The sequence below is a fragment of the Kaistia algarum genome (assembly GCF_026343945.1).
GTDB classification, from domain to species: Bacteria; Pseudomonadota; Alphaproteobacteria; order Rhizobiales; family Kaistiaceae; genus Kaistia; species Kaistia algarum.
Genome location: NZ_JAPKNJ010000004.1, coordinates 282,402 through 337,150, shown reverse-complemented (window position 1 = coordinate 337,150; position 54,749 = coordinate 282,402). Strand labels below are relative to the sequence as shown.

59 protein-coding genes, 2 tRNA genes and 1 pseudogene (2 of these 62 cut by a window edge) are annotated in these 54,749 nt (G+C 64.5%); 24 read left to right on the top strand and 38 right to left on the bottom strand.

Going from position 1 to position 54,749, the window contains the following annotated elements:
* From OSH05_RS23910 to OSH05_RS23890, 5 genes are all read right to left on the bottom strand, one after another.
* A protein-coding gene (locus OSH05_RS23910) for an SDR family oxidoreductase (RefSeq protein WP_104221347.1) crosses the window boundary here: on the bottom strand, window positions 1-216 show its 5' end (the start). It extends 540 nt beyond the left edge of the window; 216 of the gene's 756 nt are visible here — the first part of the coding sequence; it begins with the start codon at window positions 214-216; the stop codon falls past the left edge of the window.
* Between the two features lie 40 nt (window positions 217-256).
* Window positions 257-949: a GNAT family N-acetyltransferase gene (locus OSH05_RS23905; protein ID WP_104221346.1), complete on the bottom strand. Its 693-nt coding sequence runs from the start codon at window positions 947-949 to the stop codon at window positions 257-259.
* Between the two features lie 133 nt (window positions 950-1,082).
* A complete protein-coding gene (locus OSH05_RS23900; protein WP_165801730.1) occupies window positions 1,083-1,253 on the bottom strand; it encodes a hypothetical protein in 171 nt (56 codons plus the stop codon).
* Window positions 1,254-1,260: 7 nt separating this feature from the next.
* Complete coding sequence (locus tag OSH05_RS23895; RefSeq protein ID WP_104221345.1) at window positions 1,261-1,554, bottom strand: hypothetical protein; 294 nt, start codon at window positions 1,552-1,554, stop codon at window positions 1,261-1,263.
* A gap of 18 nt (window positions 1,555-1,572) precedes the next feature.
* Window positions 1,573-3,366 (bottom strand): IlvD/Edd family dehydratase, encoded by a 1,794-nt coding sequence (locus OSH05_RS23890; RefSeq protein WP_104221344.1) that lies wholly within the window; start codon window positions 3,364-3,366, stop codon window positions 1,573-1,575.
* A gap of 154 nt (window positions 3,367-3,520) precedes the next feature.
* On the opposite strand from OSH05_RS23890, the gene OSH05_RS23885 reads away from it, so the two are divergent.
* Window positions 3,521-4,705, top strand: a complete 1,185-nt coding sequence (locus OSH05_RS23885; protein WP_104221343.1) for a pyridoxal phosphate-dependent aminotransferase — start codon at window positions 3,521-3,523, stop codon at window positions 4,703-4,705.
* A 65-nt stretch (window positions 4,706-4,770) separates the two neighbouring features.
* On the opposite strand, the gene OSH05_RS23880 is transcribed toward OSH05_RS23885, so the two are convergent.
* Entirely contained in the window at window positions 4,771-5,688 is a 918-nt protein-coding gene (locus OSH05_RS23880) for a tellurite resistance TerB family protein (protein ID WP_104221342.1), read from the bottom strand.
* 104 nt (window positions 5,689-5,792) lie between these two features.
* Window positions 5,793-6,434: a 2-dehydro-3-deoxy-phosphogluconate aldolase gene (locus tag OSH05_RS23875; protein ID WP_104221341.1), complete on the bottom strand. Its 642-nt coding sequence runs from the start codon at window positions 6,432-6,434 to the stop codon at window positions 5,793-5,795.
* A gap of 135 nt (window positions 6,435-6,569) precedes the next feature.
* Between OSH05_RS23875 and OSH05_RS23870 the strand changes: the two genes are divergently transcribed.
* Window positions 6,570-7,184 (top strand): biotin transporter BioY, encoded by a 615-nt coding sequence (locus OSH05_RS23870; protein ID WP_104221340.1) that lies wholly within the window; start codon window positions 6,570-6,572, stop codon window positions 7,182-7,184.
* A gap of 168 nt (window positions 7,185-7,352) precedes the next feature.
* Here the strand turns inward: OSH05_RS23870 and OSH05_RS23865 are convergent, their stop codons facing one another.
* Entirely contained in the window at window positions 7,353-7,817 is a 465-nt protein-coding gene (locus OSH05_RS23865) for an Hsp20 family protein (protein WP_104221339.1), read from the bottom strand.
* Between the two features lie 253 nt (window positions 7,818-8,070).
* Between OSH05_RS23865 and OSH05_RS23860 the strand changes: the two genes are divergently transcribed.
* Both OSH05_RS23860 and OSH05_RS23855 read left to right on the top strand, forming a co-directional pair.
* The gene (locus tag OSH05_RS23860; protein ID WP_104221338.1) at window positions 8,071-8,514 is read left to right on the top strand and encodes a hypothetical protein; all 444 of its coding nucleotides are present in this window, start codon (window positions 8,071-8,073) and stop codon (window positions 8,512-8,514) included.
* Between the two features lie 162 nt (window positions 8,515-8,676).
* Window positions 8,677-9,621 (top strand): alpha/beta fold hydrolase, encoded by a 945-nt coding sequence (locus OSH05_RS23855; protein WP_104221337.1) that lies wholly within the window; start codon window positions 8,677-8,679, stop codon window positions 9,619-9,621.
* A 5-nt stretch (window positions 9,622-9,626) separates the two neighbouring features.
* Here the strand turns inward: OSH05_RS23855 and hisN are convergent, their stop codons facing one another.
* Both hisN and OSH05_RS23845 read right to left on the bottom strand, forming a co-directional pair.
* On the bottom strand, window positions 9,627-10,406 hold the full coding sequence (gene hisN / locus OSH05_RS23850) for a histidinol-phosphatase (protein ID WP_104221336.1): 780 nt from the start codon (window positions 10,404-10,406) through the stop codon (window positions 9,627-9,629).
* Window positions 10,407-10,731: 325 nt separating this feature from the next.
* A complete protein-coding gene (locus OSH05_RS23845) occupies window positions 10,732-11,628 on the bottom strand; it encodes an N-formylglutamate amidohydrolase (protein WP_104221335.1) in 897 nt (298 codons plus the stop codon).
* A gap of 189 nt (window positions 11,629-11,817) precedes the next feature.
* Here OSH05_RS23845 and cpdR point away from each other — a divergent pair, with 189 nt between their 5' ends.
* The 4 genes from cpdR to OSH05_RS23825 all read left to right on the top strand — a co-directional run bounded on the left by cpdR (window position 11,818) and on the right by OSH05_RS23825 (window position 17,324).
* Window positions 11,818-12,177, top strand: a complete 360-nt coding sequence (cpdR, locus tag OSH05_RS23840) for a cell cycle two-component system response regulator CpdR (RefSeq protein WP_104221334.1) — start codon at window positions 11,818-11,820, stop codon at window positions 12,175-12,177.
* 107 nt (window positions 12,178-12,284) lie between these two features.
* Window positions 12,285-12,359, top strand: a tRNA-Val gene (locus OSH05_RS23835).
* Window positions 12,360-13,156: 797 nt separating this feature from the next.
* Window positions 13,157-14,122: a helix-turn-helix transcriptional regulator gene (locus OSH05_RS23830; RefSeq protein WP_104221333.1), complete on the top strand. Its 966-nt coding sequence runs from the start codon at window positions 13,157-13,159 to the stop codon at window positions 14,120-14,122.
* Between the two features lie 265 nt (window positions 14,123-14,387).
* On the top strand, window positions 14,388-17,324 hold the full coding sequence (locus OSH05_RS23825; protein ID WP_266353023.1) for an autotransporter outer membrane beta-barrel domain-containing protein: 2,937 nt from the start codon (window positions 14,388-14,390) through the stop codon (window positions 17,322-17,324).
* 192 nt (window positions 17,325-17,516) lie between these two features.
* Here the strand turns inward: OSH05_RS23825 and OSH05_RS23820 are convergent, their stop codons facing one another.
* From OSH05_RS23820 to OSH05_RS23785, 8 genes are all read right to left on the bottom strand, one after another.
* A complete protein-coding gene (locus tag OSH05_RS23820) occupies window positions 17,517-17,702 on the bottom strand; it encodes a hypothetical protein (RefSeq protein WP_104221331.1) in 186 nt (61 codons plus the stop codon).
* Between the two features lie 122 nt (window positions 17,703-17,824).
* A complete protein-coding gene (locus tag OSH05_RS23815) occupies window positions 17,825-19,141 on the bottom strand; it encodes an ArgE/DapE family deacylase (RefSeq protein ID WP_104221330.1) in 1,317 nt (438 codons plus the stop codon).
* 3 nt (window positions 19,142-19,144) lie between these two features.
* Window positions 19,145-20,101 (bottom strand): ABC transporter permease, encoded by a 957-nt coding sequence (locus tag OSH05_RS23810; protein ID WP_104221352.1) that lies wholly within the window; start codon window positions 20,099-20,101, stop codon window positions 19,145-19,147.
* Window positions 20,098-21,081, bottom strand: a complete 984-nt coding sequence (locus tag OSH05_RS23805) for an ABC transporter permease (RefSeq protein ID WP_104221351.1) — start codon at window positions 21,079-21,081, stop codon at window positions 20,098-20,100. Before OSH05_RS23805 ends, OSH05_RS23810 begins: the two co-directional genes overlap by 4 nt.
* Before the next feature lie 17 nt (window positions 21,082-21,098).
* Entirely contained in the window at window positions 21,099-22,085 is a 987-nt protein-coding gene (locus OSH05_RS23800; protein WP_104221329.1) for an autoinducer 2 ABC transporter substrate-binding protein, read from the bottom strand.
* 37 nt (window positions 22,086-22,122) lie between these two features.
* Window positions 22,123-22,893 carry an ATP-binding cassette domain-containing protein gene (locus OSH05_RS23795; protein ID WP_104221328.1) on the bottom strand — a complete coding sequence of 257 codons (771 nt, stop codon included), beginning with the start codon at window positions 22,891-22,893 and terminating at the stop codon, window positions 22,123-22,125.
* 15 nt (window positions 22,894-22,908) lie between these two features.
* On the bottom strand, window positions 22,909-24,090 hold the full coding sequence (locus OSH05_RS23790) for a carbohydrate kinase family protein (RefSeq protein WP_104221327.1): 1,182 nt from the start codon (window positions 24,088-24,090) through the stop codon (window positions 22,909-22,911).
* A 168-nt stretch (window positions 24,091-24,258) separates the two neighbouring features.
* Entirely contained in the window at window positions 24,259-26,286 is a 2,028-nt protein-coding gene (locus OSH05_RS23785; RefSeq protein ID WP_104221326.1) for an amidase, read from the bottom strand.
* Window positions 26,287-26,636: 350 nt separating this feature from the next.
* On the opposite strand from OSH05_RS23785, the gene OSH05_RS23780 reads away from it, so the two are divergent.
* From OSH05_RS23780 to OSH05_RS23770, 3 genes are all read left to right on the top strand, one after another.
* The gene (locus OSH05_RS23780) at window positions 26,637-26,960 is read left to right on the top strand and encodes a hypothetical protein (RefSeq protein WP_133163168.1); all 324 of its coding nucleotides are present in this window, start codon (window positions 26,637-26,639) and stop codon (window positions 26,958-26,960) included.
* 111 nt (window positions 26,961-27,071) lie between these two features.
* Window positions 27,072-27,473, top strand: a complete 402-nt coding sequence (locus tag OSH05_RS23775; protein WP_104221324.1) for a hypothetical protein — start codon at window positions 27,072-27,074, stop codon at window positions 27,471-27,473.
* Window positions 27,474-27,618: 145 nt separating this feature from the next.
* Entirely contained in the window at window positions 27,619-28,029 is a 411-nt protein-coding gene (locus tag OSH05_RS23770) for a hypothetical protein (RefSeq protein ID WP_266353021.1), read from the top strand.
* Between the two features lie 8 nt (window positions 28,030-28,037).
* On the opposite strand, the gene OSH05_RS23765 is transcribed toward OSH05_RS23770, so the two are convergent.
* From OSH05_RS23765 to add, 6 genes are all read right to left on the bottom strand, one after another.
* Window positions 28,038-28,922 carry an aromatic ring-hydroxylating oxygenase subunit alpha gene (locus OSH05_RS23765; protein WP_266353020.1) on the bottom strand — a complete coding sequence of 295 codons (885 nt, stop codon included), beginning with the start codon at window positions 28,920-28,922 and terminating at the stop codon, window positions 28,038-28,040.
* A 105-nt stretch (window positions 28,923-29,027) separates the two neighbouring features.
* Window positions 29,028-29,963, bottom strand: coding sequence for an ABC transporter permease (locus tag OSH05_RS23760; protein ID WP_104220410.1), 936 nt, complete (start codon window positions 29,961-29,963; stop codon window positions 29,028-29,030).
* Window positions 29,964-29,974: 11 nt separating this feature from the next.
* Entirely contained in the window at window positions 29,975-31,027 is a 1,053-nt protein-coding gene (locus OSH05_RS23755; protein WP_104220411.1) for an ABC transporter permease, read from the bottom strand.
* 1 nt (window position 31,028) lies between these two features.
* Window positions 31,029-32,594 carry an ABC transporter ATP-binding protein gene (locus tag OSH05_RS23750; RefSeq protein ID WP_104220412.1) on the bottom strand — a complete coding sequence of 522 codons (1,566 nt, stop codon included), beginning with the start codon at window positions 32,592-32,594 and terminating at the stop codon, window positions 31,029-31,031.
* Window positions 32,595-32,768: 174 nt separating this feature from the next.
* Window positions 32,769-33,890 carry a BMP family ABC transporter substrate-binding protein gene (locus OSH05_RS23745; protein ID WP_104220413.1) on the bottom strand — a complete coding sequence of 374 codons (1,122 nt, stop codon included), beginning with the start codon at window positions 33,888-33,890 and terminating at the stop codon, window positions 32,769-32,771.
* A gap of 30 nt (window positions 33,891-33,920) precedes the next feature.
* Window positions 33,921-34,973, bottom strand: a complete 1,053-nt coding sequence (add, locus tag OSH05_RS23740) for an adenosine deaminase (RefSeq protein WP_165801664.1) — start codon at window positions 34,971-34,973, stop codon at window positions 33,921-33,923.
* 257 nt (window positions 34,974-35,230) lie between these two features.
* Between add and OSH05_RS23735 the strand changes: the two genes are divergently transcribed.
* The 7 genes from OSH05_RS23735 (at window position 35,231) to msrB (ending at window position 40,692) form a co-directional block, all read left to right on the top strand.
* Window positions 35,231-36,196 carry a helix-turn-helix domain-containing protein gene (locus OSH05_RS23735; protein WP_165801665.1) on the top strand — a complete coding sequence of 322 codons (966 nt, stop codon included), beginning with the start codon at window positions 35,231-35,233 and terminating at the stop codon, window positions 36,194-36,196.
* Entirely contained in the window at window positions 36,193-36,435 is a 243-nt protein-coding gene (locus OSH05_RS23730; protein WP_104220416.1) for a carbohydrate kinase family protein, read from the top strand. Before OSH05_RS23735 ends, OSH05_RS23730 begins: the two co-directional genes overlap by 4 nt.
* A 43-nt stretch (window positions 36,436-36,478) precedes the next feature.
* Complete coding sequence (locus OSH05_RS23725) at window positions 36,479-37,174, top strand: Rieske (2Fe-2S) protein (RefSeq protein WP_104220417.1); 696 nt, start codon at window positions 36,479-36,481, stop codon at window positions 37,172-37,174.
* Entirely contained in the window at window positions 37,171-37,800 is a 630-nt protein-coding gene (locus OSH05_RS23720) for a glutathione S-transferase family protein (RefSeq protein ID WP_104220418.1), read from the top strand. Before OSH05_RS23725 ends, OSH05_RS23720 begins: the two co-directional genes overlap by 4 nt.
* Before the next feature lie 83 nt (window positions 37,801-37,883).
* Window positions 37,884-39,686 (top strand): adenine deaminase, encoded by a 1,803-nt coding sequence (locus tag OSH05_RS23715; RefSeq protein ID WP_104220419.1) that lies wholly within the window; start codon window positions 37,884-37,886, stop codon window positions 39,684-39,686.
* Window positions 39,687-39,775: 89 nt separating this feature from the next.
* On the top strand, window positions 39,776-40,102 hold the full coding sequence (locus OSH05_RS23710; RefSeq protein WP_104220420.1) for an NIPSNAP family protein: 327 nt from the start codon (window positions 39,776-39,778) through the stop codon (window positions 40,100-40,102).
* 101 nt (window positions 40,103-40,203) lie between these two features.
* Entirely contained in the window at window positions 40,204-40,692 is a 489-nt protein-coding gene (gene msrB, locus OSH05_RS23705) for a peptide-methionine (R)-S-oxide reductase MsrB (RefSeq protein ID WP_104220421.1), read from the top strand.
* Window positions 40,693-40,752: 60 nt separating this feature from the next.
* Here msrB and msrA read toward each other — a convergent pair whose 3' ends face one another.
* From msrA to OSH05_RS23675, 6 genes and pseudogenes are all read right to left on the bottom strand, one after another.
* Window positions 40,753-41,463: a peptide-methionine (S)-S-oxide reductase MsrA gene (msrA, locus tag OSH05_RS23700; protein ID WP_407660472.1), complete on the bottom strand. Its 711-nt coding sequence runs from the start codon at window positions 41,461-41,463 to the stop codon at window positions 40,753-40,755.
* Between the two features lie 43 nt (window positions 41,464-41,506).
* Window positions 41,507-42,283, bottom strand: a complete 777-nt coding sequence (locus tag OSH05_RS23695) for a molybdopterin-binding protein (RefSeq protein ID WP_104220422.1) — start codon at window positions 42,281-42,283, stop codon at window positions 41,507-41,509.
* Window positions 42,280-43,140: a cytochrome b/b6 domain-containing protein gene (locus OSH05_RS23690; RefSeq protein WP_104220423.1), complete on the bottom strand. Its 861-nt coding sequence runs from the start codon at window positions 43,138-43,140 to the stop codon at window positions 42,280-42,282. The genes OSH05_RS23695 and OSH05_RS23690 overlap by 4 nt, the downstream gene beginning before the upstream one ends.
* A gap of 149 nt (window positions 43,141-43,289) precedes the next feature.
* Window positions 43,290-43,505, bottom strand: a pseudogene (locus OSH05_RS23685) (pentapeptide MXKDX repeat protein); the annotation flags it as partial.
* Window positions 43,506-43,879: 374 nt separating this feature from the next.
* Window positions 43,880-44,326 (bottom strand): hypothetical protein, encoded by a 447-nt coding sequence (locus OSH05_RS23680; RefSeq protein WP_104220425.1) that lies wholly within the window; start codon window positions 44,324-44,326, stop codon window positions 43,880-43,882.
* Between the two features lie 241 nt (window positions 44,327-44,567).
* Window positions 44,568-44,643 (bottom strand) — tRNA-Ala (locus OSH05_RS23675).
* Between the two features lie 146 nt (window positions 44,644-44,789).
* Here OSH05_RS23675 and OSH05_RS23670 point away from each other — a divergent pair.
* Both OSH05_RS23670 and OSH05_RS23665 read left to right on the top strand, forming a co-directional pair.
* Complete coding sequence (locus tag OSH05_RS23670; RefSeq protein WP_104220426.1) at window positions 44,790-45,080, top strand: YggT family protein; 291 nt, start codon at window positions 44,790-44,792, stop codon at window positions 45,078-45,080.
* A 44-nt stretch (window positions 45,081-45,124) separates the two neighbouring features.
* Window positions 45,125-45,397, top strand: a complete 273-nt coding sequence (locus tag OSH05_RS23665; protein WP_323181496.1) for a DUF167 family protein — start codon at window positions 45,125-45,127, stop codon at window positions 45,395-45,397.
* 8 nt (window positions 45,398-45,405) lie between these two features.
* Here OSH05_RS23665 and OSH05_RS23660 read toward each other — a convergent pair whose 3' ends face one another.
* From OSH05_RS23660 to typA, 4 genes are all read right to left on the bottom strand, one after another.
* Window positions 45,406-45,870, bottom strand: coding sequence for a DUF3828 domain-containing protein (locus OSH05_RS23660; protein ID WP_104220428.1), 465 nt, complete (start codon window positions 45,868-45,870; stop codon window positions 45,406-45,408).
* A 7-nt stretch (window positions 45,871-45,877) separates the two neighbouring features.
* A complete protein-coding gene (ppa, locus tag OSH05_RS23655; RefSeq protein ID WP_104220429.1) occupies window positions 45,878-46,408 on the bottom strand; it encodes an inorganic diphosphatase in 531 nt (176 codons plus the stop codon).
* A gap of 123 nt (window positions 46,409-46,531) precedes the next feature.
* Entirely contained in the window at window positions 46,532-47,044 is a 513-nt protein-coding gene (locus OSH05_RS23650; RefSeq protein WP_104220519.1) for a GNAT family N-acetyltransferase, read from the bottom strand.
* 121 nt (window positions 47,045-47,165) lie between these two features.
* Window positions 47,166-48,989, bottom strand: coding sequence for a translational GTPase TypA (gene typA, locus OSH05_RS23645; protein WP_104220430.1), 1,824 nt, complete (start codon window positions 48,987-48,989; stop codon window positions 47,166-47,168).
* Between the two features lie 251 nt (window positions 48,990-49,240).
* On the opposite strand from typA, the gene OSH05_RS23640 reads away from it, so the two are divergent.
* A complete protein-coding gene (locus OSH05_RS23640) occupies window positions 49,241-49,693 on the top strand; it encodes a MarR family winged helix-turn-helix transcriptional regulator (protein ID WP_104220431.1) in 453 nt (150 codons plus the stop codon).
* Between the two features lie 8 nt (window positions 49,694-49,701).
* On the opposite strand, the gene OSH05_RS23635 is transcribed toward OSH05_RS23640, so the two are convergent.
* Window positions 49,702-50,604: a phosphate/phosphite/phosphonate ABC transporter substrate-binding protein gene (locus OSH05_RS23635; RefSeq protein WP_104220432.1), complete on the bottom strand. Its 903-nt coding sequence runs from the start codon at window positions 50,602-50,604 to the stop codon at window positions 49,702-49,704.
* A gap of 9 nt (window positions 50,605-50,613) precedes the next feature.
* Complete coding sequence (locus OSH05_RS23630; RefSeq protein WP_104220433.1) at window positions 50,614-51,591, bottom strand: adenosine deaminase; 978 nt, start codon at window positions 51,589-51,591, stop codon at window positions 50,614-50,616.
* Window positions 51,592-51,747: 156 nt separating this feature from the next.
* Here OSH05_RS23630 and upp point away from each other — a divergent pair, with 156 nt between their 5' ends.
* On the top strand, window positions 51,748-52,377 hold the full coding sequence (upp, locus tag OSH05_RS23625) for a uracil phosphoribosyltransferase (protein WP_104220434.1): 630 nt from the start codon (window positions 51,748-51,750) through the stop codon (window positions 52,375-52,377).
* A 24-nt stretch (window positions 52,378-52,401) separates the two neighbouring features.
* Here the strand turns inward: upp and OSH05_RS23620 are convergent, their stop codons facing one another.
* Window positions 52,402-52,680 (bottom strand): hypothetical protein, encoded by a 279-nt coding sequence (locus OSH05_RS23620; RefSeq protein ID WP_266353017.1) that lies wholly within the window; start codon window positions 52,678-52,680, stop codon window positions 52,402-52,404.
* 95 nt (window positions 52,681-52,775) lie between these two features.
* Here OSH05_RS23620 and moeB point away from each other — a divergent pair, with 95 nt between their 5' ends.
* Window positions 52,776-53,552: a molybdopterin-synthase adenylyltransferase MoeB gene (gene moeB / locus OSH05_RS23615; protein ID WP_104220436.1), complete on the top strand. Its 777-nt coding sequence runs from the start codon at window positions 52,776-52,778 to the stop codon at window positions 53,550-53,552.
* Here the strand turns inward: moeB and OSH05_RS23610 are convergent.
* A complete protein-coding gene (locus tag OSH05_RS23610; protein WP_104220437.1) occupies window positions 53,504-53,716 on the bottom strand; it encodes a hypothetical protein in 213 nt (70 codons plus the stop codon). The genes moeB and OSH05_RS23610 overlap by 49 nt on opposite strands.
* 150 nt (window positions 53,717-53,866) lie before the next feature.
* Between OSH05_RS23610 and OSH05_RS23605 the strand changes: the two genes are divergently transcribed.
* Window positions 53,867-54,749: the 5' portion of a LacI family DNA-binding transcriptional regulator gene (locus tag OSH05_RS23605; RefSeq protein WP_266353016.1), read on the top strand. 179 nt of this gene lie beyond the right edge of the window; only the first 883 of its 1,062 coding nucleotides appear in the window; the start codon lies at window positions 53,867-53,869; the stop codon falls past the right edge of the window.

Sequence of the window (54,749 nt, the reverse complement as noted above, 5' to 3'; positions counted from 1 at the left end):
CCTGCTCGCCAGCGCGTCGATCGCCTCGGTCGAGCGGACGTCGAGTGCATGGGTCTCGGCGATGCCGTGATCCTTGAGGTCGGCAAGCAACGCCGCCTTCAGGTCAGTCGCGACGACATGGGCGCCTTCGGCCGCGAAGGCTATGGCGGTAGCGCGGCCGATGCCGGCCCCCGCTGCGGTCAGGAAGGCGCGCTTGCCTTTCAGGCGATCGGTCATGGTCGTTTCCTCGGATTATGTCGTTGATTGATTGTCGCGGTCAGGCCCGCAACGATTCCAGCGGGCGAATCTGGCGGCCGTCGGGGCCGAAATTGAGCGGGTCGAGCCAGGCTTCGAAGGCCGCCTTGGCGTGCGGCCATTCATGGTCGAGCATGGAAAACCAGGCTGTGTCGCGGTTATGGGCCTTGATGATCATATGCTGGCGGAAAATGCCCTCGAAGGTGAAGCCGAGGCGCAGCGCGGCGCGGCGCGAGGGAGCGTTGAGCGCGTTGCATTTCCATTCGTAGCGACGGTAGCCGAGGTCCTCGAAGGCGTGGCGGGCCATCAGATACATCGCCTCCGTCGCGCCGATCGTGCGCTGCAGGGCCGGCGTATAGAGGATGTTGCCGACTTCGACGACGCGGTCGGCCGGCGTGATGCGCATGAAAGTCGCATGGCCAACGGCACGGCCGCTTCCGGTTTCGACGATCGCGAAGAGCAGTGGGTCGTCCTTTGTCGCGGCGGCGGCGTAATACTGCTCGAAGGCGGCCATATCCGCGAAGGGACCCTGAGCGAGATAGGCGAAGAGCCCTTCATTCTCGCTGCCGGCCGATAGATCGAACAGATCGCGCGCATGGTCGGCGACGCCGAACGGGACCAGCGCAACGTGCTGGCCTTCGAGACGCGTGCGCGACGGACGTGCGGCCGGGCGCGTATCGACTTCATCGCCGATGGGTAGCGGAGGGTTGGTCATGTCAGCGATGCAACCTGCACCCCTGGGGGCCTAGGCCGCCCGTCATCTTCCGCGATACCGCTATCATGCCGCGAACCTCCCGATTCCTCGAGGTGATCCTAGCGGCGAATGAGGTTGGCGCGAAAGGGGAGCGTCACGACTTTCTCGGCGGCGGCTGGAGGCCGCGGCGTTCGAGTTCGGCGAGCACGCTGGCCGGAATTGCGCGGCAGCCGCATTCGCGGGCGTGCTCGACATGCCAGGCGACGCGCTCTTCCAGAGTCGCCTTGTTCGGCATCGGGTGGGTGTCGTGCCAGATCCGGTTCATCGGCGCGTCAGAGCGAGAGCTCAACCTCCCATTGCGCGCCGAGTTCGACACGGATCGCGGTGGCGATCGCCTCGCCCTCGCTTCGCCAACGCTGCTCGGCTCCGGGGTTCGGAAAGGCCGAGCGCGCCGGATCCTTGGCGTCATAGGTCGCGTCGAGCGCGTCGACCCAGGTCTCGATGCGGTCGGCGAGATCGTCGGATAGGTCGAGGTCATCGATGTCGACGACCTCGTCCTCCTTGCGGTCGGAGACGATCCACAGCGGTTCGCTCAACCATCGCGGCGCGATGCGAAGCTTCGGCATGGATCGCTCCTGACTGGATCAGTGGTTGTCGCGCGGAATGCCCATTTCCTGCGCCACATGCTGATACTTCACGGCCGGCTTCAGCACCATGCCCTCGTCGAACTGGTCGACCAGCATGCGCTGGATTTCCTGCCAGGGCGTCTGATTGCCCGGGAAGTGGAAGCCGCCATTCTTCGAAAGCTCGGCGCGGCGTTCGGCCAACTCGTCCTCGGAGACGAGCATGTTGACCGTGCCCTTCTTGAGGTCGACGCGAACGCGGTCGCCGGACTTCAGGATCGCGAGACCGCCATTCACCGCCGCCTCTGGCGAGGCGTTGAGGATGGAGGGCGAGCCCGACGTGCCGGACTGGCGGCCGTCGCCGATGCAGGGAAGCGAATGGACGCCGCGCTTGATGAGCGATGCGGGCGGCTGCATGTTCACGACCTCGGCACCGCCCGGATAGCCGATCGGGCCGGCGCCGCGCATGACGAGCAGCGTATATTCGTCGATGCCCAGCGCGGGATCCTCGATCCGGTGGTGATAGTCCTCGGTGCCCTCGAATACGACCACGGGGCCCTCGAAGGCATCCGGATCGTCGGGATTGGACAGATAGCGGTCGCGGAATTCCGCAGTGATCACGCTTGTCTTCATGATCGCGCTGTCGAAGAGGTTGCCACGGAGCACGAGGAACCCAGCTTCCTTCACCAGGGGCTTCTCATAGGGAAGGATCACGTCCCAATCCTGGCTTTCCTTGCCGCGGCAATTGTCCGCCAGGCTCTTGCCATTGACCGTCATCGCGTCGCGGATCTTGCCTTGCTTCACGAGCTCGTTGACGACCGCGGGGACGCCGCCGGCGCGGTGATATTCCTCGCCGAGATATTTGCCGGCCGGCTGCAGATTGACGAGCAGCGGGATCGAATAGCCAATCGTCTGCCAGTCATCCATTTCGATCGGGACGCCGGCGTGCTTGGCGATGGCGTTGATATGGATCTGTGCGTTGGTCGAGCCGCCGATCGCCGAATTGACGACGATGGCGTTCTCGATCGCCTCGCGGGTCAGGATGTCGGAAGGCTTCAGATCCTCCCAGACCATTTCGACGGCGCGCTTGCCCGTCTCATAGGCGATCTGGCCGCGCTCACGGAGCGGCGCTGGAATGGCGGCGCAGCCGGGCAGCGACATGCCAAGCGCCTCGGCCAGCGAATTCATCGTCGAAGCCGTGCCCATCGTGTTGCAATGGCCGACCGAGGGCGCCGCCGACGCGGCGATCTGCATGAATTCCTCATAGTCGATCTCGCCGGCGGCGAGCCATTCGCGCGCCTTCCAGACGATCGTGCCCGAACCGGAACGCTCACCCTTCCACCAGCCATTCAGCATCGGGCCGCCGGAAAGCACGATAGCCGGGATGTTGACCGTTGCCGCGGCCATGATGCAGGCGGGCGTGGTCTTGTCGCAGCCGGTCGTCAGGACGACGCCGTCAAGCGGATAGCCGTAGAGCACCTCGACGAGGCCGAGATAGGCAAGATTGCGATCGAGCGCGGCGGTCGGGCGCTTGCCGGTCTCCTGGATCGGATGGACCGGAAATTCCATGGCGAGGCCGCCGGCGGCCGTGATGCCGTCCCGCACGCGCTTGGCGAGGTCGAGATGGTGGCGGTTGCACGGTGACAGGTCCGAACCGGTCTGGGCAATGCCGATGATCGGCTTGCCCGACTGCAGCTCCTCGCGCGTCAGGCCATAGTTCAGGTAGCGCTCCATGTAGAGCGCCGTCATGCTCGGATTGTGGGGATTGTCGAACCAGGCCTTCGAGCGGAGCTGGCGCGGGGTGGTGGCGGACATGGTGACGTATCTCCCAATACTAATCGGTTTGATTTTGCCGGGAGGATGCGCTGAAACATCATACGAAATCAATGGGAGAGTGTCGGGGCTGGCGAAGATGTGAAAATCCCGCCAGAACAGACGCAACGAACCAAAGCCCCGGGAGGGTACTGAAATGCTGAGAAGCGTCGCCAATTTCGATCGAATCGGCGAGGAAAACGCCTTTGCCGTGCTGGCGCGTGCGACCGATCTCGCCCGGTCGGGGCGCGACATCATCAATCTGGGCATCGGCCAGCCGGACTTCCGCACGCCTGAACACATTGTCGAGGCGGCCGTGAAGGCGTTGCGCGACGGCCAGCATGGTTATACGCCGGCGACGGGCATCCTGCCGCTGCGCGAGGCGGTGGCCGCCGATGTGACAAAGCGGACAGGCGCGCCGGTCTCGCCGGAGAATGTCGTGGTCGTGCCCGGTGGCAAGGTGACGATGTTCGCGGCGATATTGATGTTCGGCGAGCCGGGCGCCGACATCCTCTATCCGGATCCGGGCTTCCCGATCTACCGCTCGATGATCGAGTTCACAGGCGCGCGGCCTGTGCCGGTGCCGATCCGCGAGGCCAACGGCTTCGCCTTCTCCGCCGAGGAGACGCTGGCGCTGATCACGCCGCAGACCCGGCTGCTCATCCTGAACTCGCCTGCGAACCCGACTGGCGGTGTCACGCCGAAGGCGGAGATCGACAAGCTGGTTGCCGGTCTCGCCAAATGGCCGGACGTCGCCATTCTCTCCGATGAGATCTACGGCCAGATGATCTATGACGGCCTCGCCCACACTTCGCTGCTCTCCTATCCGGAGATCGCTGACCGGGTGATCCTGCTCGACGGCTGGTCGAAGACTTATGCGATGACCGGCTGGCGGATGGGCTATTCGGTCTGGCCGGCGAGCCTCGTCGACAAGATCCGCAAGCTGGCCGTCAATTGCTGGTCCTGCGTCAACGCGCCGGCGCAATGGGCCGGCCTCGCGGCGCTCACCGGGCCGCAGGACGCAGCGCACGCCATGGTCGCCGAATTCGACCGGCGCCGAAAGGTCGTGGTGGAGGAGGTGAACCGCCTGCCGGGGGTTTCCTGCGCCACGCCGAGGGGCGCGTTCTACGCCTTCCCGAATATCGCCGCGACCGGCTGGAAGGCGAAGCCGCTGGCCTCCGCGCTGCTCGAGGAAGCGGGCGTTGCCACCATCGGCGGCCCGGATTTCGGCGTCTTTGGCGAAGGCTATATCCGCCTCTCCTATGCCAATTCGACCGAAAACATCATCAAGGCGGTCGAGCGGATCGGCGCCTTCCTGGAGTCGAACGCCAAGGCGGCGTGAGGATAAGGAAGACCTCCCCCCGGCCCCTCCCGCTCGCGGGAGAGGGCCGAAGGCGGAGGTTTGCCTTACGCCGCCGCGCTGGCGACCGTCTGCTCGATCGTCGTCTTCAATTGACCATCGATCCCGAGGCGGGCGGCCAGCATGTCGAGATAGCCGCGCTCGGCCGGCGTGTCGGCGGTGATGGCGAGCAGCGAGGCGGCGTAGAGCTGGATGGCGTGCTCGGGACCCGTCGCCGAATCGACGACCTTGTTGAAGTCGAGCGGCGCTGCGAATTCGGCGGCGAGGAAGGCCTGCTCCTCTGATGTCAGGCCGCCCTCGGAGATCTTGCCGAGGATCTTCTGCTTTTCCTGATCATCGATTTTGCCGTCCGCCTTCGCCGCCGCGATCATCGCGACGAGGATCGAGCGGGCGCGGGCGTCGTCGCCGGCGGCCGGCGCGGCGGAGGTCGGGGCCGCGGGCGGGATCGGCGCCGGCGCGGATGGGTTGTTGACCTTGTATTGCTGGTACGCCTTGTAGGCGAGCGTGCCGATGGCGGCGAGGCCGCCCAGCGTGAGGGCATCCGCCTTCAGCTTCGGCCCCTTGCCGCCGAGCAGCACCGAGGCGAGGCCGCCGGCAATGACGGTCGAGAGTCCGGGATTGTTCTTGGCATAATCCGTGACCTGACCGACCACGCCGCCAAGGCCGCCGCTCCCGGATTGGCCGCCGGACTGGCTGCCAGTGAGGCCGCCGAGAGCGTTGTTCAAGATGTCGCCGAGGCCGCCCGCGCCGCCGCCGGTGCCACCAGCGCCGCCGAGCGCTTTGCCCAGCACGTCGCCGAGGCCGCCGGCCGATCCTCCCGCGCCTCCACCGCCACCGAGCGCGCTATTGAGGATATCGCCGATCCCGCCAAGACCGGCGGCAGCTCCGCCTCCATCGGATGTGCCGCCGGTCGAGCTCGCACCGGCACCGAGGAACTGGTCCAGCAGCCTCTTGCTGTCGATCATGGTCGTCTCCTCTCGTTCGGTTCACCCGCATGGGCCCGATCGGAGGTAGTGAGCCCTTTCGGCGACGACAAGACAAGCCGTCGCCGATCGAAGGGTGAACGCGGTCACACGGCCCCGAGCGCCGCGGCCTCCTTAGCAAGCGCGGTGATCGCCGCCCAGTCGCCCGCGGCGACGGCGGCGGCGGGCGCTACCCAGGATCCGCCGACGCAGACGACATTCGGCAGCGACAGATAGGAATGGGCATTCTTGAGACCGACGCCGCCGGTCGGGCAGAAGACCAGGCCCGGCAGCGGCGAGGCGAGGGCCTTGATGTAGCTGGCGCCGCCGGCCTGCTCGGCCGGGAAGAACTTGGCGGCGCCATAGCCTTCCTCCAGCAGCGTCATCGCCTCGCCGGCGGTGGCAATGCCGGGCAGGAGGGGCACGGGCGAGCCGCTCGCATGGGCGAGCAGCTTCGGGCTGGCGCCGGGGCTGACCAGGAAGGTCGAGCCGGCGGCGACCGCCGCGTCGAACTGCTTTGGGTTCAGGATGGTGCCGGCGCCGACATTGGCTCCCTCGACCTCGCCCTTGATGGCGCGGATGCAGTCGAGGGCCGAGGCCGTGCGCAGCGTTACCTCCAGCGCCGTCAGCCCGCCGGCGACGAGCGCGCGTGCCAGCGGGATGGCGGTATGGAAGTCCTCGATGATGAGGACGGGGACCACGGGCGCGGCCTTGAGGACGGGCAGGAGACGTTCGAGATTCTGGGTCATGGATTTTCTTCTGGCCGGAGGTTCAGCGGGGAAAGAGGCGCTTTCTCTCCCTCTACCACACGCCCTTGTGGCACCGCAAAATTGCGTTTATCCCTTGCTTCATCACCCCTATGCGGATCGGAAGGACGCGCTGGCATGAGCCTTCAATCATCTCCGGACAAGACGTTGGCTTTGGCCGCCTGGCCGACAGCTTCATCGCGCGTGCTGCGCTTCGGCGTGCTCGCCCTGGTCGGCTCGGCGCTGCTCGCCCTCGCGGCCAAGACGCAGGTGCCGTTCTGGCCTGTGCCGCTGACCATGACGACCTTCGCGGTCTTCATGATCGGCGCCGCCTATGGTTCGCGCCTCGCGCTGGCGACCGTGCTGCTCTATCTCGCGGAAGGCTTTGCCGGCATTCCGGTCTTTGCCGGCCCGGTCGCCGGCCCAGCCTATATGATGGGGCCGACCGCCGGCTTCCTCTGGGGCTATGCCGTTGCGGCCTTCCTGATCGGCCTTGCGGCGGACTATGGCTGGTCGCGCTCGACACCGAAGATGGCGCTCGCCTTCTTCGCCGGTGACGCCGTGCTGTTCGCCATGGGCTTCGTCTGGCTCGCCTTCTTCGCAACGCTCTCCAGCGGCGCGGTCGGCCTCGGCGCTTCGGCGGCCTTTGCCAAGGGCGTGCTGCCATTCCTGCTGGGCGACGCGCTGAAGATCGCTCTCGCCGCGTTCCTCGTGCCTGCCGGCTGGACGCTGCTCGGCAAGCTGCGCGGCTGATTTCGCTTCGCTGTGCCGCGATAGAAGGCCTCGCCGCTTGCGGCGGGGCCTTTTCTTTGAGCGGCTTCCAACAACAAAAGACCCCCGACAAGGCGTCGGGGGTCGGAGATTGCTATCGCGGATAGGATAAGTGGCAGCCCGCCATAGCGGGCCGTCTTTTCCGCTGCCTCAGGCTGCTTTCGCCTCGATCTGCTTCGAGCCGACATTGCCATTGGCGATCGCGATCTTCCGCGGCTTCATGGCTTCCGGAATCTCGCGTACGAGATCGACGTGGAGAAGGCCGTTCTCCAGGCTTGCGCCCTTCACTTCGACATGGTCGGCGAGCTGGAATCGGCGCTCGAAGGAACGGCCGGCGATGCCGCGATAGAGCACCTCGCCATTCTTGCCTTCCTCGGCGACCTTCTCGCCCTTGACGGTCAGCGCATTCTCACGCGACTCGATCGATAGCTCGCTCTCGCCGAAGCCGGCCACCGCCATGGTGATGCGATAGGCGTTCTCGCCGGTGCGCTCGATATTGTAGGGTGGATAGCCCGGAACGCCTGCCTCGACGCCCGTTGCCTGATCGAGCAGCGAGAAAAGACGGTCGAAGCCGACGGTGGAGCGATAGAGGGGGGTCAGGTCAAAACTACGCATGTTGTCCTCCTTAGAGAGCGACGGTTTGCTGATGTCTCACCCGGAATTTCGCCATTGGCCGAACCCGGGCAGCTGGTGCGGACCCGTATTGGCGCCCGCAACGCTGATGTGGGTAGGGCATTTCCCGCCGTCAAGAGCCGCCTGAACGGTACATGAACGGTGTCTTCCGGTTGGGTTCAGCCGCGCGGGCCTATTCCTCTCGCCATACCGACGGCGAAGGGATCGCCGCCCGGCCGAACCACGGAGTTCCATCATGTTCAAGGCCATCGCCCTCGCAGCCATCCTTGCCGGTGCCGTCGTCGCTCCCGCTGCCGCCCAGAGTTTCGACCCGAATTATGCCGGTGGACCGCAAGCCGGCAATTGGGACGGTAATGGCCGTGGCGGTCCTGGTTGGGATGGCAATGGCCGCGGTGGCCCCGGTGGGCCGCAGGGCGATTTCCGCCGCCCCGACCGCTACGATTCGCTGCCGCCCCGGCAGATCGCCCGCATCCTTCGCTACCAGGGCTATTTCGGCGCCGACATCCTGAACCGCCGTGGCGACGTCTTCATCGTCCGGGCCGCCTCGCGGGGCCGTGATTTCATCCTGGTCGTCGATTCGCGTTCGGGCGATGTGCTGCGCGCCCGGCCGGCCGGTCCGTCCTGGAACGGCGGCAATGGTTGGCATGGTGGCTGGGGACAGGACTGGCGCCGCTGGTAGGCGCTGACGGAGTCGGCCGATCGATCCGCCGCCCGCACCAAGATCGGCCGTCCGGCCGGCGACGCCCATCGCGGCGTCGCCGGCCTCGCTTTTTCCGGAACGTCCGTGTCATGGGCGCGCGAACATGCTCTAAGAGAGCGATCCTCGTTTGCAGCCGACGCCATGGAATTCGCCGCACTTCCCGAAAATCCCATTCCCGACGGAATGGTCGCCCAACCTGTCGTCACGCCCGACGGGGTGCGGCTCCGCTCTGCCTACTGGCGGCCGCTGGGCCCGACCAAGGGCACGGTCTGCCTGTTTCCGGGCAGGGCCGAATCGATCGATCGCTATTTCGAGGTCGTGCGCGAGCTGCTCGCCCGCCGTTTCGCCGTCGCGGCGATGGATTGGCGCGGACAGGGCGGTTCGGAGCGCCGGTTGCGCAATCCCGACAAGGGACATGTCGACGATTTTGACGAGTATGAGAGCGACCTCGAGGCGTTCCATCAGCAGGTCGTGCTGCCCGATTGTCCGCCGCCCTATTTCGCGCTGGCCCATTCGACCGGTGCGCTCGTCTGTCTTCGGGCGGCGCGCCGCTCGCGCCTGACCTTCGCGCGTATGGTCCTGACGTCGCCATTGATCGATTTCGGCTCGCTCGCCCCGTCGCGCCGCCTCGTCCGTCTTGCGGCAGGGTCTTTGTCGCTCCTCGGTCTCGGCGACGCCTGGCCACCCGGAGCGGCGCTGGCCCGCGTTGAAGCCAAGGGCTTCGACGGCAATCCCCTGACCGGCGACCGGATACGCTTCGATCGCAACCGCGCCATTGCTCGCGCCATGCCGCGCCTCACCATCGGACCGCCGACGATCGGCTGGATCCATGCCGCATGCCGGGCGATGGACGAGGCGGCGACGCCGGAATTTCCCGCCTCCGTCCGCATTCCGACGTTGATCGTCGTCGGCGGTGAGGACGGTATCGTCTCGCCGCTCGCCATCGAGCGTTTCGTGCGCGAGATGCGGCTCGGCTCGCAGATCGTCATTCCCGGCGCGCGCCACGAGATCCTGATGGAGCGCGATCCGCTCCGGGGGCTGTTCTGGGCGGCCTTCGACGCCTTCGTGCCCGGAAGCGATGTCTGACGGCGCTATCGATTGAGCATTTCGAGGATCGTGTCATGCAGCCGCGGATCGCCGCTCGCCACGACGCGGCCGCCTGAGGCGGCCGATCCGCCTTCCCAATTGGTGACCCGCCCGCCGGCGCCCTCGATCACCGGGATTAGCGCGACGATGTCGTAAGCATGCAGCCCGGTCTCGATGACGGCATCGACATGGCCGGCGGCGACCATGCAATAGGCGTAGCAATCGCAGCCATAGCGCACGAGACGGACGGAGCGTTCGACCCGGTCATAGGCCTCGCGGTCGGCGCCCTTGATGATCGCCGGCGTCGTCGTGAAAAGCGTTGCCTGGGCGAGGGAAGCGCAGCGGCGCGTGGCGAGATCGCGTGCGCCGCCGGGGCCTGAATAGCGCGCGCTCCGGCCGTCGCCTGCATAGCGCTCGCCCGTGAAGGGCTGCGCCATCATGCCGATCGATGGTATCCCGCCGGAGGTCAGGCCGATCAGCGTGCCCCATACGGGCAGGCCGGAGATGAAGGCGCGCGTGCCATCGATAGGATCGAGAACCCAGATCTTCTCGGCGTCGAGACGCTCCGAGCCGAATTCCTCGCCCATGATGCCGTGCTCTGGATAATGCTTGCCGATCAAGGCGCGGATCGCGAGTTCCGCGGCACGGTCGGCGATCGTCACCGGGTCGAAGCCGGATGCGTCCTTGTTATCGACCGAATCGAGCGATCGAAAATGAGGCATGATCGCTTTTGTGGCAGCGTCGGCGAGCTGATCGAGGAACGGAAGCAGCGCGGAATCGGTCATCGGGCAGGGTCTTTCGTCAGGCGGAGCGCACTGGAGCTATGGCCGCCTTGTGGGCGGCCACTAGCTAGGGGATTGATTGATAACGACTAATTTCATTTGCCGTGTTGGGCCACGACCAGCCCCTTCCGCCGATGTTGCCAAATTGCACAGCTATCGAACATTTGAAAAAATGCCTATTGCCAAGTTTGCAGTGCAAGCGCATTTTATTGCGGTGCGGTAGTTCGATTGGCGTCGAGTTACCGCTGCCCTCCTTGGGCGTTTCCTCCCTAGACTTGGGCCGCCTCGTTTCACGAGCGGCCCTTTTTCTTTGCCGATTTTCCTGTGGTTACTCCGCCGCGAGCGGGAAGGGATGGAGCCTGGCGTCGGGGAGGCTCGACAGGAGATGCACCAGCCGCAGCAGATCCGCCGCCACCGTGTGAAAGCTGGGACTTTTCTGCAGCGTGCGCTCGTTCATGTAGATGGCCCGGTTGACCTCGATCTGCAGGGCATGCACGCCGTGGCTCGGCCTGCCGTAGTGTTCGGTAATGAAGCCGCCGGCATAGGGCTTGTTGCGCGCGACGGAATAGCCTTCGCCGGCAAGGAATGCATAGGCCGCCTCGGACAATTCGGCGGCGCAACTGGCGCCATAGCGGTCGCCGAGCACGAAATCCGCCCGCATCCGTCCCGGTAGAGAGCGGATGGAAGACGGCATGGAGTGGCAATCGATCAGGACGGCATGGCCGAAGGCCTCGGAGGTCTTGGCGATCTCCGAGCGCAGCCGGTCGTGATAGGGCTTGTAGACCGTCTCGATCCGTTCCAACGCCGCGGCAACGGGGATCGGCTCGGCATAGATCTCGACGTTTTCCGAAACGACGCGTGCGATGGTGCCGAGGCCGCCGGCAACGCGCAGCGAGCGCGAATTGGCATAAGGTGGAAGCGCGCCGTCGAACATCTGCGGATCCAGCTCATAGGGCTCGCGGTTCACGTCGAGCCAGGCGCGGGGAAAATTGGCGCGCATGAGTGGCGCGCCGAACGGCACGACGCCGGCAAAGAGCTCGTCCACATAGCTGTCTTCCGAGCGGCGGATCGTCATCTCGTCGAGCCGGGAGGCCGCGAGGAAGTTCCGCGGGTAAATCGATCCGCTATGCGGCGAATTGAACAGAAACGGAATCCGCTGCTGTGCCGGCGCGAGCACCTCGAACAGGGGAACATGCTCGAACGCGTCGATCGTCTCTCTCCTCATACACCAGGCCGTCGGCCTTGCTGTGCATGTTGCCCTTGCGGCCGCCCACTGTCCATCGCGGCGATCCGGTTCTTCATGGCTTGAGGATTCACGCGATCTTTACCGGGATCGGATGTAAATCGATAACCACGTTCGGCGCGTCAAGCCGGACGGTCCCCGATGTTTTGATCCAAGTGCCATGGGCCCGCTATGAACCGCATTCTTCTCGCCGAAGACGACAACGACATGCGCCGCTTCCTGGCCAAGGCACTTCAAAATGCCGGCTATGACGTCGTCTCCTTCGACAATGGCCGCAGCGCCTATGACCGGATCCGCGAGGAACCGTTCACGCTATTGCTCACCGATATCGTGATGCCGGAGATGGACGGCATCGAACTGGCGCGCCGCGCGACTGAACTCGACCCGGATTTGAAGGTCATGTTCATTACCGGCTTCGCCGCTGTGGCGCTCAACCCCGATTCGAACGCGCCCAAGGATGCCAAGGTGCTGTCCAAGCCTTTCCATCTGCGGGATCTGGTCAACGAGGTCGAAAGGCTGCTTGCAGCCTGATCCACACAAGAAGGCTGGGAAACGAAGAATGGGAGCTTGAACAGGGCCAATCGACCCTGTATATCGCTCCCCACGTCGCCGGCCCCGCACCGGCAAAACGAACGGATGGGCGTGTAGCTCAGCGGGAGAGCACTACGTTGACATCGTAGGGGTCACAGGTTCAATCCCTGTCACGCCCACCATCCTTTCTCCTTGATCCGGCTGCCTTTCGCGGGTTCGGATCTGCCTTTGAAGTCCCCAATTCATTTCGGTGTCGCGCTCTGGTCGAATTACGATTCTCCAGAGGCTGAGCCGTTTTTCCGCGTCCGACTGCTTTCGGACATAATTTGGTTCCGATCGGTCCAGCGGCGGAAGGCGCGCGACATGAATCCCCTGTGGCCAGTCCGGATCGACCTGTTATCTCGATGTCGGAACGGCGCTATCTCTTCGTCACCTGCCGCCCGTGATAACCACGGGAGCGCGCGCCGACGCAGTCTCGTTTCCGGCCAATCTGTGCCGCGTCGACCGATTCGCTGATGCATGCCGGCAGGAGCTCACGGGCCCCCTTAGCGCAAGACGCCCTTCGTCGTTCTGGAACTCCCGGCCGCCATTTGGTCCGTCGATCCGGCGACATTCGTCGACGGCTATCGGCTTGTTTCGCTCGCTGGGGCGGCCTGTGCATACTGGGCTTCGATTTCTCCCGTTTATCGACACGATCTGGCTATGCGCAACCCTGACGACATGGTTTGATGCAGGGCTGGGAACCGATCCTGGCGGTGCGATGCGGGACAGGATGGCCAATCTCTCACGACACGGCAATTGGCTGGATGAGGATCGCCCGGTCGGGCCAAAATGATGGACGGCAGGCAGGCAACTGTGTTGCCCGTCACATGTCCTTTCCAAAACGCAGTGATAGAGAGCCCGCCTTGCGCGCCGGTCTTGCAAGACAGCCGACGTCGAACCGATTGATGTAACGCGATTTTTGATTGGAAACGAAGCGTTGTCAGCACGCGCTGTTTTTTCGACGGAGCATTTTCCCGACCATCTCGACGACCGTGCGCGTTTCTCTCTGTGGCAGGAGACCTATGCCGCCGAGATCGGCTCGATCGATTTTCACCGCGCCAGCGACCGGCCGTTCACGGCCCGGATCGAGGCGGCATCTGTCGGTTCGATCGTGCTCGCCCACATGTGGGGGACGATCACGCAATCGACGCGGACGGCGCGACATCTTCGCCGCGACAATCTCGATGGCTACCTGCTGCTCGTCAATCACGCCGATGTGCGGCTCGCCGGCCGGATGGGCGGCCACAGCTATGAGATCGAGCCCGGCGGGGCGGTGCTGGTCAGCGGAGCCGAGCCGGCGACAGTGATCGGCGGCAATGCCGACCACAACTGGTCCAACATTCTCATTCCCTTCGACCTGTTGAATGAGACGATTCCTGACGCTGAGAACCGGATGGCGATCCCGATCTCCGGCGCCAACGAGGCGCTGGGCCTGATGAAGCGCTACAGCCGGTTCATCGAGACCGGCCCCGCACTGGTCGCGCCGGAGCTGGCGGCCCATGCGGCAGCGTCGATCGTCGATCTTATCGCCCTTGCAACGGGAGCGAAGGGCGATGTGGCCGAACTCGCGGGGCTCCGCGGCGTGCGCGCGGCCCGGCTGGAGGCCGTCTTGGCGAAGATCAGGGAAGGCTTTGCGAACCCGATGATCAGCGCGCAGGGCGTGGCGCAGGATCTCGGCGTTTCCGTCCGCTATGTCCATGATCTGTTGCAGGAAACCGGTATGAGCTTCTCCGAGCGTGTGCTGGAGGCACGCCTGCGCCGTGTTTCCGCCATGCTCGCCGATCGTCGCTATGCCGGGATGCGGATCAGCGAGATTGCGTTCGCCTGCGGCTTCAGCGATGTCTCCTACTTCAATCGCTGCTTTCGCCGTCGTTTCGGCTGTTCTCCCGGCCAGGCCCGATAGCGCCGGCCCGCCTGCACCGGCGCGATTGCAGTGTGCCATAAGCGCACGCCGCGCTCGAAAAACGCTGTGGCGCGCTCTGGGATAAGTCCGTTGCGCTCCAGCCCAAGACTGTGCCGCGGCGCCATCGCAAGGTTTCCCCGAAGGCGATATGCGCCGTAGTTATTGAGTCGGGGAATCGAGCGTGCGGATATTGGACAAGGGACGGGCGGTCGGCCTGGCGGTTCTCGAGATAGCTGTACTTGGACTGCCGGTCGCGGGGCTTGGCATGGCGACAGCCGGAGGTGCCTGGGCCGCGGATGCCACGTGGTCGACCTCGCCGGGCAGCGGTAATTTCAATGCGAACGCCAACTGGGTCGGCGGGACCGTGCCGGAGGGTACGGCGACTTTCGGCGCGTCAGGCGTCACGAGCCTTTCTTTCTCGCAGCAGACGACGACGGGCGCTTGGGTCTTCGCGCCCGGTGCTCCTGCCTATGATTTCGCCGTGGATTCGGTGATCGGCGTTGAGTTCACCGGCGCGGGCATTGAGACCAACGGAGCGCCGGTTACCGTCACGGTCGGTATGAGCAGCAGTTTATATTTCAGCAACGCCAGCACCGCGGACGATGCTAACCTCGTCAATGCGACGTCTCAATCGTCGATCGTCTTCGGTGACGAGAGTACCGCCGCCAACGCCCACATCATGAATAGCGGTGGGGTCTTGCATTTCGTCGGCTCCAGCACAGCCGACTCAGCAACGATCACGACGCAGGCGCGCACCATTTTTGACGACTATGCGACCGGCGGCAATGCGACCATCGCCAATAGTGGTGATTTGGAATTTTACTATCACAGCACCGCCGGCAACGCCGTCATTGCGAATTCCGCGGGCGGGAATGTCCTATTCCAGGGATTTTCGGATGCCGGCAGCGCGACAATCACCAATCATGGCGATCTTCGCTTCTTGGACGATACCAAGGTCGGCACGGCCACTATCACCAACTACAATTCGCTGACCTTCGAAACCGCCGCAAACGCCGATGGCGCCACGATCGACAATCAACACCTGACCTATTTCAAAGACTATTCCAGCGCCGGCAGCGCAACGATCACCAATAGCGGCACCATCTATTTCCGCGACAACTCGACAGCGGCATCGGCGACGATAGAGAACCGCGATAGCGCCATATTGCGGTTCGAAGGCAACAGTTCCGCTGGCGAAGCGCAGGTTCAGAACGACGGCGTGCTGTTCTTCGTCGGCACCAGCCAAGCGGCTTCGGCAACCATCAACACCACCAAACTGCTCGGCTTCCAGGGCACGGCAACCGCTGGCGATGCCACGATCATCAACAGTGCAACCGGCCAGATCATCTTTTTCGACGAAGCCACAGGCGGCAACGCGCAGATCGTCAATGACGGCTATTTCGATATCGCCAATACGACGCCCGGATTTGCGAATAGCGTCGGTTCGCTCGCCGGCAGCGGCGAGTTTCATCTGGGCGATCATCTCTTGACGATCGGCAGCAATGACCTGTCGACCGAGGTCAGCGGTGTCATCGACGGCGTTGGCGGCTCGCTGACCAAGGTCGGCTCCGGCACGCTGACGCTCTCCGGCGCCAACCTCTATACCGGCCCGACCGAGGTTGATGGCGGCAAACTCGTCGTGAACGGATCGCTGCTCTCCGCCGTCACCGTCAATGACGGGGCCGCATTGGGCGGCAACGGCCAGGTCGCGGGCATCACGGCCAATCTCGGCGCGATCATTGCGCCCGGCAATTCGATAGGAACGCTCGGCGTCAACGGCAATGTCGCCTTCGCTGCCGGCTCGACCTATCAGGTCGAGATCGATGGCACAGGGGCCTCGGACAGAATTGCGGCTACGGGCTCGGCAACGCTGGACGGCGGCACAGTTGCGGTCCAGAGCAGTGCGTCCGGCTATGCGCTCGGAACGCGCTACACGATCCTGACGGCCGATCTCGGCGTCACCGGGACCTTCGCGACGCTGCAGGCGCCGACGATGACTCCGTTCCTCGCCTTCTCGCTCGGCTATGATCCGGCCAACGTCTATCTGAACGTTGACCGGAGCGCCGTCACCTTCGCCTCGGCGGGCCAGACCCCGAACGAGACGGCGACCGGCGGCGGCGTCGACAGCCTGCCGCTGAGCAGCCCGGTGGTCGGCGCCCTGTCGCAGCTCGACCTGGCCGGTGCGGCCGCCGCGCTGAACCAGCTCTCCGGCGAGGAACATGCCTCGATCAAGGGCGTGATGATCGACGACAGCCGCTTCGTCCGCGAGGCGGCGCTGGACCGGCTTCGCGCCGCCTTCGGCGATGGCGTAGCGACGGGACAGACAGTCGCGGCCTATGACGCCACGGGTGCGGTCAAGGTGCCGGCCAATACCGATCGCTTCGCGCTCTGGGGCGGCGGTTTCGGCTCCTGGGGTTCGTGGGACGGCAACCGCAATGCGGCGTCGGTTGACCGTGATATCGGCGGTCTGTTTGTCGGCGCAGATGGCCGGGTCGGCGATGCATGGCGTCTTGGCGTCATCGGCGGCTACAGCCAGTCCAATTTCAGCTTCGACGGTCGTAACGCCTCCGCTACCAGCGACAATTACGATATCGGCGTCTATGCCGGCACGGAATGGGGCGCTGTCGCGTTCCGCTCGGGCCTTGCCTATACGTGGCACGATATCTCGACCAGCCGCGGGGTCGCTTTCCCGGGCCTCATTGAGAATTTATCGGCCGACTATTCCGCCGGCACGGCGCAGGCCTTTGGCGAACTCGCCTATGAGCTCAAGGCGGGCCAGACCGCGTTTGAACCCTTCGCCAACCTCGCCTATGTCAATCTCTCCACCGATGGCTTCACGGAGCAGGGCGGTGCGGCGGCGCTGACCAGCGAAAGCGGCGACGACGGCGTCACCTATACGACGCTGGGTTTGCGCGCATCGACGGTGTTCGCGATCGGCAATGGCATGACCGCGACGGCGCGCGGCATGCTCGGCTGGCGCCACGCCTTCGGCGATACCGCGCCGGTCTCGACCTTCGCCTTCAGCGGTGGCTCGGCGTTCAACATTGCCGGCGTGCCTATTGCTACCGACGCGGCGCTGCTCGACGCCGGATTGGACGTCAATCTGACCTCGACAGCGACGATCGGCATCAACTATGGCGGCCAGCTCTCGTCCGATTCTACCGATCAAACGCTGAGCGGCACGTTCAAGGTCGCCTTCTGAGGCGCGCACCCACGCGCGCCTTCTGCGTCGCGTGTTGGACTGGAACCCAACGCGGGCGGTCCCTTTGCAAGGCGTGACGTTGGGGGCCAAATGCGCCCATCAGCAGGTCGCGCTCTTCTTGGAGGCCAGGGCGGGTCTCGACCTTTGAGATCATACTTGACGCCTCCGCCCTCGCGGCTTCGCTGAGCCGGGTCACGGGTCGCTCTTGGACGGGAAGCACCAGTTTCTATAGTTGACCGGCAGGAACGGGCTATCATCGACGCTGACTGCGCTGGCGATCAGGTCATTGGTGAGCTTGTTGAGAGACAGAAGCAGATCGCCATGCGTCGTGGCATCCGGGTTAGATTGTTCATCTTGCCCGGATACTCCGGAGATCATAAAGCTCAACGCCGTTGTGGGCGGTGAGTTCTTTCCGGTTCGCGGGCGTATTAAAATCCCTCTGACCGAAATAGCGCGAGAAGCGGTAGCGGCCGCCGAAGATGCTGCGGACGCCGACGCGCTCAACGGCACCAGTTGGTGATGGCGAGGGCGATGGCCTTGGTGCAGTCGACGAGGTCGCGCACTGAGACGCGCTCGTTTGGCTGGTGGGCCTGCGCCGGATCGCCGGGGCCGAAATTGACCGTTGGCGTCTGGCCAAGGCCGGTCGGAAGGCCGATATCGCTATGGGCGCCGAAGCCGGAGAGCACGGGCGAGAGATTCGCGTCGGAAACGGCCGATTGCAGCGTCGTGACGAAGGGGCTGTCGGCCGGGATTTCGGCGCAGTCGGCGTCGAGGATCCACTCGATCCGGGCCGGATGATCCCGGAGATAGGGATCGGCCTGGCAGACATGGTGGATATGGGCCTCGATCTCGCGCTTCACATGGCCGCCGAGACCGAACTCGTCCTTCTCGCTTGGCAGATATTGCGCGTCGATGATGATCTCGCCGCGCCCGGCCATGGAGGAGGGATGCTCCCCGGCCTTCATCTGCGTCACGATGATCTGGTTCGGCAGATCCATCAGCGGATGGTTCTTCTTCGGATCGAACATCCAGCGGCGGTTGAGGATGTCGATGCCGTCGAGGATCTGCCGGCAGAGTTGGATCGCGTCGACCGGACCGCTGGTGTACCAGGCGTTCGGCGTCAGTTCGGCATGGCCGCCAATGCCGTCGATGATAATCTTGCCCCAGAGAATGCCGTGACAGAGCGGGGCGATGCGGTTGGCTGTCGGCTCGGTCATGATGCCGGCATCGGCGCGGAAGCCGCGATCGACCATGGCGAGCGAGCCCATGCCGCCGATCTCCTCGTCGACGACCGTGGTGAACACGATGTCGCCGGCAAGCTCGATCTTCAGCTCTTTCAGGATCTCGACCGCCATCAGCATGCAGGCGACGCCGCCCTTCATGTCGACCGTGCCGCGGCCATGCAGATAACCGTCCTTCAGCACCGGCTGGAACGGATCGGTCCGCCAGTGCTCGGGCGCCCCCGGCGGGACAACGTCGATATGCCCCGTCAGCATGATCGAACGGCCCGCGCCGTTGCCCTTGAGGACGCCGCCGAGATTGGGGCGGCCTTCGAATGTGCGGCCCTTGTTGGCGCCGGGGCGGCCTTCATATTTCGCATACAGCGCGGGACCGTCCGGATCCCAGAGATCCGTCGTGAAGCCGAGCCGCTCCAGCCGCTTCTGCAGATAGAGTTGGCAATCGCGCTCGCCGGGGCCGGCTTCCTTCGGATTGGACTTCACGATCGAGGGGAAGGCGACGAGGTCGCTGAGCGTCGCGACGATGGCGTCGGCCCGGGCCTCGACCCGCTCGGCGATCTGGTCCTTGATAGACGGCATGCTTTATCTCCAGTGGTGGGCGAGGCGCTCGGCGAGGAGCACGACAACGAGAAGGGCGCCGACGATGCCGACCTGCCAGACCGTGTTGACGTTCAGTTGCAGGAGGACCGTCTTCAGCGTGATGAGCAGGATGACGGCGGCGAGGACCCCGCCGACGCCGCCGCGCCCGCCGGTGATCGAGATGCCGCCCAGCATGGCGGCGGTCAGCGATTCAAGTTCGAGGTTCTGGCCGATATTGGGCCTCGCGCTGCCGAGCCAGGCGATCGACACGAGGCCCGCAGCACCGGCCAGCCCGCCGCTTGCGGCGTAGAGGAGCAGCCGGACCCGGTCGACGGGAATGCCGACGAGGTGCGCGGAACGCTCGTTGAAACCCATCGCATAGGTCCAGCGGCCCCAGGCGGTCGCCGACAGCAGCAGGATGGAGATGGCGAAAGCGGGAAGCGCGACGGTCAGGAAGGGCAGGGGCACGAAGACGATTACCGCGCGGCCCCAATCGGTCAGCCATTCCGGCACGCCCGACTGCGCCGCCCCACGCGTCACCGCCAGCGCGACGCCGGAATAAACGAATAGCGTTCCCAGCGTGGCGATGAGCGGCAGGATCGAGAGGCGGGTGACGAGAAGGCCGTTGAAGGCGCCGAGCAGCAGGCCGCAGAGGATGCAGGCGACGGGTAGGAATGCGACCGGGAGGCCGAGCTTGACCGCCAGCATGCCTACCACCGCCGACAGGGAGACGGCACCGCCGACCGAGAGATCGATGCCGGCCCCGCCCGCGAGGATCACGAGTGCCTGGCCAAGGGCGACGAGCGCGAGAATCGTCGAGAATTGGAGAATGGTGCTGACGGTGGTGAGGTTGAGCGCCGAGGGGCTGAGCACGACCAGCATCAGCATGACGACGAGCCAAAGAACGGCCAACAGCCGCAGGATCAGCGCGGGACCTTGGGGAAGGCGGATCGTCATCATGCCCTTGCTCTCGCCCATGCCGGGGCAGCGAGGCTCAATCGTTTGGTGAGGACTTCAAGCGCCAGCACGCCGATCAGGAGACCGCCGGTCACGACCGTCTGCCACAGCGACGGAACGCCGATGAGCAGCAATCCGTTCTGAAGGATGCGTAGCAGCAGGACACCAAGCACTGTGCCTACCAGGCTGCAGCGTCCGCCGAGAATGCTGGTCCCGCCGAGCACGACCGCGGCGATGGCGTCGAGCGCCAGCGTGCTGCCGATGGCCATTTCGACATTGCGGTAATTCGCGACATAGAAGGTCGCGGCCAGGCCAGTCAGCGTGCCGCTGATGACGAAGGTCAGCAGTCGGACCCGCGACACCGCGATGCCGGAGAGGCGGGCCTTGTCCTCCGAATTGCCGATTGCCAGCAGATGCAGGCCGAACGGCGTGCGCCGGAGCGCCATCCAGACGCCAAGATAGGCAGCGGCGATGGCCCAGGCTGTGAGGGGAATGCCGAGCAAGCCCGTAGAGAGAAGTTGCGTCAAGCTGATCGGTAGGCCGGAGAGCCATTGTCCGCCGAGCAGGACGAAGATGGCCGTCCGGTAGACGCCGAGCAGGCCGAGCGTGCCGACGATCGCGGGGACTCGACCGAAGACGACGACGAGCCCCGTCAACACGCCGAGACAACCGCCGATGAGCGGCCCGGCAATGCCGGCCAGGGCCGGGTCTACCCCGGCGCCGAGCAGGCGCCCGACGCCGATGGCGGCGAGCCCCATGACGATGCCGATCGAGACATCGATGCCGCCCATGGCCAGCAGCAGCGTCATGCCGAGACCCACAAGCAGCAGTTCGGTGCTGTTGCGCAGAATGGTCCCGGCATTGGCCGCCGTTGCGAAATGCGGCGATGCGATCGCAAAGATCACCGCCGCGGCGATGACCGCCGCGAGCAGGGACCCCTCACGTCCATTGAGAACCGGCCATCGCCGGCCTGCGGGTCGCATCGTCGCCATCATCCGCCTCAGAAGTCGAACTTGTCGACGTTCTCGGCGGTGAAGATCGCCGGCGGGCCGAGCAGCAGGATACCGGTCTTGGCATCATAGGTGACGGGCGCATCAAAGCCGGGGATCGTGTTCGATGCGGCGAAGGGCTTGCCGTCGATCAGCTGCTTGCCAGCCCAGACCGTCAGATAGCCGAGCTGTGCCGGATCCCAGAGCACGGTGAAGCCGAACGCGCCGCTCTTCAGATAGGAGCGCGCCGTGTTCGGGCTGCAATAGCCGGTGCCGATGACGCTGCCGATCTTGCCGGCGGTCTCGATCGCCTGGGCGACGCCGGGGCAGGTCGACGAGGCGACGGCGATGATGGCCTTCATGTCCGGGTTGGCGGTCATCAGGTCGCCCGCGAGCTGGGCGGCGCGCTCGGCCGTTCCGCCGGCATATTGCGGCTCGAGCAGCTGCAGCTTCGGATATTTCGCCGCCGCCTGCTTCTTCATGAAGCCGATCCAGGCGTTGAGGTTCGAGGCGGTCGCCTCGCCCGAGACGATGCCGATCTTGGCATCCTCGCCGACGCGCTTCACCAGTTCGTCGATGATCGCGCCGCCGAGGCCTTCATCGGTCGCCTGCGCGACATAGACGGCGCGGCCGCTGTCCGGCGCGTCGCTGTCGCTGGTGAAGAGCTTGATGCCCTTCGCCTCGGCCGCCTTGACGACCGGCGCGATGCTGGAGGCGTCGAGCACGCTGATCGAGATGGCGTTGACGCCCTGGTTGATCAGGTTCTGCACGATCTGGAGCTGGTCGACCGGGTTGGTGTCGACCGGGCCGGTATAGATGAAGTCGACGCCGAGATCGGCGGCGGCCTTGTTGCCGCCGGCTTCCATGGCGTTGAAATAGGGAATGCCGATGAGCTGCGGCACGAAGGCGACCTTCGGCTTGTCCGCGGCGAAGGCGGCGGTCGTGGCGAGGACGGTGATGGCCGTCGCGGCCATGACCTTCTTGATGGAGCTGAACATGGGAGCTGTCGAACCTCTCTGAAGATCGGCGTGCGTTTCAGTTTGTTTTTTCAAGCGCTTGCACGTCCGGATGAGCGCCGGTTATGAGGGAGACGATTTCTTCTGGCGTGGTCTCGGCGCGGTTGCGCTCGGCGACCTTGCGGCCGCGGCGGAACACGACCATGCGGTCGGCCACCTCGAAGACTTCGGCGATGTTGTGGCTGATGAGCACGACTGCGCAGCCACGTTCGGCGAGGCGGCGGGTCAATTGCAGCACCTTGCGCGTCTCGGCGACGGCGAGCGCCGCGGTCGGCTCGTCCATGATCACCAGCTTGGCATTCAGATTGAGCGCGCGGCAGATCGCGACCGCCTGGCGCTGGCCGCCCGACAGGCTGCCGACCGGCGCCTCGGGATCGGAAATATGCGCGTCGAGTTCCTTGAGCAGCGTCTCGACCCGGGCGCGCATCTCCTGGCGCTTCAGGAACGGGATGCCGAGGATCGGGCGCTTCAATTCGCGGCCGAGGAATACGTTCTCGGCGATCGACAGGTTCTCCGACAGCGCCAGTTCCTGGAAGATGGTGGCAATGCCGGCGGTGGCGGCGTCCTTCGGCGAAGCGAAGGCGACGGGCCGGCCCTCGATGATCAGTTCGCCGTCGCTCTGCTTATGCGCGCCGGCCAGCACCTTGATGAAGGTCGACTTGCCGGCGCCATTGTCGCCCAGAAGCGCCAGCACTTCGCCCGTCCGGATCTCGAGATTGACGCCGGAAAGCGCGGTCAGCGCCCCGAAGCGCTTGGCGATGTCGCGAGCGACAAGAAACGGAGCGGTCATCGGTGTTTCCCGGCCCTAGCTGGCATTCTTGAGATCGATGGAGGTTTGCAGCGCCTTGAGTTCCGCCAGATCGGCGATATGGCCCTGCGCACCGAACGATGTGGTCGTCAGGCTGCCGGCGATCGCCGCGTAGCCCGCCGCCTCCGACAGCGAGGCGCCGTGCAGCCAGAAGCTGAGGAAGACGCCGGCAAAGGTGTCACCGGCTCCCGTGGCGTCGATGCGGTCGACAGCGAGGGCGGGAACCTCGATCTGCGCGCCGCCGGCCTTGCGGAAGACGACGGCGCCGAACTCGCCCAGCGTCAGCACGACGTCGCCGCGTGACTTGATCCGCGACAGGACGCCCCGGAACTCCTCGATCATCGCCGCGAGCGGCATGCGGAAATTGAAGATCTGCCGGATGATCTCGTCATTGACGAAGGTCAGGTCGATGCGGCGGACGAGCTCGGCGAAGGCTTCGGGCGTCCGCGATTTCGCCGGCAGGCCGGCCGTGTGCAGGCTGATGTCCCAGCCGGCCTGGCGGAAGCGGCCGATGGAATTCATCATCCGCTCGTAGTGAAAGCCCTCGATATGGAGGCAGGACCGTGTCGGCTGCGGTTCGATCTCCATCGTCTCGGTGAGATCGACCTCGCTCAATTCGAAGGTCTCATGAACGATGGTTCGGCTGCCATTCGGCTCGACGAAGACGATGGCGCGCGGCAGGCGGTTATCGGCGAGGCGGCGGATCGGCAGCACGTCGACGCCGCGCCGGGCGAGTTCCGACAGGGCCCATTCGCTGTCGCCATCCTCGCCGACCGCGGTCGCCAGTTCGACCCGCAGTGCATATTCGGAGCCCACCGCCGCCGCCGCCACGGCGAGATTGGCCGCCGGGCCGCCCAGCATCTTCTCGATTTTGTGGGCGGCAACTCGGTCGTCGCGATGGGGCAGAACATCGACGCCGCAGAGATAGTCGACGCAGATATGGCCGACGACGAGCAGGCGCGGCAGGCCCAGGAGGTCGCGTTGCGGCCTCGCCGCCTGCGATGGCAGGGACCGGGCGAACGTGCTTGGCCGGTAGGTCAGCGACTGGATCGCCTTTTCGATGCGCTCTGCGGTCGCCGGCCGAACGGTGGCGGTGCCGTTCAGGAAGTTCGACACCGTGCCGATGGAAACCCCGGCGGCGCTGGCGACATCGGCGATGGTGGGGCGCTTGCGTTGCATCGGCATTCCCGTTGAAGCGTTTCAACGGTAGTAAGCGGAATGGTGCATTGCAATGGGATCAGAATCTAAGGATTCCAACAAACGGGCCGATTTGGTCGATATCGTTCCTGTTCAGAAGAATATAATTCTCAGGTAAGCCTCGAATTGAAATGAATTCAATCTGCAGGGTCAGGGTCGATAGTCGAGGATCGCAAAGGCGCCAGCCTTGCGGCCGCTGGCGTCGGCGGCGAGTGCCACGGCCAGGGAGGCGTAGAGGTTTGGCCGCTGGCGCTCGGCTGCGGGAATCCGGATTTCGGCCCGGCCGTTCTCGTGCTCGACCGGACGACCGTCGAGATAGAGCAAAAGGTCAGCCGATCCGGTTCCACTGACTTTGGCCTGAAGCATAATGTGGACTTCGCCGGAGCGCTGCAGCCGAGCCTCCCCGGTGAGTGCGACATCAAGGTCGCCCCCTCCTTCCGCCCTCACAGGCGCTGGGGCGAAAGGCGCTTCCGGCAGCGAGGGCGTCGTCGGCGGGGCGACGCGGAGCCGGCTCGCCTGCTCATAATCATAGGCAGCGCGCAGCAGAACCATGTCGGCATAGGCGCGGCCGGCGAAGGTGAGGTTCACCGGAATGCCGGTGTCTGCCATCACGCCCATGGTGACCGAGACGCTCGGTATGCCGAGATGGCGCATCACATGGTTCATGTTGGAAAAGACGGTTCCGTTCTTCCACGTCAGGTCCGAGGCGGCGGGATCGACATCGGCATTGGCGGTGCCGATGTCGGCGTTGGCCGGGAAGACAACGAGGTCGAGGCCGTTCTCCGCCATCCAGTCTTCGAACCATTCCTTGCGCGCGGCCTCGAGACCGCGCATCACGCCCGGCAGTTCGGCAAAGGTCTCGAGCGGCGAGGCGATGCCGGCGCGGGCTCGCTCCACGATCGCCGGATAGTTGAACTCGTCGCGGCCGGGATGGGCGCTCTTGCGCCGGCGCGTATCGAAGGCTTCCGGCGGATCGGCGTGGATCACCTCCGGGCGGATTTCGCCGAGGGTCGGATAGTTCGGGTCGCCATTGAGGTGCAGGAATTCCTCCCAGCTCGCCGCGACCATGTCGCCGATCTCGATGGCGTTCCAGTAGTCCGGCATCCAGCCTCGATCGACGAGGCTCCGCGTGCCCGGCCGGTCCTTTTCGTAGTTCGACACGGCCGGATAATCGACTTCCACCAGCCTGGCGCCGAGCCCATCGAGAACCAGGGCCGCCTCGCGCCACAGGCTCAGGATCGAAGGCCGGACCTCGATTGGCTCGTCGGCTTCCGTGTCCGTGCCGACATACATCCGCGGCACGCCGATGGTGAGGCCGGCAAGCGCGCCGGGCTTGGCGAGCGCCTCGAAGTCCGCCGGGCGGATGCTCTCGACGGACGGAAGCGGGATCGTTGTCTGCGCCCGCCAGAGATCACCGGCCGTCTGCTCGTCCGGCACGAGGATCGCGTCCAGCAGCGCCAGCATGTCCTCGACGCTACGCGTATGCGGCACGACCGTATCGCGCAGCGCGAAGAGCGGCCAGTTGCCGCGAATGGAGAGCAGGCCGCGCGAGGGCGTATAGGCGACGAGGCCATTATTCGAAGCGGGAGACCGGCCCGACGACACGGTCTCCTCGCCGAGGCCGAAAGCACAGAGGCTCGATGCCACCGCGACGCCCGAGCCGGAGGACGAGCCGGAATGCCAGGCGGCGGCGAGATAGTCGGGATTATACGGGCTCTCTGCCCGGCCATAGACGCCGCGCTGCAAGCCGCCGATCGCCATGGGCGGCATGTTGGTCTTGCCGAGGCAGATGGCACCTGCCTTGCGCAGAGCCGCCACCGCCGCCGCGTCCTCGTTGGCGATCAGTTCGGCAAAGGCTGGCGATCCGGCGGCGACGGTCAAACCCTTGACCTTGTAGCTGTCCTTCACCGTGAACGGGATGCCGTGCAGCGGGCCGAGAACGGTTCCCGCGGCGCGGAGCCGGTCGGCCTCCGCCGCCTCGTTCAGCGCCTGCGGATTAAGCACCGGCACAGCATTCAGCCGCAGCCCGCGCCGGTCATAGAAGGCGATGCGGTTCAGATAGTGGACGACAAGCTCGACGCTGGTGACCCGTCCCTCATCGAGCGCTGCCCCGATCTTGGCGATGGACGCCTCGGTGACGTCGAAAGCGGAAGCCTGCGCTGCGAACCCAGCCTGCACGTCGTCACTCCTTGCCTGTCATGAATCGCCGCCCATTCGGGTGCGGCGCGGAGTTGAGCATGGGCCGGACAGTGGGGCAACGGAAAGGGTGCGGTGCGGGAGGTGTGCGGCAGAGACATGGCCGAAGGCACGCTTGAGATTGTATGCAATGAGAGTAGATTGCATACAATCGGACATGTGTCTGATCGCCGCGAGGGGGCGGCTCTGTCATGGGGCCCGGGCGAAGCGCAAAGAGGATGAGACCGTTAGCGTCTTAGAAGCTCCGTCTAGATCCAAGCTCGCCCAACCGTCCTGACGATGGGCCAGGGCGGCGTCGGCGTGGAGGCGCTGACGGAGCAAGGGAGAGGAATATGAAGCCCAGGATCTTCCGAGTTGGCGTGAACATTCTTGCGTCCTGTATGCTGACCATCATGGCGGGGAGCGCATTGGCCTGCGAGGACGACATGGCGGCATCCGGCCCGAAGCCGCTCGGCGGCACGCCCGGCGCCTTGGTACGTGCCGGTATCGGGCCGACCGGTGTCTCAGGCGAGACGTTGGCCTGGAGCCGTGCTCCTGCCACCACTTCCTCACCCGCCGCGGTGATGCTGCTGGATGCGCGCGCCTTGCGAGGCGGTGTCCATGGCAAGCCGATCGAAATCGCCAGCGGGACGGTGGCCGTGCCGGGCGCCGATTAAGACCTTCGGCCGGCCTCGGTAGCGGCAAGGAACGCATGGCGTTCGCAAGCGCGTCGCGCCCGCGATGCCGGTCCTTGCCGCAATGCGAGGCGTGACGAAGCTGGTTCTACCGTGCCCGCTTCGCAGCCGGTCGGCGGCGGGCAGACCCATCACGGGGCGGATGCCGGCTCACCACGGGAGGACATCGACATGCGATACATGGTTCGCTTCGAAGTATCCATGGAGGCTGGCAGCAAGATCGACCGCTCAAATGGCGGCGCCGATCCTGTCATCGGCAAACTGCTCGAACTGCTGAAGCCGGAGACCTTCTATGTCTCGATCTTCAAGCGCGAGCTGTTCGTCATCGTCAACACCGAGGACATGGCGCTCCTCAGCGAGGCGGCGCATCTGATCCATTTGATCGGCGGGACCAATGCCGAAGTGACCCCGATCATGACGCCCAACGAGACGATGGCGATCCTGCCCGGCGCGATCGGCAATGCGGTGAAGACGGCGGTTTCGCTGGGGCTTTAGGGCTGCGGTGCAGGATCGGGGAGATTGCGAGTCCGGTTTCTCGACGATAGGCTTTGGCCATCAACGCGGGCCGCTAGGGCGGCTCGCTAAGAGCGGGTTGCGGACAGTAATGAGAGCCCTTTCAGTCCCCGCATTCGTTGCGGCCTTGGTTCTCATTGTTGGCCACGCCGTGGCGGGCGATTGTCGATTGTTGGCTCCAACCCGCGAGCGAGAGGTGCTGGCTTCGTTTCTCAAGAAGACCGGTTATACGTCCCGCCAAGTGTCGGTCGTGCTCAAATTCGCGGACGGACGGGCACAAGCCTGGCGCAGCATTCCATTGAATAAACAAGGTCGCTTCTGTGGCGCTAAGGCGATCGGCGCATCGATCTATTGGTGCGTTCCTTCCTCGCTCACGAGGTTGCTGCAGAGCAGCCTTATTGGCATCCACGAGCAAGTCACGGAGCCAAGTGTGCTTAAGTTCTATGGCGTCAAGCAACTCACGCAAGGGGAGACCATTGCGGGCGCTGCCGTGTCCATGTGCCAACTCACGGCAATTGATATATTCGCCCAGCATTGAGATCTCAGCTAGGCCGCCTTCTCCGCCGTTCCGAACGTCACGCCCTTTTCCTTGAGCCAGCGGCGATAGGCGATGGAGGAGACGTCGGCGCGGGTCGGGATCTCCGCGCGGGGTTCGAGCGGGAGGAGGCGCGGGCGCTGGTTTTCCAGAATGATACGGTCCTGCAGGAAGATCAGTTGCTGGAAATGTACCATCGACGTCAGCGAGCTTTCATCGTCGATGATGAACATCACCGGATGCGCCCGGCAATAGTCATGGTCGACGGGCTGCACGAACAGGCAGATGACATCCCAGCGGTTCGCGGCGGCCGGGCAGGTCTTGTAGAGCAGCACCTGGAAGGGTGCCATGACGCGGTACATGTACTGCGTCATGATCCCGCCCTGCGCCGACATGGCGGCTTGCGGCTGGAAGAACTCGCAATTGGTCGCCCAGACCTCGTCGACGTCGCGGCGGATCTCGGTGGTGTAGTGGCGCACTTCGGTGTGCGGCTCGGCGCCGAGGATATCGGTATGAACGAAGGGAAAATGCGCCATGTCGAGGAAGTTCTCGACGATGCGCAGCCCCGATGCCTTCACGGCGACGGCGCCGCAGACGACATGGCGGCGGTCGCCTTCATCGGCCTCGGGAAGCTCGAACAGGCCGCGCTCCGGCGTTCCGAGGCTGGTCCAGACATAGCCCCAGCGCTCGATTGTCGGCAGCTTGTCACCGAGGGCGCCGCCTTCCAGCTTCTCGCGGACGATCACCGTGCCGTCTGCCTCGCGCTCAACCTGGAGATCGCGCCCCAGCAGGCGATTGGGGCGTGGCTCGTCCGGAATGTCGGCGACCGCGTCGATGACGTACCACTGGTCGAGGGAGGCCTTTTCCGCCGGCCGTTGGGCGTGGATCGATGCCATGGGATGGTCCTTGGAGTTCGGGCTCAGGAGTAGCAGTAGCTGCAATTTTCTACCTCTCCCAGAGGGAGAGGATGGCGGCACTTCAGGAGGCGGCGGCTACCTCCCTCATCTCTCGTCGCGGAAATAGGGAATGCCGAGGCCGGCCGGGGCGGTGAAGGAGAGACGCAGCCGCTTCCAGACGAAGACCGGCAGGATCATCGCCGCGATGGTGCCAAGATAGGGCAGCATGGAGAGGAAGGGCGGCGCGATCGGCCAGTTGCGGGCCTGGCCGACGAAGCCGAGCGCGGTGATGACGCCGAACAAGAGGGCGCCAAACACCGCGCCGAACGGCCGGTAGCCGGCGAAGATGACCAAAGCGACGGCGATCCAGCCGCGACCGGCGACGACGCCGTCCGACCAGGAGGGCACGAAGGCAAGTGTCAGATAGGCGCCCGCGCCGGCGCCGAGAGCCGCCCCGATCGTGACGTAGAGGAAGCGGATGCGCCTGACCGCGATACCGGCGGAGTCGGCGGCGGCAGGATTCTCACCGACAGCACGCACATTCATGCCGTGGCGTGTGTGGAACAGCACGAAGGCGATGACCGCCGGAACGATGAGATAGATCAGATAGACGAGAATGTTCTGCGAGAAGAAGGCGCGGCCGAGGATCGGCAGGTCCGACAGATAGGGCACGATCACCTTGTCGAACTGCGCCTTGGCCGGCATGCCGGAATAAGGTTTTCCAATCGTCACGGCGAGGCCGGAGCCGAGCATCGTGAGGGCGAGGCCGCAGAGCACCTGATTGGCGCGGAAGGTGACGGTTGCCAGAGCGAAGATCGCGCCGAAGACGAGGCCGACGACCAGCGCCATGGCGAAGCCGAAGAACGGATTCGGGATGATCGTGACAGCGATGATGCCCGTGACACCGCCGAGCGCCATCAGCCCTTCGACGCCGAGATTGAACACGCCGACGCGCTCGGCCAGCACCTCGCCAAGCGCCGCGAGCGCCAGCACGCCGCCGGCCAGCACCGCTGTTGCGAGGATTCCGGTGATGATGTCCATCGCTTTTCTCCTCAGCCCGTCGCCGCTTGCGGGCGGACGAGGCGGTAATGGGCGAACTGGTCGGCGATCGCGGTGAACAGCATGATGAGGCCGGTGAGCGCTAGTACGGCGCTGGTCGTGAGCCCCTGAGTCTGCAGGATGATGCCCGCGTTCAGAATCAGCGCCATGAGGAAGGCCCCAGCAATGACGCCGATGGCCGAGCCGCGCGCCAGCACCGCGACCATGACGCCGAGATAGCCGTAATTGTTGGAAATGCCGCCTTGCAGGCGGTGCACCGTGCCCGTGACCTCCAGCATGCCGGCAATGCCGGCGATGGCGCCGGAGAGCAGCATGATCGTGATCAAGCGGCGGCGGACGGGAATGCCGGCATAGTGGGCGGCGTCGGGATTGGCGCCGGAAAGGCGCACCTCGTAGCCCCATTTCGTGTAGCGTAGCGCCAGGGCGAACAGGATCGGCGCGGCGAGCGCGATGACGAAGCCCCAATGCAGCGAACCGAAGAAATCCGGCATCTTGTAGGGCACACGGCCGGTCGAGGCGGTCGTGCCCGAGACGCGGTCGCGCCAGGGGCCGGTCGCAACATAATAGACGAGCAGCAGGGCGACAAAATTCAGGAGCAGCGTCGTGATGATCTCGTCGACCTTGGCATAGGCCTTGGCGAGCGTGGGCACGAGGATCCAGAGCGCGCCGCCGGCCGCGCCCGCGAAAAAGCACAGGACCAGCATGAACGGCTCGGGGCCCTTGATGAAGAGGCCTATCGCCGTCGTCACCAGCGCGCCCAGATAAAACTGGCCGTCGGCGCCGATATTCCAGAGGCCCATGCGTGCCATGACCGTGACGGCAAGCCCGGTGAGCAACAGCGGCGTGAAGAGCAGGCCGAGATCCTCGAGACCGAAGCGCGAGCCCAGGCTCTTGACGATGATCTGGGTGCCCAGATGCAGCGGATCGAACCCGGCAATTCCCAGCACGACGGCGCCAAGGCCGAGCGCCAGCACGAAGCCGGCGACACGGGCGGCAAGCGCCCTCGAGGGCGAGACGATCGGGCTGCGAACGAAGCGGATCGCCATGTCAGGCCGCCTCGCCGGTCTGGGTCTGGCCGCCCATCAGGAGGCCGACGCGTTCGAGATCCGCGTCCTTGGTCTCGAACAGGCCCATGACGCGGCCCTTGAACATGACGGCGATGCGGTCGGTGACATCGAACAATTCGGAGAGTTCCTCGGAGATCAGCACGACCGCGACGCCGGAATTGCGCAAGTCGATCAGATAGTGGAGCAGCGTCGAGATCGCGCCGACATCGAGCCCGCGCGACGGATAGGCCGCGACGATGGCGAGCTTGGCGATGCGCATCTCGCGCCGCGCGACGAGGCGCTGCTGATTGCCGCCGGAGAGATTGCGGATCGGCGTGCGCAATGAAGGAATGACGACCTCCGCGTCGTCGGCGATCTCCGTCGCCAGTCGGTCGGCGGCCGATGGCGAGAAGAGGATGCCATGCGCGATCGGCGGCTCGGCATAGGCGCGCAGCACGGCATTGTCGCTGATCGACAGTGACGGCGCGATGCCGCTCTTGATGCGGTCCTCGGGAATATGGCCGACGCCGATGTCGAGAAAGAAATCGGGAGATGGGTTGGCGATCCTGACGCCCTCGATCAGGACATGGCCGGAATCGGGCTTGCGAATGCCGGTCAGGATCTCCGAGAGCTCGCGCTGGCCGTTGCCGGCGACACCGGCGATGCCAAGGATCTCGCCGGCGCGCACTGGCAGGTCGACCTCGATCAGTCCCTTGCGGCCGCGATCGTCGCTGGCCGAGACTTTTTCGAGCGCCAGGACGATACGACCCGGCTCGGCATGCGGACGGATCGCTTCGCGGAGGCCCCCCAGCACCATCTCGCGGCCGACCATCCATTGCGCCAGCTTGGTCGTGGTGCAGTTCTCGGTTCTTTCCGTCAGCACCTTCCTGCCGCCGCGCAGCACGGTGACGCGGTCGGAGATCTCCAGCACCTCGTCGAGCTTGTGCGAGATGAAGATGACGGAGTTGCCGGCCGCCTTGAAGGCCCTGAGCGCCCTGAACAGCGTGCGCGCCTCGGACGGCGTCAGCACGGCGGTCGGCTCGTCCAAGATCAAGACGCGGGCTTGCCGCGCGAGGACGCGCAGGATTTCGACGCGCTGCTGCTCGCCGGCCGAGAGTTCGTCGATCCGGGCGTCTGGGCGGACGACGAGTCCGTAGCGCTCGGACAAGGAGCGGGTGCGCGCTTCGAGGGCGGATTTCGTGGCGAGGCGCGGCGTATCCTTCCAGCCCAGATGCACGTTTTCGGCGACGGTGAAGGCGCGGACCAGCTTGAAATGCTGGTGCACCATGCCGATGCCCGCCGCGATCGCCTCGACGGGCGAGGCGAAATGGACCGACGTGCCATCCATGCGGATCTCGCCGGAATCCTGCCGGTAAATCCCGGTCAGAATGTTCATAAGCGTCGACTTGCCAGCGCCATTCTCGCCGAGCAAAGCGTGGATTTCGCCCGGCTCCAGGTCGAAATCGACATCGGCATTGGCGACGACGCCGGGGAACACCTTGCCGATGCCGTGAAGGGAGATGATCGGGCGGGGTTTGTGGTCAGCAGGCATGGGATGGCTACTCATCGATCGATCGTCGAGGCAGTGTCTAGCAAGGTCCTCACCCCAGCCCTCTCCCGCGAGCGGGCGAGGGAGTTCCGACTGCGTGTCTTACACGCCTCGAAGCTCATCGTTGGCGCCCCCTCTCCCGCGAGCGGGAGAGGGTTGGGGTGAGGGCCTTGCTTGTTTTTGGAAGTCCGATCAGACCTTGAGCCCCGAAACGCCCTCGATCGACCAGTCCCAATTGTAGAGTTCCTGCTCGGTCATCTTGTGGCCGGCGGGAACGCGGACCGTGCCTTCGGCGTCCTTGATCTCGCCGACAAAGGGGCTCCAGCCTTCCGTCAGCATCTTGGTGCGGACCGCGTCGGCCTTGGCGGCGACATCGGCCGGGACATTCTCGCCCCAGGCGTCGCGGTCGATGCCCTTGCCCATCGGCAGCAGGATCTCCTCGCCGCCCGCCCATTCGCCGGCGAGGCGCTTCTTGACCTGCTCGACATAGAATTCACGCCAATCGAGCACGATCGACGAGACATAGGATTTCGGGCCATAGCGGCGGATGTCGGTGTTCCACATCGCCGCCCAAACGCCGCGCTCCTCGGCCACCTGCAGATAGGCGGCCTCGTCCATGATGCCGAACAGGAAGTCGGCGCCATTGTCGATCAGCGCCGTGCCGGCCTGCTTGGCGCCCTGCGGATCGAACCAGGAATTGATCACGACCGCCTGCAGCGTCGCGTTCGGGTTCACAGACCGCGCGCCCATCAGGAAGGCATTGGTGCCGGAGAAGACGGAAGGGACCGGGAAGGAGGCGACATAGCCGAGCTTGCCGGTCTTGGACAGCAGGCCGGCGGCGACGCCGACGACATAGGTCGGATACCAGTGCTGGATATAGTAGCCCGAGAGATTGTCGGCCGGGCGGCGGCCGTCGCATTCGAACCAGCCGACATCGGGCGAACGGTCGGAGACCTCATAGAGCAGGTCGCCATAGTTCGACGTCGAGAAGATCATGTTGGCGCCATCGGACACCATCTGGCGATAGATGCGCGTCACGTCGGCCGAGAAGGGGATGTTCTCGACTTCCAGATATTTGGCCTTCGGGAAGGCGTCCTTCACCGCGAGCAGGCCCTGGTGATGGCTGTAGGTCCAGCCCTCGTCCGAGATCGGGCCGACATGGCCGAAGCCGATCACCGCCTCCTCCTCCTTGACGGCGGGCAGCGGCGCGGCGGCGGCGGCCTGGCGAAGCGTCCATGGCATCATCGAGGCGGCGGCAGTCATGCCGGCAAGCCCCATGAAATGGCGGCGGTTCAGGTTCTTCAGATCGATCATTATTGTCCCTCTGTCGTGGTTCTGTCGTTGTCAGGCGGATAGCGCTTCCGGCGCCGTATCGAGATCGGCAATCATGGCGTCGATCTCCGCCGTCCAGGCGGCGCGCCAGTCGCGCTTGACGCTGTCGTCAAGCCACGAAGCGTCGATCGACGTCAGCGCGCATGTCTTCAGCTGTTCCGGGCTGAGTTTCATGTCGCGCGCGACAAGCACAAACTCGTTGGCGAGATCGGTCCGAAACATCGGCGGGTCGTCGGAATTGATCGTGACGTTGAGCCCGGCGTCGATCATCTGCTTGATGGCGTGATCGGGCGCCGAAAGATCGCGCCAGATGGTGGTCCCGGTCGTGGTGCTCGGGCAGCAGGTGAAGAACGTGCCTTGCTCGACGCAGGCGGCCACCAATTCGGCATCGTCGACGATGTGATAGCCATGATCGATGCGGTCGACGCCGAGGACGGCCAGGGAATCGCGCACATTCTCGGCCGGGCCGCTCTCGCCCGCATGGGCCGTCCGGCGCAGACCGGCGTCGGCGGCGCGCTCGAAGAGCGGCTGGAACGGGGCCGGTGGAAACGGCGCTTCGTTATAGTCGAGGCCGATGCCTATTATTTCATCGCTTCTGTGTTCCAGCACCATGTCGAGGAATTCGAGGCCGCGTTGCAGCCCGAGTTCTCGGCTATGCGCTGGAATGAGGCGCGACGGCACGCCTCTATCCGTCTCGAAATCGCGCATGGCCGCCAAAATGCCGGTCAGCATCGTCGGATAGGCGACGCCATGGGCCTGGTGCGCATGGGCGGAGAAGAAGAACTCGACATAGCGCGCGCCGCTGTCGGCGCAGCTTTCCAGCATTTCATAGGTGACGCGGTGAAAATCGTCGGCGTCGCGGATCGATCGGCTGACGAGGTCGTAGATCTTCAGAAAATCCGGCAGATTGTCGTAGCGATACAGCTCGGCAATCTCGCCATGCGGCGGGATGTCGACGTGATTTTTCCGCGCCAGTTCAACGAATGTGGCAGGCCGGACCGCGCCTTCGAGGTGAAGGTGCAGTTCGATCTTTGGGATCCGGCGGGCAAAGGTCTCGATATCCAAGGTGGTCTCCTGCGTCATTTGAAGCAATCTTCAGGCCAGCGTCCGCGTCGATAGCCCTCGATCGGCACGGATCAAGCGGTGGGATGAGGCGGCGCGCAAAGCTCCTTCGCGGCGTTGCGCTCAGCCGCTGTTCGTCTTGCGCTGCAGGGTCGGTCGCCGTGCCGCAGTTCGCGGACGCCGCATTGCAGTCGCTTTGCTCACACGATAGACATGCCTGAATGTTAGGCGGTGTTATCCCTCCACAGGAGTCGCCCAGAATGCTCGCACCCGGCACGAAGCGCCTGCTGGATCATCCCGACTGGCAGCAGCTCATGTGGGAAAGCTGCAGTCCGATGACGGTGCGGCCCTCCGATCGGGCCGGCTTTCGCGCGTCCCTCTCGCTCTGGGACATAGGCAGCCTCGGCATGCGGCTGTTCCGGGCTCCGCGCTACGTCGCCGAGCAGACGCCGCAGGAAATCCACCGCGCCCAGCGGCGGCGGCTCGTTCTCGCCGTGCCACTCGACGGGCGCTGCACATTTTCCCAGTTCGGCCGCAGCGTGACGCTGGAGCCCGGACAGGCCGCATTCCACATGACGACGGCGCCGCTGGAATATATCCAGGACGAGGAATGCGCCGTCATGCTCCTCCAGGTGCCATCGAGCCGCGTCGGGCTCTATGTCTCCTGCCTGGAGGATGTCTGCGCCGTGCGGATCGAATCCGGTGATCGCATCCTGGCAGCCTTGCTGGGCAGCGCTCGCGCTGTTCCCGATATCCATGCGATCCCGTCGGAGCGCGCCAAGGAGGCCTTTGCCGAGGGGATGGCGGCGAGCCTCGGGGCTTTGGTGGCGCTGCTTTCCGAGAGCCAGGAAAATCGCAGTTCGGCCGTAAAGCGCCGCCGGCTGAACGCCGTCAAATCCTTCATCGACGGAGAATTGACGGATAGCGGCCTCAATCCCGAGCGGATCGCCGGCGCTAACGGCATCTCCGTGCGCTACTTGCATCACCTATTCCAATGCGACGGACAGTCGGTCACGGACTGGATCCGCGAGCGACGCCTGGACCAAGGCCGCAAGGGGCTGGAAAGCGCCGAGCTCATGGCGCTCACCGTCAACGAGATCGGGCTACGTTCCGGCTTTTCCAGCGACGCGCATTTCCGCCGTGCCTTCAAGTCGCGCTACGGCGTGGCGCCGCGCGAATATCGCCGCCAGAGCCTCGCCGGCTTCGCCGATGCGCGGGCATCATGAGGGCATTGGCGACCATGGTTTTCGTCGGCGCATTCGTGCCGGAGAGCTTCGCGGAATTCATGCGCCATCGCGCGGCGAGGCTGTCGATCGAGGCCAGGCCGCGGCGCATCGAGCCCGAGCGCATCGAGGTCGAGGTCGAGGGCGAGCCGGATCTGGTCGACATGTTCGAGATGGCCTGCTCGCTGGGGCCGATCGATTGCCTGGTGCTCGAGGTCGAGCGGACCGGTTCGAGAGGATGAGCGGCGTCGGCCGCAGGGTTTTGGAAGAGAAGGCGGTACAGAGATGAGCTTCGAGGCCGGCTGGTATGCGGTCGCCATCGCCGACGGGCTGGAGCCCGGCACGTCGGCGGGAACGCGGCTGTTCGACAGGGAAATCGTGATCTGGCGGGACGAAAGCGGCGCCGCGCACGCCTGGGAGGATCGCTGTCCGCATCGCGGCATGCGCCTTTCCTTCGGCTTCGTCCGGGGCGATCACATCGCCTGCCTCTATCATGGCTGGCAATATGACACCGCCGGCCAGTGCCGCTACATCCCGGCCCATCCTGACCTCGCAGTGCCGGACACGATTAAAGTCACGACCTATCCGAGCGTCGAGGCCGGCGGTCTCCTCTGGATCTGGTCTGAAATGACGGCCGAAGCACCAGTGCCGCCGCCGTCCGATTTCGCGGGAACGCCGGTGCGCAGTCTCTACGTCGAACGTTCGCCCGAAACGATCGCTTCCCTATTTAGCGGGGGGATCGCCGGACCGTTCGAGATCCTGTCACCCACCAGCTTCGCGACGGTAGTCGAGGGTTCCACGGTCCGTCTCGAACTCCAGCCCTTCACGGCCGAGCGCACTGCGCTGCACGTCGTGCAGACGGAGGGCGAGCCGGACGCCGTCGGAATCGCCGGATGGGCCGAGGAACTCCGCGCTGTACTGGAGTCTGTCCCGCTCTCGGAGCTCACGCCCGAGGCGCATCTGGCGAGGGCAATGCGATGAGCCTGATCCTGCACGACTACGAACTCGACGCCGATGCCTACAAGGTGCGGTTGCTGCTCTCCGTGCTCGGCGTCGCCTATGAGAAGGTGCCCGTCAATGTCCATCCGGGGCGCGAGCAGCGGTCGCCGGCCTACCGCCGGCTGAATCCGCTCGGCGCGCTGCCGATCCTCGTCGACGGCGACCTCGTGCTCTACGAGGCCGAGGCGATCCTCGCCTATGTCGCCCTCCGCCATGATCCCGTAGAAACCTGGCTTCCGCAGCAGGCCGCCGCCTTCGCCGCCGTCACGCAGTGGCTGATCTTCGCCGCGCGTGAGCTTGCCGCCGCGACGGCGGCGCGCCTCCATCATATGCTCGAAGCGCCTGGCGATCCGATCGCGCTCGACAAGGCAGCGCGTGCCGCCTTCCGAATCATGGAGGATCATCTGACGAAGCGGGAATTGGCCGGGGCGAAATGGTTCGTCGGCGATGAGCCCACGCTCGCCGACCTCGCCCTCTTTCCCTCGATCGCGCTGTCGCGCGATTTCGGTATAGACCATGACGAATATCCAGCGCTTCGCCGCTGGATGCGCCGGGTGCGGGCGATTCCCGGCTTCGTCACCATGCCGGGAATTCCGGATTATCATTGAGCGAAGGGAGACGGCGGCTGCGATATTGCTTCTCGAAACGCTGTCGTGATCCCAGCCTAAGCGTCGTCATTATCGGAGTCCCCATGTCCAAGCTCACCCGCTTTTCCGTCGCACCGCTTTCCACCATGACGCGCCGTCTCGCCGACGTGGCCTCTGGTCGGGCCGCGCCCGATCTCGTGATCCGCGATGCACGAGTGCTCTCGACCTATTCCGAGCGCATCCTGACGGATCGCGAGATCTGGGTCGCCGGCGGGCGCATCGCCGCGGTGAAGCCGGCGGGCACGCACAAAGGCGGGGCGAAGGCGTATTATGACGCCAAGGGCGGCATCGTCGGGCCCGGGTTGGTCGATCCGCACATCCACATCGAATCCTCGATGGTCACGGCCTGCGCCTATGCGGAAGCCGCGCTCCTGAACGGCACCACGACGATCTTCTGCGACAGCCACGAGATCGGCAACGTCATGGACGTCGCCGGCGTCGAGGCGATGCTGGAGGATGCGCGCGAGGCGCCGCTGTCGATCTTCCTGACCGTGCCGTCCACGGTTCCGGCGACCTCGGCCGAACTGGAGACGGCTGGCGGCGATCTGACGGCGGATAAGATCGCCGCGCTCTTCGACAAATGGCCGGAGGCGGTCGCGCTCGGCGAGAAGATGGATTTCGTGCCGGTCACCATGGGCGACGAGCGCAGCCATGCGATCCTCGCTGCCGCGCTGGAGCGCGGTCGTCCGGTCTCGGGCCATGTCTATGGCCGCGAATTCGTCGCCGCCTATGCCGCGAGCGGCGTCACCGACACGCATGAGGCGATCGACCGCGAGATCGCCGACGACATGCTGGAGGCCGGCATCTGGCTGTTTCTGCGCGGCGGTCCGCCCACGACGCCGTGGCATTCACTGCCGCTCGCGATCAAGACCGTCACGGAGCTTGGCGCGTCGCATAAGCGGATCGCGGTGTGCACCGATGATCGCGACGCCGATGATCTGATGGCGTTCGGGCTCGACTGGGTCGTACGCGAGGCGGTGAAGGCCGGCATGAGCCGGGAGCAGGCCTGGTCGATGGGCTCGCTGCATGGCGCTACGCGTTTCGGCCGCGACGGCGAGATCGGCGGCATGGGCGGCGGCCGTCGCGCCGACCTCGTGCTGATGACCGACGACCTCGAACCGGTCTCGACCTGGTATGGCGGCGAACTCGTCGTCGACAACAAGAAGATCACGCCGCTACTCGATGCCGCGCTGTCGGAACGCTATCGCTATCCGGAAGCCGCCTATCACACGGTCAAGCTGCCGAAGGCGCTCAAGCTGACGCCGGACCTGCCGGCGGCGCCCGGCATCCTCCATGCGATCCGCACCGAATTGCCGGGCATCGTGCTCGGCCATGAGCGGATCGCGATCCAGCCGGCCAATGACTGGCAGACGCTATTCGATCGCCACGGCCTCTGCTTCGTGACCGTCGTCGAGCGGCATGGCAAGTCGGCCGGCAATGTCGCCCATGGCGTGCTGTCGAACTTTGCCCTGAAGCAGGGCGCCGTCGCCTCCTCGGTCGGACACGATTCGCACAACATCATCATCGCCGGCACCAATGAGGCCGACATGCAGCTCGCGCTCGACACGATCGCCGCGACGCAGGGCGGCGTCTGCGTCGTTGCCCATGGCGAGGTCCGGGCGAAAGTCGCGCTGCCGATCGCGGGCCTCCTTTCCGACAAGCGCGTCACCGAGGTGGCTGAGGAATCGAAGGTCTTGAAGAAGGCCTGGGAAGAGGCCGGCTGCACCATTCCCTATATGGGCTTCAACCTGATCCCACTCTCGGTGATCCCGGAAATCCGCATCACCGACAAGGGGCTGGTGCTGGTCCCCAAAATGGCGATCCAGACCCTGTTCGAGCCGGCCTGACCTTCAGGGCGTGGAGGCGTTGCAAATACGGGGTACTACCGCCATTCTCTTGCAGTACTTTTCTTTCAACTCGAACAGCCGGATTTGCCGTGATCTACGAACTTCGCGTCTACACGACCTTGCCGGGGCGCCTGCCCGATCTTATCGCCCGCTTCCAGAACAAGACGCTTGCGATCTGGGAAAAGCATGGCATCCGCCAGGCCGGCTTCTGGACCACGATCGTCGGCGATTCGAGCGCGACGCTCACCTATATGCTCGCCTGGGAATCTCTGGCCGAGCGCGAGACGAAATGGAACACCTTCATCGCCGATCCGGAATGGCTTGCCGTGAAGCATGACAGCGAGAAGAACGGTCCGATCCTCGCGGGCGTCGTTAATTCGCTGCTGCAGCCGACGGCGTTCTCGGCGGTCAAATAGCAGGGCGATCAAGATCGGGTGATCGCGGTAACGAAGCGGTCCTTTCCTCCGTAGCTAGTCCTGACGCCGCGAACCGGCGAAGGCCGAAGGAGGGCCGCCTCATGCTCACCAGACGAATCATGCTGCTTTCCGGCGCCGTGCTAGGCGTCGCAGCGTTTCTGCGCCACCCGGTCGCCGGCATCGCCGCGACCGGGACCTTCGAGGTGACGAAGACCGACGCCGAATGGCGGAAGATTCTGACGTCCGACCAATATGATGTGTTGCGGCAGGAAGGGACGGAGTCGCCTGGCTCCAGCCCGCTCAATCACGAAAAGCGCTCCGGCACCTTCCATTGTGCCGGCTGTGATCTGCCGCTGTTCTCCTCGAAAACCAAGTTCGACAGCGGTACGGGCTGGCCGAGCTTCTACGCGCCGCTCGATCGGGCTGTCGGGACGACAACCGACCGTTCGTTCGGCATGAGCCGCACCGAGGTGCATTGCCGGCGCTGCGGCGGGCACCTCGGACACGTCTTCAATGACGGACCGGAGCCGACGGGGCTGCGCTATTGCATGAATGGCGTCGCGCTCACCTTTGTCGTCGGGACGGCCTGAAAGGCGAAGGGCCGCCCGGCATGGGCGGCCCTTCCTCGATCCCGATCCGATCGAGCCTACTCAGCCCTTGGCTTCGGAAACCAGCGCCGGCTTCTCGCGATAGAGCGTCGGAAAGACGGTCTTCAGATTGGCAATCTTTGGCAGGTCGTTGAAGACGATGTAGGGATAGTTCGGGTTCAGAGTCAGGAAATCCTGATGATAACCCTCTGCCGGATAGAACGCCTGGAGCGGACTGATCTTTGTTACGATCGCGTTCTTGTAGATGCCGGTCTGATCCAACTGCGCGACATACGCTTCGGCGATCTTCTTCTGTTCGGGATTTGCGTAGAAAATGGCCGAGCGGTACTGGGTGCCGTGGTCCGGTCCCTGATAGTTCAGCTGCGTTGGATTGTGAGCGACCGAAAAATACACTTGCAGGATCTGCCCGTAGCTCACGATGCGCGGGTCGAAGGTCACCTGGACGGATTCGGCATGTCCCGTGTCGCCGCCGCTCACCGTGTCATAGTTCGCGGTCGAGGCGCCGCCGCCGGCATAGCCGGAAACCGCATTTTCCACGCCCTTCACATGCTGGAACACGCCCTGGACGCCCCAGAAGCAGCCGCCAGCCAGTACAGCCGTCTCCCGGGCGGTCGTCCGGTTTTCGTCCAGCTTCGGCGGCGGAATGACGAACGCGCCTTCCTCGGCTGAAGCGATGCCGGAGAGGCTCACGGCGGCGCCGACAAGTGCAACGCCGCCGATGATCATCACGATGCGGTGCGCGGAATTGCCCAACCATTTCAGAGACATGAATCTATCCTCTTCTGATTTCTGACGATCAGACGCCTGCGTACCATTCATAGCCGCGGTCTTCCCAGAAGCCGCCCTTGCCGCGGTAGAAGTTGGCGAAGCTTTCGACGATCTCAAGCCTCATCAGATATTTGGCCTGCTTGTAGCCAAGCTGGCGTTCGACCCGAAGACGCAACGGCGCGCCGTTCTCGACCGGCAGATCCTTCCCGTTCATGCCGTAGGCGAGGATCGTCTGCGGATGGAAGGCGTCGACGAGGTCGATGCTCTCGTAATATTGGCCGCTGCCGTCCAGTGTCTGCTCATATTCGTCGGCACAGTGGAACACGACATAGCGCGCATTCGTCTTGAGGCCAGCGGCCTTCAGCACGAGTCCGAGCGGCACGCCGGTCCATTGGCCGATCGCGCTCCAGCCCTCGACGCAATCATGCCGCGTGATCTGGGTGCGCGCGGGCATCGCCTTCAGATCGGCCAGCGAAAGACTGAGCGGCTGCGTGACGAGGCCGCTGACTTCGAGCCGCCAATCCGCGAAGCCATTCGCCAGCAGCGCATCGTATTCGTCACTGTCCGGTTTATGGGTCCCGTTCGACTTGAATACCGGCGAGAGGTCGGCCTCGGTAAATTCGCGGGCGAGCGCCTGGTCGGAAAGCAGGAAGCGCTGGCTGGCCATGGTGAGCTTTTCACCGAGGCCGAGGATATCAGCGACGGTGTCGTTGCCAGGAAGGATATCGCAGCCCGCAAGAAGCCCCGCGCTCGCGGCGACGCCGGAGCCGATCAGGAAGCGGCGCCGGTTGAGGATCGAGCTCATGTCGATTTCCCTTCGGAGTCAATTGCATAGCGGCCCGTGATCATCGAGCGCAGATTGTTGAAGACGCCCGAGAGCAGGACCATGGCGAGGTGGACGAGGATGAAGGCGACGATCAGACTGGCACTGATGAAGTGGATCGTGCGCGCTGATTGACGTCCGCCGAAGAGATCGACCAACCAAGGCAGCGCCGCATCCATGCCCGGCGACATCGTGAGGCCCGTCATGACCATCGCCGGCAGCAGCACGAAGATGACGCCCAGATAAGCGAGCTTCTGCAGCACATTATAGTTGCGCGCAGCCTCGCCCTTCGGAAAGCGCAGGCGGGCATGTTCGATCACCTCGTGGGCGATATGGCCAGGCGAGAGCTCGCTCTTCCTGGGCGCGAGATCGCGGCGGAAATGGCCGGCGAAGAAGCCATAGAGGAGGTAGACGACGCCATTGATGACGAAGAGCCAGGCAAAGAAGAAGTGCCAGCGCCTGCCTTCTGCGAGGTCCCGGTAGCTGGGGAGGGTGGCCCAGGTTGGAAAGCCACGCGGCCTCAGTTCGCCGTTGATGATGGACGCACCGAGAACGCCGGTTGTGGTGAAGGAGAGATCGCCGATCCGCGTCACGCCCTTGACCGTCTCGCCGTCGCGCTCGGCGCCGAGCGATATAATGGACGGGTCGGCGTCAGCGCCATACTGGCCCCAATAGAGTTCAGGATGGGCGTTGAAGATCTGCAGGCCGCTCATGATCAGGACGCTGATGCAGAGCACGTTGATCCAATGGGTGATCCGCACAGCCAGCGAATGCCGGCGGATCAGCGTTCGTCCGCGGATTGGGATCTCGTTGGCAGGTTGCGTCGCTGAAGGCGTCATCGCGGATTTCCGATCCTGGCGGGAGCGGACCCGGCCGATGAGGGTGGCCGGGTCCTTTGCAAGCGGCGGCTCAGCCGCTACTTGGCCGGCGCCATCGCATCGGGCTTCATGGCGTCGGGCGCCATCGCATCGGGGGCCATAGCGTCGGGCTTCATGGCGTCGGTGTCGCACGCCTTCATCATCGAATCTTTCTTCATGGCGTCGGTCTCCATGCCAGCCTTCTTCATGCAATCGGCCTTCATCGCATCGGCTGCCATGGGATCGGCCTTCATCGCGTCCTCGGCAAAGGCGGGCGCGAGGAGCGTGCCGGAGCCGATTGCGAAGGCGAACAGGGGCAAAGCGAGGGTTCGGACAAGCGTGTTCATGGCTGGGTTCCTTGGTCGGGGATCGCGCGCCGGTATGGCCGCGCTTCAGTTGCCGCCCTAAGGGTAGAAAGGGCGGCGAGGCTTGGGGCTTCGGGCCGGATTGCGTCCCGAGCGCCCGGTCGAGGGCCGGGTGGCCCGCGTCTCAGATTCTGGTTACGGCGGGGCCTCGCTTGCGGTGCGGCTGCCTGCAGGCGCTGGCAGTTCGAAGAGCGCATAGCTCCGCATGATGAGCGGAGGGGCTCGTGTCGAATTTAATAAGCCGGCAAATTAGATCGCCATGTTTCGGGCTCACGCGGCCGCCTCCGTGTTTCGATTGTCGGCCGCTTTTCCGGCTCTATCGTAACTACGGAAGGACGGAGCGTTTCGTTACAGCCTCACCGTTTCGTGATCGTGGGCCCACGGCCGATGGTTTGGCGGAACTCTCTTACGGCATGGGAGCAATCGACGAGAAAGCTCGTGGTCCAGCCGAAGATGAAGATGCCACACATGGCGACGAGAGGGCCGGCAAGGCCCCAGAATTCCGAACCCCCGGGAGCGCTGGCGCCGACCGTCGTGAAATTGGCGACGGCAAACAGGAAGGATTGGTCGAAGCCGATCGATCCGTCCCTCGCCATGAGGATGGCCGCGCAGAGCGCCACATCCACGAAAAGCCAGGCGACGAGCAGGACGATGACGACGGCAAGACTCAGATCCTCACCCCAGGTCCCGCGTGGGCCAAATCGGCGGAGGCTTGCCGCGAAGGCGGGTCGGATCAGAACAAGGCCCAGCCAGTGACAGGCGAGGACGGCGAAGACGGAAGGGACGGAAAGCAGAAGCGCCATTTTATCGCCGTGACGGACAACCGGATGCGTCCCTACCGCTACAGCGGTGCCTCGGCTCTTTCTAGCGCTAAGAGGTCCCATCCGTCGGCCACGCGGGCTTATGCGTCCTCACGCACCCGGCAAACCAAACCGGGCTGCGTGATTTCAGAAGGGGCTAGGATCAGAGCAAGCCTCAGCCACGCAGCTTGCGCAGTCTCGTCCGGACACTGGAAATAGGAGGATCAGATGTCGTCGAAGGCAATGGTGGAGCTGAGGGGAATCGAACCCCTGACCTCTGCAGTGCGATTGCAGCGCTCTCCCATCTGAGCTACAGCCCCATCGCCTTGCGACGGGCGCCATTTACGGTGTGGGGAGAGAGGCTGTCAAGCGTCGGGCTGACCCATCGCCGCATGGGTTGCGGGGCGGGCGGCCGGTCGCTACATGAGGAAGCGCCGAACCGCAAACGCATGCTGCCAGGAGCCCTATGCTCGCGATTCTCAACGTCATCATGCTCGCCCTCCAGATCTACTGGTACGTCGTCATCGCGAGCGCCATCTTTAGCTGGCTGTACGCCTTCGGCGTGGTCAATCCGCGCAACCAACTCGTCTCGGCGATCGGCAGCTTTCTCTATCAGACCACGGAGCCGGCTTTGCGGCCGATCCGGCGGATCATGCCGTCCTTGGGCGCCATCGACATATCGCCCATGATCCTGCTGCTCGGAATCTACCTTATCCAGCAGATCATCATCATATACATCGCCCCCAACGTGCTTTGACTTCGAATCCCTACCGGATCGTTAGCGGAGCCTTGCGGCTCGATGTGCGGTTGACACCGAAGGGTGGGCGTGACCGTGTCGATGGGGTTGGAACGCTGGCGGATGGACGCTGCGTCGTGCTGGCGCGGGTGAGCGCGCCCCCGGACAAGGGGGCTGCCAATCGCGCGCTGGAGAGGCTCATCGCCGATTGGCTGGATGTCGCGCGGTCTTCGGTGCGGATCGTCACCGGCGATACGGCGCGGATCAAGACGCTTTCCGTCGAGGTTGGTGACGATGTCCTATCCGCAGCCGTTGCCGGGCTTCCCCGCACGGGCTGATGCCCTCGTCAGTGCGTGTAGAGACCGCGAAGCGTCGCGTCGCCCCAATTGATCTCGTCTATGCGCCAGCCTGCAGACGTCTCGACCAGCTTGAGTTCGATCGATCGCGGATCGCCGGAATTGCGGAAGGCGACGTGACCAATGGCTTTGCCGTCGCCCAGATCGTCGACCTTGAGCGACAGGTCGGTGATGTCGCCGTCCTGCGCGTCGATGAAGGGGTCGCCGTCCAGCATCGGCACCTCGTCGACCTCCGCCGCCGCAGCCCGATCCTTCTGGATCAGGTCGGCCAGCGAAGGCGAGAACCAGCGGCGCAAGGCTGCCTCGTCGTCGAGGGGAATGCCGTATTTTCCCGGGCCGTAAGAATCGTAGATCGAGGCCAGGAAGGACAGGGCCGAGGGCGCTGCCGCGGCGAGCGGGCCCGCCGCCAGCACAATGGCTGTGGCGGCGAGGAAGCGGCGTCGCGACAGGTGCATGATGACATCAGGCCTTCTTGGCGCGCTCGATCGCGTCGATGATCAACTGCTCGGCCTCGTCGCGGCCGCCCCAACCGGCTATCTCGACCCACTTGCCGGCTTCCAGGTCCTTGTAGTGCTGGAAGAAGTGCTCGATCTGCTGCAGCGTGATCTCCGGCAGGTCCTTGTAGGACTCGACCTTCTCGTAGCGGCGCGAGAGCTTCGTCGAAGGGACCGCGAGGATCTTCTCGTCCTCGCCACCCTCGTCGCGCATGCGCAGAACGCCAACCGGACGGCAATTCATGATCGCACCCGGGATGATGGCGCGCTGGCTGGCGATCAGCACGTCGATGGGATCGCCGTCGCCGCAGAGCGTGTGGGGGACGAAGCCGTAATTCCCCGGATACCGCATCGGCGTGTAGAGGAATCGGTCGACGTAGAGCGCCCCGGCTTCCTTATCCATCTCGTACTTGATCGGCTCGCCGCCGACGGGCACTTCGATGATGACGTTGATGTCGTGGGGCGGGTTCTTGCCGATCGGTACAGCGTCGATACGCATGGGAAAGTCCTTCGTGTCGCTTTGGAAAGCTAGCCGACGCTATTAAGCGGGGACCAAGACAACAGCAAGAATGAACTGCGTGACGGCATCATGCGCCGCGCGAAAAGCGCAGCAAGGCAGCGATCAGCCGCGGGTGAAGGCGAAGGCGACCTTGGCGAGCGTGGTGTCGCCGAAACGCTCGCTGCCGCGCGCCACCTTTCGGCCACCGGCGTTCTTGTAGAAGCGGCAGGCGCCCTCATTGTCGGCAAGCGCCCAGACGACGGCCGAATCGAAGCCGTGGCGCAGCAATTCGCGCCGCGCGGCGAGGAACAGCCGCGTGCCAAGGCCGACGCCTTGATATTCGGGGCGCAGATAAATTTCGTAGACCTCGCCACGCTGGACGAGATTGCGCGCGCGGTTCGGGCCGTAGGTGGCATAGCCGGCGATCGTCCCGCCGACTTCGAGGACGAGAATGCCAGTGCCGCGCCGAATGGCCCGGCCCCACCATCCGGGGCCGCGCCGCGTGATCATGCGGCTGAGCTCGCGTGCCGGGATGAGGCCGTCATAGGCCTGACGCCACGCACCGTCATGGACCGCTGTAATCGCGGCCGCATCGCTCATTTCAGCCCGGCGAACGCCGATCGACATCGTGCTCATGAAGAGCAAGATAGGACCGGTTTCGACAGGGTGGAAGGGCCTTTGTCGAGGGTCGCAAACGAGCCGGCACGGCGCGTGACAACCGTGTCACACTACGATCGAAATCTGCCGCGCCAACTTGTCAGGCGGTGGCCTTGCTCGAACGATCCGCACGCTTGCGATCGGTCGGATCGAGAATCATCTTGCGCAGACGCACCGACTTTGGCGTCACCTCGACGAGCTCGTCATCCGAGATCCAGGCCAGCGAACGCTCCAGGGTCATGCGGATCGGCGGTGTCAGGCGAACGGCTTCGTCCTTGTTCGCCGAACGCACGTTGGAGAGCTTCTTGCCCTTCAGGACGTTCACTTCAAGGTCGTTATCGCGCGTATGCTCGCCGACGATCATGCCCTCATAGACCTTCCAGCCGGGCTCGATCATCATCGGGCCGCGGTCCTCGAGGTTCCAGAGCGCGAAAGCCACGGCTTCGCCGGACTCATTCGCGATCATCACGCCATTGCGGCGGCCGACGATCTCGCCCTTGTAGGGAGCATATTTGTAGAACAGACGGTTGAGGATGGCCGTGCCGCGCGTATCGGTCAGCAGCTCGCCCTGGTAGCCGATCAGGCCGCGGGTCGGCGCGTGGAAGACCAGGCGCAGGCGATCGCCGCCGGAGGGGCGCATCTCGATCATCTCGGCCTTCCGCTCGGCCATCTTCTGCACGACGATGCCGGAATGCTCCTCGTCGACGTCGATGATGACTTCTTCGATCGGCTCGAGGATCTGGCCCGCCTCGTCCTTCTGGAAGACGACGCGCGGACGCGAGACGCCGAGTTCATAGCCTTCGCGGCGCATGTTCTCGATCAGGATGGCCAGAAGCAATTCGCCGCGGCCCGAAACGATGAAAGCGTCCTTGCCGGCCGATTCCTCGATCTTGAGCGCGACGTTGCCTTCGGCTTCCTTCATCAGACGGTCGCGGATCATGCGGCTCGTCACCTTGTCGCCCTCGGTGCCGGCGAGCGGGCTGTCGTTGACCAGGAACGTCATCGACACGGTGGGCGGATCGATCGGCTGCGCCTTGATAGCCTCGGTCACGGAGGGATCGCAGAACGTGTCGGCGACCGTACCCTTGGTCATGCCGGCAATCGCGACGATATCACCCTGGATGCCTTCCTCGATCGGCTGACGTTCGATGCCGCGGAACGCGAGGATCTTTGAAACGCGGAAATTCTCGACGGTTGACCCGTCGGCAGCCAGAACCTTGAGCATCTGGGTCGGCTTGACCGAACCCGACGAGATGCGGCCCGTGATCAGGCGGCCGAGATAGGGATTGGCTTCCAGCAGCGTTCCGAGCATGCGGAACGGACCATCCTCGACCGGCGGCTCGGGAACATGTTCCAGCACGAGATCGAACAGCGGCGCCATGCCGGCGTCATGCGAGGCGTCGGGGCTGCGTCCCATCCAGCCCTGCTTGGCCGAGCCGTAAAGGATCGGGAAGTCGAGCTGCTCGTCGGTCGCGTCGAGCGCGGCAAAGAGGTCAAACACCTCGTTGACGACTTCCTGGATGCGCGCGTCGGGCTTGTCGACCTTGTTGATCGCGACGATCGGCTTCAGACCCACCTTGAGAGCCTTGCCGACGACGAATTTCGTCTGCGGCATCGGGCCTTCCGCGGCGTCGACCAGCACGATGACGCCATCGACCATGTTCAGGATGCGCTCCACCTCGCCGCCGAAATCGGCGTGGCCAGGCGTATCGACGATGTTGATGCGCACATCCTTCCAGACGATCGAGGTCGCCTTGGCCAGAATGGTGATGCCGCGTTCTTTCTCGATGTCGTTCGAGTCCATCACGCGTTCGGCGACGCGCTGGTTGTCGCGGAACGAGCCGGACTGCTGCAGGAGCTTATCTACCAGCGTGGTCTTCCCATGATCGACGTGCGCGATGATGGCGATGTTGCGAAGCGACATTATTGAATCCAAAAAGGCGACGGTCCGGGGGGACGGCCGCTCTGCCTATCCATTTTGCGGCGCAAAATGCTTGAAACGCCCTGAAAAGGCAACCTTCATCGCTGCAATTCGATATTGCGTCCGGGAATTTGCGGTATGTCAATCAAGCATGGCGCCTCCTGCCGCAATATTACAAGCATGCATAGCTTGACCACCAATGCCTCCATTTGATATATTATGGTAAACTTATAATATGCACAAAGGGGTCAGCTTTGCCGGCAACGATTGAGGATCCACTCGGCTTCGTGCTCGTGGACGTGGCGCGGCTGCTTCGTCGGCGCTTCGAAAGAGCGCTGGAGAACGCCGGGCTTGGCCTCACCGTGGCGGAGGCGCGCACGCTGGCCTTTGTAAGCCGACGCCCTGGCCTTCGTCAGTCTACCTTGGCCGACGAACTCTGCGTCGAGCCGATGACCCTCGTCGGATTCCTGGATCGGCTTGAAAACGCAGGCCTCGTGGAACGCATTCCCGATCCGGCCGATCGGCGTGCCAAGCTCATCCGCCTGACGCCGTCGGCGACGAATATGGTTCGCCGCATCCGCGCCATCGGTAAGTCCGTACGCGAAGATGCCGAGCGCGGTATCGATCCGGATGTGGTCGAGACGATGCGCCTGACCTTGCTGCGGATGCAGGACAATATCCTGACCGCGCCGGAACTGGTCCCCTAAAGCGCCTCTCACTGCGGCTGCGCGACGGAGGCGAGCAGGTTCGAGAAGTGCCTGTAGAGGTCTGGGTCTGCCGCGACGAAGCCACCAGACTGGCGTTCGGCCGCGTCATAGGCGTCCGGCCATGCGCTTTTCATCGAAAGCAGCGTATCGAGAATCGCGGCGCGTGCTTCTGGCGGCAGGTCGGTGCGGATCGCATGCGGGCCGAAGGGGATGACGCCCGAGGTCCAGATCGACTTCAGCGCAGGCATGGACCCGCCGCGCTGTTCGGCAAGGTCGGCAATCGGTCCGCTGCCCGGTTCGGCGCTCGCCGGATCGCTCGCCGTCGACCAGGCAACGGAGACGTCGGCCTCGCCGTCGACAAGCGCCGTCAACGCTGAGAGCGCGTTTTCCGTCTCGAAGGTGCGCGCGAAATAGCCCTCCGGCTCGATCCCCTGTTCAGCCAGGCCCGAATAGGGCGCGATGCGTCCCGAAATCGAATCCTTGGCGCCAATCGCGAGCCTCGTACCCTTCGCCCCTTCGAGATCGGCGATCGGTCCGTCGGCGCGCACCATCAGCATGGTGCGGAAGCCCCGCGCGCCATTGGCCGCAGTCGGCTGGACCAGTGGTTCGGCGCAGTGGCAGTCCTGATCCAGCGCGACATAGGCGAGGGAGGAGAGGATCGCATATTGGATGCGGCCCGAGGCCTCGGCCTCGATTAACGCCTGATAGGAGCGCGCCGGGAACAATTCGACTGGCACGGCGAGCCCGTATTGGAGCCGCGAGCGGAACGGTTCCATCCGCGTGACCTCATAGGCCGGATTTTCTCCGGCGAGGAACCCGACCTTGATGACCTTGATGTCGTCACGCCAGCTGGCAATGGCCGGCAGAACCGACAAGAGAGCGAGACCGAGGGCGAGGGCGATCCGGCGCATAGTTTCTCCTCAGGCGTCCAGCCGCACGAGTAGGCGCTGACGCGTCGCGTCATCCACGAAGGCGGCACCGAGCGCCGTGCGGCCAATCTTCAGCAGATCCTCGTCGCCGAGACCCTGATGCCGGTTCAACCAATCATATTCGGCACGGATGGACGAGCCGAAATAAGGCGGATCGTCTGAACTCACCGTGACGGCAACGCCCGACTCCATCAGGGTACGGAAGGGGTGAACGTCAAGGTTTGGATAGAGGCCGAGAGCGACATTCGAGCCTGGGCAGAGTTCAAGCACGATGCCTTCGTCCACAAGGCGCTCGACCAGCGCCGCATCCTCGATGGCGCGCACGCCGTGGCCGATCCGGGAAATATCGAGATTGTCGAGCGCGGCGATGACGCTTTCCGGGCCGCACAACTCGCCGGCATGGGCGGTGAGGCCGAGCCCGGCTTCGCCGGCGATCCGGAAGGCTTCGATGAAATCGCGGGGATGGTGCATGCGCTCATCACCCGCCACGCCGAAGCCGGTTACCAGTGGATGCGGCTCGGCGACGGCCGTTTTCGCGGCGGCGAACACCCGGTCCGGCCCCAGATGGCGGACACCGGTCGCGACCATCCGACCGACGATTCCCTTGGCAGCTTCCGCGTCCTCGATACCGGCAGCGAGCCCCGCGACATAGTCGGCATAGGGAAGGCCCGAGGCGAGGGCGTGATCGGCGGAAATGAACACCTCGCCATAGATCGCGCCCTCGGCGGCGATCGCAGTGAAATGGTCGAAGGCGAGATCGCGGAAATCCTCAGGCGTGCGGAAGACGCTGGAGGCGATGTCATAGGCGCGGATGAACGAAGTGAAATCGTGCCAGACATAATTGCCGCGCTCATCGAAGAGACCGGTGAGATTGACGCCATGGCGAGCCGCGACGCGGCGCACGAGATCGGGCCGTGCGGCGCCCTCGATATGGCAGTGCAACTCGACTTTCGGGAGGGTCGTCGTCATGGAAGGAGGCTCCGGTCGGGGCGCGAACCATAATCCTCGAGTCCGGCAGGGAGCAAGCCGGGCGATCGGCAGGGGACAAGGCGTGCGGCGCACGGTGTGCGATTTGCACGGCGGCGCGGGAGCGTTAGGCTAGGGCGACAAGCAAAAGAGGCGACGATGAACAGCGTAACCGTGATCAATCATCCGCTGGTCCAGCACAAGCTGACCATCATGCGCGACAAGCACACTTCGACGGCGGGCTTTCGACAGCTGCTGCGCGAGATCGCGACGCTGCTCTGCTACGAGGTCACGCGCGATCTCGAACTGACGACGACGACGATCGAGACGCCGCTGACCGAGATGCAGACGCCAACGCTGGCCGGCAAGAAGCTGGTCTTCGCCTCGGTGCTGCGCGCCGGCAACGGCCTGCTCGAGGGTATGCTCGACCTCGTCCCGGCGGCCCGCGTCGCTCATATCGGTCTTTATCGCGACCCCAAGACCCTGACGGCGGTCGAATATTACTTCAAGGCGCCCGAGGATCTGGAGGAACGCCTCACCATCGTCGTCGACCCGATGCTGGCCACCGCCAATTCCGCCATCGCAGCCGTCGACCGTCTCAAGGAGCGCGGCGCCAAGGACATACGCTTCGTCTGCCTGCTAACCGCGCCCGAGGGTCTCGACAAGTTCCACGGCGCCCATCCGGACATCCCTGTGTTCACCGCAGCGATCGATCGCAAGCTGAACGACAAGGGCTACATCGTGCCGGGGCTCGGCGATGCCGGCGACCGGATGTACGGGACGAAGTGATGTGGGCAACCCCGACGTTCCGGCTCAGTTGTTGAGTGCGGGAGGCAGGAACCAGACGATATCAGCAAGATCGGGATCCCGCCCGAGCAAAGCCCAGTCCTGCCCGATCTTCTCGACGATCGCGTCCGTGTCTTTGTTGGGCCAAAGCTTGAAGCCGTTTGGGGCATAGGGGGAGCTTCCTGCCTTGAATCCTACCACCAACATATCTCGGACGAGATTGAGTGATTCGCTTACCAGCCTCTCGCCGGCAAGCTCGGGGCTTGTCTCTCTGACCCGATCTACGATCTGCCAGAGACCGATCAAGTCCTGCTCCACCTTCAAGTCCATTAGGATTCGCTCGAACTCCAATTGTGACCTCCCCAAATGACCTTGAATTCTTGCGTGAAGCATACGAGATCATGAGCTTCTATCCCGATGAAATCGAGCGTTATGCCCGCCATATCGTGCTTGCCGAAGTGGGCGGGGCGGGGCAGCAGAAGCTGAAGGCGGCGCGGGTACTGGTCGTCGGTGCCGGCGGGCTTGGCGCGCCGGTGATCCAGTATCTGGCCGCGGCCGGCGTCGGCACGATCGGCATCGTCGACGACGATGTCGTGTCGCTGTCGAACCTGCAGCGCCAGGTCATTCACGATACGGCGGCGATCGGCCGGGCCAAGACGGAAAGCGCTGCCATGGCGGTTGGCCGGATCAACCCGCATGTCGAAACGGAGCAGTTTCGGGTGCGGCTCGATACGGAAAACGCCGATGCGATCCTGAGCGGGTTCGACATCGTGGCGGATGGTTCGGACAATTTTTCGACGCGCTATTTGGTCGCCGATCGCTGCGCGGTTCTCGGCCGGCCGCTCGTTACGGCCGCTGTCGGGCGTTTCGACGGTTCGTTGACGACGCTGAAGCCCTATGAGGCGGGGGAGGGCGGGCCAAACCCTTCCTACCGCGATCTCTTCCCGGAACCGCCGCCGGAGGGTTTGCTGCCAAGCTGCGCCGAGGCGGGCATCCTCGGTGCGCTTACCGGCATTCTGGGCAGCCTGCAGGCTACGGAAGTCCTGAAACTCATTCTCGGCATCGGCGAGCCACTGATCGGCCGCCTTCTGCTCGTCGATGCGCTTTCGATGCGCTTCGAGACCATCCGCTACCGACGGCGGTCGGAGCATTCGGGCGTGCTGGCGCCGACGACGTAGGTTGGCGAGCCGAATACGGCGCCGATCATGGCGATGATCATGCCGTCCAGTGGGCCTCGGATCGGCCGGCCCTTGCGGGACTCGATTTCGGCCAGAAGTTCAGCCGGGTCCTTCTCGAAGCGCTGACGATAGAGGTCGCGGAACAGGTAGCTTGCGGGGATCATGGCTCATCTCCCATGAGAAATATTGAATCGATTCATTTCAAGAGTGCAACGCAACTTGAACCGGTTCAAGATACGCCGCCTCGCAAGGTTGTCAAGCATTAATTGAACCGATCCAATCAATCGGCTAAGATGCTCCGACAGGAGGTGAGGGTGAGCCGAACGATCAAGCTTTCCGACGTGGCGAAGGCCGCCGGCGTGTCGCAGGGCACCGCCTCCAACGCCTTCAACCGACCTGATATCGTCCGCCGGGAGGTGCGCGAACGGGTGGAAGCCGCGGCGCGAACGCTAGGCTATGCCGGTCCCGATCCGAAGGGCCGCCTCCTTCGGGCGGGCAAGGTCAACGCCATCGGCGTCGCCACCACCGATCCGCTGACCTATTTCTTCGACGATCCCTACGCGCGCGCCGTGATGGCCGAGATTTCGTCCGCCTGTGACGAGCAGGGTGCCGGGATTTCGCTGGTCTCGGCCGCCAGCGACGAGAAGCTCGCCTGGAACATCCAGAGCGCCATCGTCGATGGCTTCATCCTGTTCTGTATTGAAGGTGGCTCGCGTCTCGTCGAATTGACGCGCGAGCGCAGGCTCCCTTTCGTCGCGCTGGAACTGGAGACCAATGACGAGTCGATCTCCGCGATCGGCATCGACAATGTCGCAGGCGCGCGGTTGGTCGCCCGCCATATAGGCGAACTCGGCCATCGCCGCGCTGCGATCCTTTCTCTGCAACTCGCCGAGGGCCATGTCGGCCCCGTTGACGAGGCGCGTATTGCCACTGCCCTCTATCGGGGCACAATCGACCGCATTCGGGGCTACCGCGCCGGGCTCGCCGAATTTGGCGTCGAGCCGGGAGCAATCCCGATCTTCGAGACGGAGAACGACGTTCGAAGCGTCGAGGCGGGGCTCGATTTCTTCTTCGCTGCCGATCCGAGGCCCACGGCGATCCTCGCCATGTCCGACCGCGCGGCGCTGATCGCACTCGATTGGCTGCGGCGGCGCGGTCTTCGTGTGCCGGAGGATGTCTCCGTCACCGGCTTCGACG

What these genes read in the sequence shown, in the direction of transcription:
- OSH05_RS23635 (WP_104220432.1), bottom strand. Translation starts at nt 50,604, where the DNA reads ATGCGCCGGATCGCCCTCGCCCTCGGTCTCGCTCTCTTGTCGGTTCTG.
- OSH05_RS23845 (WP_104221335.1), bottom strand. Translation starts at nt 11,628, where the DNA reads ATGAGGAGAGAGACGATCGACGCGTTCGAGCATGTTCCCCTGTTCGAG.
- OSH05_RS23855 (WP_104221337.1), top strand. Translation starts at nt 8,677, where the DNA reads ATGGAATTCGCCGCACTTCCCGAAAATCCCATTCCCGACGGAATGGTC.
- OSH05_RS23820 (WP_104221331.1), bottom strand. Translation starts at nt 17,702, where the DNA reads ATGATCTCCGGAGTATCCGGGCAAGATGAACAATCTAACCCGGATGCC.
- OSH05_RS23805 (WP_104221351.1), bottom strand. Translation starts at nt 21,081, where the DNA reads ATGCGACCCGCAGGCCGGCGATGGCCGGTTCTCAATGGACGTGAGGGG.
- OSH05_RS23885 (WP_104221343.1), top strand. Translation starts at nt 3,521, where the DNA reads ATGCTGAGAAGCGTCGCCAATTTCGATCGAATCGGCGAGGAAAACGCC.
- OSH05_RS23690 (WP_104220423.1), bottom strand. Translation starts at nt 43,140, where the DNA reads ATGACGCCTTCAGCGACGCAACCTGCCAACGAGATCCCAATCCGCGGA.
- OSH05_RS23735 (WP_165801665.1), top strand. Translation starts at nt 35,231, where the DNA reads ATGCTCGCACCCGGCACGAAGCGCCTGCTGGATCATCCCGACTGGCAG.
- hisN (WP_104221336.1), bottom strand. Translation starts at nt 10,406, where the DNA reads ATGACCGATTCCGCGCTGCTTCCGTTCCTCGATCAGCTCGCCGACGCT.
- OSH05_RS23815 (WP_104221330.1), bottom strand. Translation starts at nt 19,141, where the DNA reads ATGCCGTCTATCAAGGACCAGATCGCCGAGCGGGTCGAGGCCCGGGCC.
- OSH05_RS23810 (WP_104221352.1), bottom strand. Translation starts at nt 20,101, where the DNA reads ATGATGACGATCCGCCTTCCCCAAGGTCCCGCGCTGATCCTGCGGCTG.
- OSH05_RS23870 (WP_104221340.1), top strand. Translation starts at nt 6,570, where the DNA reads ATGAGCCTTCAATCATCTCCGGACAAGACGTTGGCTTTGGCCGCCTGG.
- OSH05_RS23880 (WP_104221342.1), bottom strand. Translation starts at nt 5,688, where the DNA reads ATGATCGACAGCAAGAGGCTGCTGGACCAGTTCCTCGGTGCCGGTGCG.
- OSH05_RS23660 (WP_104220428.1), bottom strand. Translation starts at nt 45,870, where the DNA reads ATGCACCTGTCGCGACGCCGCTTCCTCGCCGCCACAGCCATTGTGCTG.
- OSH05_RS23865 (WP_104221339.1), bottom strand. Translation starts at nt 7,817, where the DNA reads ATGCGTAGTTTTGACCTGACCCCCCTCTATCGCTCCACCGTCGGCTTC.
- OSH05_RS23650 (WP_104220519.1), bottom strand. Translation starts at nt 47,044, where the DNA reads ATGAGCACGATGTCGATCGGCGTTCGCCGGGCTGAAATGAGCGATGCG.
- OSH05_RS23780 (WP_133163168.1), top strand. Translation starts at nt 26,637, where the DNA reads ATGAAGCCCAGGATCTTCCGAGTTGGCGTGAACATTCTTGCGTCCTGT.
- ppa (WP_104220429.1), bottom strand. Translation starts at nt 46,408, where the DNA reads ATGCGTATCGACGCTGTACCGATCGGCAAGAACCCGCCCCACGACATC.
- OSH05_RS23715 (WP_104220419.1), top strand. Translation starts at nt 37,884, where the DNA reads ATGTCCAAGCTCACCCGCTTTTCCGTCGCACCGCTTTCCACCATGACG.
- OSH05_RS23790 (WP_104221327.1), bottom strand. Translation starts at nt 24,090, where the DNA reads ATGCAACGCAAGCGCCCCACCATCGCCGATGTCGCCAGCGCCGCCGGG.
- OSH05_RS23630 (WP_104220433.1), bottom strand. Translation starts at nt 51,591, where the DNA reads ATGACGACGACCCTCCCGAAAGTCGAGTTGCACTGCCATATCGAGGGC.
- OSH05_RS23755 (WP_104220411.1), bottom strand. Translation starts at nt 31,027, where the DNA reads ATGGCGATCCGCTTCGTTCGCAGCCCGATCGTCTCGCCCTCGAGGGCG.
- OSH05_RS23875 (WP_104221341.1), bottom strand. Translation starts at nt 6,434, where the DNA reads ATGACCCAGAATCTCGAACGTCTCCTGCCCGTCCTCAAGGCCGCGCCC.
- OSH05_RS23670 (WP_104220426.1), top strand. Translation starts at nt 44,790, where the DNA reads ATGCTCGCGATTCTCAACGTCATCATGCTCGCCCTCCAGATCTACTGG.
- OSH05_RS23895 (WP_104221345.1), bottom strand. Translation starts at nt 1,554, where the DNA reads ATGCCGAAGCTTCGCATCGCGCCGCGATGGTTGAGCGAACCGCTGTGG.
- OSH05_RS23610 (WP_104220437.1), bottom strand. Translation starts at nt 53,716, where the DNA reads ATGATCCCCGCAAGCTACCTGTTCCGCGACCTCTATCGTCAGCGCTTC.
- OSH05_RS23745 (WP_104220413.1), bottom strand. Translation starts at nt 33,890, where the DNA reads ATGATCGATCTGAAGAACCTGAACCGCCGCCATTTCATGGGGCTTGCC.
- OSH05_RS23760 (WP_104220410.1), bottom strand. Translation starts at nt 29,963, where the DNA reads ATGGACATCATCACCGGAATCCTCGCAACAGCGGTGCTGGCCGGCGGC.
- OSH05_RS23720 (WP_104220418.1), top strand. Translation starts at nt 37,171, where the DNA reads ATGAGCCTGATCCTGCACGACTACGAACTCGACGCCGATGCCTACAAG.
- OSH05_RS23680 (WP_104220425.1), bottom strand. Translation starts at nt 44,326, where the DNA reads ATGGCGCTTCTGCTTTCCGTCCCTTCCGTCTTCGCCGTCCTCGCCTGT.
- OSH05_RS23725 (WP_104220417.1), top strand. Translation starts at nt 36,479, where the DNA reads ATGAGCTTCGAGGCCGGCTGGTATGCGGTCGCCATCGCCGACGGGCTG.
- upp (WP_104220434.1), top strand. Translation starts at nt 51,748, where the DNA reads ATGAACAGCGTAACCGTGATCAATCATCCGCTGGTCCAGCACAAGCTG.
- OSH05_RS23800 (WP_104221329.1), bottom strand. Translation starts at nt 22,085, where the DNA reads ATGTTCAGCTCCATCAAGAAGGTCATGGCCGCGACGGCCATCACCGTC.
- OSH05_RS23900 (WP_165801730.1), bottom strand. Translation starts at nt 1,253, where the DNA reads ATGAACCGGATCTGGCACGACACCCACCCGATGCCGAACAAGGCGACT.
- cpdR (WP_104221334.1), top strand. Translation starts at nt 11,818, where the DNA reads ATGAACCGCATTCTTCTCGCCGAAGACGACAACGACATGCGCCGCTTC.
- OSH05_RS23750 (WP_104220412.1), bottom strand. Translation starts at nt 32,594, where the DNA reads ATGAGTAGCCATCCCATGCCTGCTGACCACAAACCCCGCCCGATCATC.
- OSH05_RS23905 (WP_104221346.1), bottom strand. Translation starts at nt 949, where the DNA reads ATGACCAACCCTCCGCTACCCATCGGCGATGAAGTCGATACGCGCCCG.
- OSH05_RS23765 (WP_266353020.1), bottom strand. Translation starts at nt 28,922, where the DNA reads ATGGCATCGATCCACGCCCAACGGCCGGCGGAAAAGGCCTCCCTCGAC.
- OSH05_RS23860 (WP_104221338.1), top strand. Translation starts at nt 8,071, where the DNA reads ATGTTCAAGGCCATCGCCCTCGCAGCCATCCTTGCCGGTGCCGTCGTC.
- OSH05_RS23695 (WP_104220422.1), bottom strand. Translation starts at nt 42,283, where the DNA reads ATGAGCTCGATCCTCAACCGGCGCCGCTTCCTGATCGGCTCCGGCGTC.
- OSH05_RS23825 (WP_266353023.1), top strand. Translation starts at nt 14,388, where the DNA reads ATGGCGACAGCCGGAGGTGCCTGGGCCGCGGATGCCACGTGGTCGACC.
- typA (WP_104220430.1), bottom strand. Translation starts at nt 48,989, where the DNA reads ATGTCGCTTCGCAACATCGCCATCATCGCGCACGTCGATCATGGGAAG.
- msrB (WP_104220421.1), top strand. Translation starts at nt 40,204, where the DNA reads ATGCTCACCAGACGAATCATGCTGCTTTCCGGCGCCGTGCTAGGCGTC.
- OSH05_RS23730 (WP_104220416.1), top strand. Translation starts at nt 36,193, where the DNA reads ATGAGGGCATTGGCGACCATGGTTTTCGTCGGCGCATTCGTGCCGGAG.
- moeB (WP_104220436.1), top strand. Translation starts at nt 52,776, where the DNA reads ATGAGCTTCTATCCCGATGAAATCGAGCGTTATGCCCGCCATATCGTG.
- OSH05_RS23795 (WP_104221328.1), bottom strand. Translation starts at nt 22,893, where the DNA reads ATGACCGCTCCGTTTCTTGTCGCTCGCGACATCGCCAAGCGCTTCGGG.
- OSH05_RS23890 (WP_104221344.1), bottom strand. Translation starts at nt 3,366, where the DNA reads ATGTCCGCCACCACCCCGCGCCAGCTCCGCTCGAAGGCCTGGTTCGAC.